The organism is Azospirillum sp. VT-I1, from assembly GCF_055698305.1.
In genome coordinates, this window is sequence record NZ_CP168803.1 from 170590 (window position 1) to 228260 (window position 57671).

Below are 57671 nucleotides of genomic sequence, written 5' to 3' on the forward strand. Positions count from 1 at the left end.
ATGCGGTCTGGCCGATCATGCGGGCGCAGGGCTATGGCCGCGTCCTGATGACGACCTCCACCTCCGGCGTCTACGGCAATTTCGGCCAGTCGAACTACGGCGCGGCGAAGGCCGGTCTGGTCGGGCTGATGAACGTCCTGCATCTGGAGGGCATCCGCAACGGCATCCACGTCAACGCGGTCGCCCCGACGGCGGCGACCCGCATGACCTCCGACATCCTCGACGAGACGGCGCTGGCCCGGCTGAACCCGGATTTCGTCACCCCGGCGGCGCTGTTCCTGGTGTCGGAGCGGGCGCCCAGCCGCACGGTGATCCTCGCCGGCGCCGGCACCTACGCCCGGCTCGCCATCGTCGAATCGGACGGCGTCTTCCTGCCCGAGGGCGAGCGGACGCCGGAGGCCGTGGCCGCCCGCTTCGCCGAGATCGCCTCGCTCGACCGCCAGCACGAGATCGACGCCGGCCTGAGCCATGTCGACCGCATCCTGAAGCGCGCGGCGGACGCCGCCGGCTGAGCCGGCCGGCCGAGACCCGGCTGAAACAAGGAGAAGACCGGTGAGAGAAGCCGTCATCGTATCGACCGCCCGCACGGCCATCGGCAAGGCCTACCGCGGCGCCTTCAACGACACCCAGGCGCAGGCGCTGGGCGGGCACGCCATCGCCCATGCCGTCGCCCGCGCCGGGATCGATCCCGCCGAAATCGACGACGTGGTGATGGGGGCGGCGCTGCAGCAGGGCGCCACCCACATGAACATGGCCCGGCAATGCGCGCTGCGCGCCGGCTTGCCCACCTCGGTGGCGGCGCAGTCGGTGGACCGGCAATGCGCCTCCGGCCTGATGGCCATCGCCATCGCCGCCAAGCAGATCGTCGCCGACGGCATGACGGTTGCGGTCGGCGGCGGGCTGGAATCGCTGTCGCTGGTGCAGACCGACCGCATGAATGTCGAGCGCTGGCGCGATCCCTGGCTGGTCGAGCACCGCCCCGACGTCTACATGGCGATGATCGAGACGGCGGAGATCGTGGCGGCGCGCTACGGCGTGGCGCGCGAGATGCAGGACGCCTACGCCGCCCGCTCCCAGGCCCGCACCGCCGAGGCGCAGGACGCCGGACGCTTCGACGCGGAGATCGTGCCGCTCACCACCACCATGACCCGCTTCGACAAGGCGACCGGCGAGACCACCCGCCATACGGTCACGCTGGACCGTGACGAGAGCAACCGGCCGGACACCACGTTGGCCGGACTGTCGGCGCTGAAGCCGGTGTTCCGCGACGGCCAGCAGATCCGGGAAGGGCGCTTCGTCACCGCCGGCAATGCCTCGCAACTGTCGGACGGGGCGTCGGCCTGCGTCCTGATGGAGGCGTCGGAGGCGGAACGGCGGGGCCTGCAGGCGCTCGGGCTCTACCGGGGCATCGCGGTCGCCGGCTGCGACCCGGACGAGATGGGGATCGGCCCGGTCTTCGCGGTGCCGAAGCTGCTGAAGCAACATGGCCTGACCGTCGACGACATCGGGCTGTGGGAACTGAACGAGGCCTTCGCCGCGCAGGTGATCCACTGCCGCGACCGGCTCGGCATTTCCGACGAGCGGCTGAACGTCAATGGCGGGGCCATCGCCGTCGGTCATCCCTATGGCATGTCGGGCGCCCGTCTGGTCGGCCACGCCCTGATCGAGGGCAAGCGCCGGGGTGTGCGCCATGTCGTCGTCACCATGTGTGTCGGTGGCGGCATGGGCGCCGCCGGCCTGTTCGAAGTCGCCTGAAGTCCCCGAAAACGAACCAGAGACAGGGAGGAACCCAAATGGACCGCAAGCACGACACCCGCGCCTCCTACCCCCATTTCCAGATCGTCCCGACCCGGTGGATGGACAACGACGCCTACGGCCATGTCAACAACGTGGTCTATTACAGCTATTTCGACACGGTGGTGAACCAGTACCTGATCGAGAACGGCGCGCTCGACATCGAGAACAGCCCGGTGATCGGGCTGGTGGTGGACACCGGCTGCAGCTATTACGCGCCGGTCAGCTTCCCCGACCGGGTCGAGGCCGGGCTGCGCGTGGCGCGGCTGGGCACCAGCAGCGTCCGCTACGAGGTCGGGCTGTTCCGCAACGACGACCCCACCCCGGCGGCCTGCGGCCATTTCGTGCATGTCTATGTCGACCGCGAGACGCGCCGCCCGGCGGCGCTGCCCGAGACGCTCCGCACGGTGCTCGGGCGGCTGGTCGCGCCGGCCGAAACCGCCTGAAACCCCGACCCGGTGAGGACCGAGACATGACGGACTTCGTGTTCGAAACCACGCCCAAGCTGGTGTGCGAGGCGGGGGCGGCGGCCCGGCTGGGCGCAATGGCGAAGGAGCTGGGCATCCGCCGCGCGCTGATCGTCACCGACGCCGGTCTGGTGGCGGCTGGCCTGCTGGAGCCGGTCGAGGCCGGCTTCAAGGCCGCCGGCACCGCCTGCACCCTGTTCTCCGACGTGCTGGCCGACCCGCCGGAAGAGTCGGTCGCGCTGGCGGTGCGGGCGGCGCGCGACGCCGGGGCCGACGGGGTGATCGGCTTCGGCGGCGGCAGCTCGCTCGACACCGCCAAGCTGGTCGCCCTGCTGGCCGGCACGCCGCAGGAGCTGCCGGACATCTACGGCATCGGCCTCGCCAAGGGGCCGCGCCTGCCGCTGATCCAGGTGCCGACCACCGCCGGCACGGGGTCGGAGGTGACGCCCATCGCCATCGTCACCACGCCCGCCAGCGAGAAGAAAGGAGTGGTTTCCAGCCTGCTCTATCCCGATCTTGCGGTGCTCGACGCCCATCTGACGCTGGGGCTGCCGCCGCGGGTCACCGCGATGACCGGCATCGACGCGATGGTCCACGCCATCGAGGCCTACACCACCCGCCACAAGAAGAACCCGCTGTCGGACAGCCTCGCGCTGCGGGCGCTGGCCCTGCTGGGCGGCAACATCCGCGCCGTCATCGCGGACGGGCGCGACGTCGCCGCCCGCGCGGCGATGCTCCAGGGCTCGCTGCTCGCCGGCATCGCCTTCGCCAACGCGCCGGTCGGGGCGGTCCATGCCCTGGCCTATCCGCTGGGCGGCCATTTCCACGTCCCGCACGGGCTGAGCAACGCGCTGATGCTGGGACCGGTGCTGGAGTTCAACCGGCCGGCCGCCGAGGGGCTTTATGCCGAACTCGCCCCGGCGATCCTGCCCGGCCGCTCCTTCGCCACGCCGGCCGGGGCGGCGGCCGCCTTCATCGGCGCCATGCGCGATCTCGTCGCCGCCATGCCGATGGAGCAGCGGCTGGAACAGGTCGGCGTGCGGCGGGACGATCTGCCGATGCTGGCCGCCGACGCCATGAAGGTGCAGAGGCTTCTGGTCAACAATCCGCGCGATGTCCGCTACGAGGACGCCTTGGATCTCTACGATCAGGCATGGTGAAGGGGGCGGGCTGATCGGGGGCGCGTCCCCCGGTCAGGTGAACCAGTAGCGGGTGAGGTGGAAGAACAGCGGCGCCGAGAACACGATGGAGTCGAGGCGGTCGAGGACGCCGCCATGGCCCTCGATCATGGTGCCCCAATCCTTGACTCCGAGGTCGCGCTTGATCGCCGACAGGACGAAGCCGCCGAAGAAGCCGGCGATCACGATGAGCAGCGACAGGCCCGCCGCCTGGAGCGGCGAGAAGGGCGTGATGACGTGCAGCCCGGTGCCGATGGCGACGGCGGTCAGCCCGCCGCCGACCAGCCCCTCCACCGTCTTGGACGGGCTGATTCCGGGCGACAGCCGGGTCTTCCCCCACAGCTTGCCGAAGACGTACTGGAAGACGTCGCTCAGCTGCGCCACCGTCATCAGGTACAGCAGCAGCAGGGCGCTGGGCAGGCTGTAGCCGGGAATGTCGAGCCACAGCAGCGCCGGCGCGTGGCTGGTGCAATAGACCGCCACCATCAGCCCCCATTGTGCCTTGGCGGTGCGGGTCAGGAAGTCGGTGGCGTCGGCGCCCAGGACCGACAGCGACGGCAGCGCCATGAACACGTAGACCGGGATGAAGATCGAGAACAGCCCGTACCAGCCGAGCCCGATCAGCCAGTATTGCAGCGGCACGACCACGAAGAAGGACAGGAACAGCCCGGCATGGTCGCCGCGCCGGGTCGGCGTCAGCGTGATGAACTCGCGCAGGGCCAGATAGGACAGGATGGCGAACAGCACCAGCGTCACCACGCTGCCCAGCAGCATCGCCGCGGCGAACAGCGCCACCATCACCCACCAGGAGCGGATGCGGGCGTTCAGGTTGCGCACGGTGTCGCGCCCGGCCGGCGTCCGCACGCGGTGGGCGAGGACGGCGCCGATCAGGGTGGCGGCGACCAGCAGGCCCAGGGCGGCGCCCGACAGCCAGAGGAACAGCGGGTCGGTGGTCGTGAGGAAGCTTGTCACGGCGGTCATCATGCTGCTCATCGGGCGGTCCCTTGGCCGGTCGGCGTGGAATTCTTCTGGGATGCGGAATGCGACTTGGGCCGGGACAGCGCCACCAGCGCCTCGCGCGCCCGCTCCAGGAACGCCGCCTTGTCCTCGCCCTCGATCGGCTCCAGCGGTGCGCCGAAGCGCATGGTGCAGATCAGCGGCACCAGCAGCGGCATGCCCTTCGGCATCACGCGGTGCAGGTTCTCGATGAAGACGGGCACCAGCTCGGCGGCCGGCACCCGTCGGGAGAGGTGGTAGAGGCCGCTCTTGAACGGAGCCACGGTGCCGTCGCCGCGCGTGCCCTCGGGGAAGAGGATCAGCGACCGGCCGCTTTCCAGCACCGCCGCCATGGCGTCCATCACCTCCGCCGTCGCCTTGCCGGTGCGGTCGACCAGCAGCGCGTTGAGGCAGCCCACCGCCACCGCGCGCCGCAGGGCCGATCCGCCCCAGTAATCGAGCGCCGCCACCGGATGGGTGCGCGCCCGCAGCTCCGCCGGCAGGGCCGCCATGACGGCCAGAGTGTCGAGGTGGCTGGTGTGGTTGGCGAAATAGATGCGGGGAACGTCCACAGGCGCGCTGCCTTCCCAGCTCGCGCGGGCGCCGACCAGCAGGCGGGTCAGCCCCAGCAGACCGTGGCGGAACGCCGGTTGGAGAAGAGGGATCATGACCGGGCCTCCGGCTGACGGGCTTCCTGATGTTGTGTTTCCGGATGTTGGACATTCAGCCGGCGGGCGATGCCGAGCGTGCGCGTCGCGACGGTGAGCAGGCTGCCGACCGTGATGATCCAGGCCGCCGCCAGCAGGCTGTATCCCGTCCCCCACAGCGCATGCTCCACCGCCTGGGCCAGCAGGGCGACGGTGAGGGCGGCCATGCGGCGCTGCTTGGCCATCACGCCGCCGAAATCCTGCGCCAGCCCCAGGGCGCCGCCGAAGGTCCGGACATAGGCGGTCATCATGGCCGCCAGCGCCGCCGCCCAGCCGAGCCAGGGCAGGCCGGCGGCATAGCCCAGCGGCACCAGGAAGGCGGTGTCGGCGACGCGGTCGGGGATCTCATTGTAGAGCGCGCCGACCGGCGATCCCTTGCCGCCCTCCACCGCGACCATGCCGTCGAGCAGGTTGCACAGCAGGCGCAGCTGGACGCAAAGCGCGGCGCCGATCCAGCCCAGGGCGCCGCCCTGCAGCAGCAGCGCGCCGCCGATCCCCGCCCACACCGCCGACAGCATCGAGATCTGGTTCGGCGTCACCGGCGTCTTGGTCAGCCACGCCGCCAGCCGTTGCGCCCAGCGGGCCGAGCGGGTGGCGATGGGGCGCCGGTCGGCGGCCGGCTTGGTGGCCGGCTTGGCGGCGGTTGCGGTGTTCTCCATCATGCGGTCTCCTTGGGAAAGGCCCCGGTGACGATGCCGGTGAGGATCGCGTCGGCGATTGCGCCGGCCAGCGTGGAGAGCGGCGCCGTCTGCCGGCCGTAGACCTGGGACTGCACGTTCAGCACGATGGCGCCGATGACGATGTGGGACAGGGCGTCGCGGTCGGCCGGAACGATGCTGCCCTCGGCGATCCCGTCGGCGACGATGCCGCAGATCACGTCCACCGCCGTCTCCTGGCCCCTGGGCACCAGCGGCAGCGCTTCATGCTGCGACAGCAGAAGGAAGCGGGTGCGGTCGGGGGCCGCCTCCGCCAGATGGAAGGCATGGTGGATGACCCGCCGCAGCCGCTCCGGCGCCGGCCCACGGCCGGCCGCCTCGCGCAGGCTCTGCGACATGGCCGTGTATTCCGCCGAGAACAGGTCGGCCGCCAGCTCCTCCTTGCTCGGCCAGTGGCGGTAGAGCGCCCCCTCCGACACCCCGGCGGCGCGGGCGATGTCGCGGACCGTCGTCGCCTTCACCCCCTTCTGGGCGAACAGCGCGATGGCGGCATCGCGGACCTTGTGGCGGACATCGGTGGACATGGCGCCTCGATGTGAATGAATGTTCACTCACACGGTGGCGACGCCATCTCATCCGTGCAACGGCGAAAAAGGATAGGTCGCTGCACGCGCCCGCGGCCCGGAGGCTTACCACTTATGATCCGGAGCGGTTCGCCCCCGGCCGCCCGTCCGGCCTTGTCGGTGGTCTGCAAACGGTGCAACGCTGTGGGGCAACGATGCAACGTTGGATAAAGGTATGCCGTCGGTTCTCCAGTCTCTGACCACCCTGCCGTCCTATCTGCTTTTCGCCTTGGTGATGCTGGGGTTCCTGCTGCTGTTCATCCTGGCCTACACCGCCGTCACCCCCTATCGCGACCTTGCCCTGGTCCGTCAGGGGAACACGACCGCGGCCCTGACCCTGGGCGGCGCCATGATCGGCTTCGCCCTGCCGTTGACGAGCGTCGCGTCCCACACCACCAGCATCGTCGATCTCGCGGTGTGGGGGGTGATCGCGCTGGTGTCGCAGCTCCTGGCCTACGTCATCGGGTCGCGCGTGCTGCTGCCGGAGTTCCGTGCCGGCGTCGAAGCCGACCGCACCGCGTACGGCGTCCTGCTCGCCAGCCTCTCCATAGCGGTCGGGCTGTTGAACTACGGCTCGCTGACCTATTGATCGAAGGACGGTTTTCCGATGAAGCGCTCGCACACCGTGGCGGCCCTGCTGCTGGGCGGCATCAGCCCGATCCTGGTCGCCTGCGGCGATGACGGCCCCGAAGAGGCGACCGTCTATCCCTCCGTCGAAGCCTGCACCGCCGAGATGCCGGCGGGCGACTGTGCCGCGGCCTTCGCCGCCGCCCGCGAGGAGCATCGGTCGGGCGCCCCCCGCTTCGCCAGCCGCGAGGCCTGCGAGGCGGAGATGGGCGAGGGTGCCTGCACCCCGGCCAATGAAGGGGCGAACGGAGGCGGGGGCGTCGGGATGGGCAACGTCTTCGTCCCGGCGCTGGTCGGCTTCATGATTGGCCGCAGCCTGATGGGCGGCTACGCCCAGCCGGTCTATTTCGACCGCCAGGGCTACGCCCGCAGCGGCAACACCCGGATCAGCCAGACGCCGCTCCCGCCGCAGCGCCGGGAGGAGGTCCGCCCCGGTTCCGGCGGTGCGGCCTCCAGTTCCGGGTCCTACTACCGGCCGGGCGCGGGCAACGCCGGCAAGTCCTTCACGGTCACCACCACCGGGCGCAGCGCCGGCTTCGGTTCGACCGGTTCGTCGCGCGGCTTTTCGGGGAGCTGAGACCATGGAGCGCGTGCCGACGTCGCCCCGCCCGCAGTGGCAGGCCAGGCTCGAGGAGATCGGCTTTCCGTTCCATACCGACGCCGACGGCACGGCCTATTGGGACGAAAGCGCTTATTGGCGCTTCTCCCTCGCCGAGGTCGAGACGCTGGAGGCTGCCGCCGAGGAGGTCTACCGGCTGTGCGAGCAGGCGGTCGGCCATGTCGTGGAGCGCGGTTTGTACGAGGCGGTCGGACTTCCCCGCTGGGCCGCCCCGGCCATCGAGGCGAGCTGGGCGGAGCGTGACGGCCTGGACATGGCGCTCTACGCCCGCTTCGACTTCGCCTGGGACGGCAAGGGCGGGCCGCCGAAGGCGCTGGAGCTGAACGCCGAGACGCCGACCTCGCTCTACGAGACCGCCGTCGCCCAATGGTGCTGGCTTCAGGACACCCATCCGGACGCCGACCAGTTCAACAGCCTGGAGGAGGCTCTGGTCGAACGCTGGCAGGCGCGGATGCGGGCCTTTCCCGCCCTGGCGTCGCAGGGGGAGGCGGTTCATTTCGCCTGCCTGATGCCGCACCCGGAAGACGAGGCGACCGTCGCCTATCTCCAGACCCTGGCCTTGCGCACCGGCATGACCACCAAGGCGATGCCGATCCAGGCGATCCGCTACGACGACGGCTCCGGATGTTTCCTGGACGATGCCGGCCTGCCGATCCGGCAGCTGATGAAGCTGTATCCCTGGGATTGGATGATCCGGGAGGAGACCGGCCGCGAGCTGGTGGCCGCCGCGGCTCAAGGGCGGATCCGGATGATCGAGCCGGCCTGGAAGATGGTGATGGCGTCGAAGGGGCTGTTCGCCCTGCTGTGGGAGCTGAACCCCAGCCATCCCAACCTGCTGCCGACGGCCCTCGACCGCAGCGGCTTCCCGGCCGGCAGCACGGTGGTGGCGAAGCCGCTGCTCGGCCGCGAGGGCAGCAACGTCAGCATCGCCACCCTCGACGCCGCCGGCTTCCCGGTCGGCCGGCCGATCGCCCAGACCGAGGGACCCTATGTCGACGAGGGCTGGGTGTACCAGGCCTTCACGCCGCTGGCGGAGGCTGCCGGCAACCACGCCGTCTTCGGCGTCTGGATGGCCGGCGACAAGGCCTGCGGCCTGGGGATCGCGAGGACCGCGCGCTCATCACCGGCAACACCAGCCGCTTCGTCCCGCATGTGATCGCATCGGCCTGAGGACGCGGCCGGCCGGTGAATTGACAAACTTTGCCATGGCTCCTAACATCCGCCGACGGTCGGAATCAGGAGCCTGCCATGGCGACGATGAATGTCAGTCTTCCGTCGGAGATGGTCGACTTCGTCGAGCATGAAGTGGCGACGGGCGGCTACGCGTCGTCGAGCGAGGTGGTGCGCGAGGCATTGCGCCTCCTGCAGCGGGACCGCGCGCAGGAACAGGAAAAGATCGCCATCCTGCGCCGTGAAGTCGCCGCCGGCCTGTCGGCGGCGGCGCAGGGCGACTTCTCCTCGCGGTCGGCCCTGGACATCGCCGAGCAGGTCGCTCGCGAATGAGTCACCTGCTCACCGGTCCGGCCGAGCGTGACATCCTGGAAATCCTGCGCACCACACGGACACGGTTCGGCACCGCCCAGCTGCGCACCTATGCACTGCTGATCGACAAGGCGATCCACATGGTCGCCGAGGATCCCGACCGGCCGGGCAAGCTGCCGCGTCCGGAACTGGGGCCCGACATTCGCCTGTTCCATCTGGAACTGGCAGCCGGCAGGCGCGGTGCCGCCACACACTGCCTCTACTACACGACCGGCCTGCTGCCGGGCGGAACGGTGGGCACGATCATTCTGCGTGTGCTGCATGAGGACATGGAACCGCGCCGCAAGGTGGCCCGATCCTTGACGGGCCTCGCCTCCTGACGGCTTGGCAATATGCTTTCCGTGTGAGTCACCCGTCAGCCGATGCCGTTGCGGCCGGGCGACAGGACGCCGGCCGGGTCGGCCACCGCACGCAGTTCCGCCAGCAACGCCGCCGCGGGCGCTTGGCGCAGCGTCTCGGGCACCGGCAGGCCGTTCGCCAGACGGTAGGGCGCGATCCCCGCTCCAGCGCCGTTGCGATCAGATCCCGGTAAGCGGCAAGAGCCGCCTCGTCCGCCCCCGGCGCCGCCCGGTCGAAGCCCAGCGTGAAATAGCTCAGCAGGCAGCGGAAGCCGTTGGACTCGATCCCGACATTCAGGTCGATCCCCGCCTGTTCCAGCCGGCCGCGCGCCCAGGTCAGGTAATCGGCCAGCGCCCGGAACTCGAAGGGAAAGGCAAGGCAGAGCCAGATCAGCCCGCAGCCGTCGCGGTCGGGATCGGCGGTGCCGAGATCGGGATGGCGCTCCTTGCGCCAATAGACCGTGCGCAGGTTGCGCCCGTCCGGCACGCCCAGCCAATCCTCGAATCCCTCGACCCAAGCGCCGTCACGCCTCGCGATGTCCAGCTCCACACTCCGGGACACCGCGGCGAAACGCCGGGACAGGCGGGCGGCGCGGGCCTCCAGGATCTCCGGCGCCTCCGCGCGGATCAGGGCGGAGGCATGCCATTCGTCCAGTGCCGCCGATGCCAGCCGGTCAGCCGGGATCGCCGCGCGCACGTCGTCCAGCGCCAGCCACTTGATGCCGTTCCACAGGGTCAGTGACCGGTCGGGCAGGGATTGTTCGCATTGGCAGTCGCGCCATGCCCCGATGAAGGCCGGCAGGGCATCGAGGCCGCCGATGTCCACCGACAGGATGGCGAGGTCGCTGGGCATGGCTTCCAGCCGGATGACGGCGCCGGTCACCACGCCCAGGTTCGACTGGCTGAACAGCCCGTCGATCAGCGGTCCGGCCGGCGCGGGGTCGAGCCCGACCGTCCGCTCCGCTCCCAGCGGCCCGCAGCCGGTCCGCAGCCGCCGGCCGTCCGGCAGGGCGACGTCCAGCTCGCACAGCGACGTCCAGCGCTCCCCCATGCTGCCGTCGCCGCGGTCGAGGGCGTTGGCGAGCGCGCTGGCCTCCGCCGGCCCGCCGATGACCGGCAGGAAGAAGCGGTCGGTGCGCTCCGCCAGGAAGTCCGCCAAGGCCCGGAAGGTGACCCCGGCCTCCACCCGCACCAGCCCGCGCTCCCCGTCGAAGCCGGAGATGCGGTCCAGCCGGCGGAGATCGAGGACGACGGCCCCGTCCCGCGTCGGCGCCCGCGATCCCATGCCCCAGTTGGCGCCGCGGCTGACCGGATGGACCGGCAGGCGGTGGCGGGTGGCGACGGACAGGCAGGCGGCGGTCTGGTCGGCATCGCCCGGACTGACGATGGCCGATACCCGGACGTCGGGTGCGAAGGTGCGGCGGCCCCAGTCGAAGCGTTCGACCTCCCCGGTCCGGACATGCTCGGGTCCGACGATGCGGCGCCACTCCTCCAGCGCGTCGGCGGGCAGTCCGGTGCCGGACGGGGAGGCGGCGGGCGAAGCGGTCGGCAAGGGCAATGTGGCGGTCCTGTCGGTCGGCTCATGGAGGCCGGTGTATCGTCGCAGATCGGGCACCGGCGGCGGCATCCCGCATTCATGGTATGTGACTTCCCAGGGCCGCCCGGTATGATGACGTTTGATCCGAAGCATCGGTCCGACAGTTTTCAGGGGGCGTCACAGTGGATCAGGCACGGTCGGCCGCCAGAGCCGACGACGTCATCTCGGTGATCCTGGTGGAGGACGACGCCCCGACCCGGGACTTCCTGGCTGCATCGCTGGCGGCGGGCGAGGGGATCGTTCTGCAGGCTTCCGTCGGAACGCTGGCGGAGGCGCGCGCCGCGTTGGAGCACTGCCGTCCGAGCGTGCTGGTGACCGACCTGAAGCTGCCCGACGGCCATGGCAGCGACCTGATCCGCGAGGTGCGGCAACGCATGCCCGAGACGGAGATCATGGTGATCTCCGTCCTGGGGGACGAGCTGTCGGTGATGCAGGCGGTGCGGGCCGGCGCCTCCGGCTACATCCTGAAGGACGCGCGGCCCATCGACCTGATCGCGGCGGTGCATGACCTGACCAACGGCCGGTCTCCCATCTCCGCGTCCATCGCCCGCCACATCATCCGCCAGACCCAGGCCGATCCGCCCGCCAAGACGGAGGAAGCGCCGCCGCCCCTGACGCCGCGTGAGATGGACATCCTGTGGGGCATCGCCAAAGGCTTCACCTACAACGACATCGCGGCGCGTCTGGGCATCAGCCGGCAGACGGTTCCCAGCCACATCAAGAACATCTACCGCAAGCTTGAGGTTAACTCCCGAAGCGAAGCGGTCTACACTGCGGTGGAGCGGAGAATCATCAAGCTGTCGGACTGACTCCAGTGAGCCAACACATCGCCGGATTGCCGGCGTCCGGTCCGCGCTTGCCGATGCGCCTGCGGGCATGGCTGAAGGGCCGCGCTCCGCTGCTGCTTCTCTATTACGCGTTGGCGGTGGTTCTCGGCCTCGGTCTGGTGACGGCGACGCCACCCCAACCGGACGGCGCCCTGCCCATCGCGGAGGCGCGCTTCGCCCCGATGGCCGACGACCGCTCCATGGACGACCCGCCGCCCGACGCGATGCCGCCCGGTGCCGCCGCCGTCCCGCTTCCCTACCGGTGCAAGGCGGTTCCCGATCCGGTCGGCTGCTCCGGCCTGTTCCGGCTGACCTTCCGCTACGCCGCGAACGACGACGGGCCCTGGTCCGTCTATGTGCCGATCCTGTCCGGGCGCGTAACGCTGTGGGTGAACGGGGCCTTGCTGGCCGACAGCCAGACCATCCAGTCTGACGTGGTCGTCAACCAGGCGATGCCGCTGATCCAGCGGATCCCCGCGCCGCTTCTCAAGCAGGGAGAGAACCGGATCGACATCCGCATGGAGGCCTGGAGCCAGTCCGGCGGATTTCTCGACACGGTGCTGGTCGGCCCGGACCGTCTGCTGCGCTCCGCCTACGGCGAGCGGGAGTGGATGATGGTCACGCTGCCGCGCCTGCTGGTCGCGTGGCAGGGGGCCTTGTGCCTGTCCCTGCTGATCGTGTGGATCGGCCACCGGAACGAGCCGATCCATCTGGTGATGAGCCTGATCCTCGCGCTGGGCGTGCTCCAGGGCCTGCCGATGTTCAGCACCGAACCGAGCGGGATGGACCGGCTGTTCCGCCTCGTCAATTTCGCCGGCCAGTGGCAGGGAGCGCTGCTGCCCTTCGTGATGTGCCGTCTGGTCGGGCGTGAACTGGCCATTCCGATCCGGTGGCTGCTGGTGGTTCCGGCGGTGATCGCCGTCGCGTTCCTGGTCGCCGCCATCGACCCGCCGCGGCTGCAGCCATGGTTCGCCCTGCTCTGGCGGGTGGCCGTCATCCCCTGGGCCATTGCGATGCTGGGCTGGTCGACCTGGATCGTGATGTCGGCGGCGATCCGGCGGAACCATGTCGCCGCCCAGATCGTACTCGGCGGCCTGATCGTCATCATCATGATGGCCGTCCACGACATCCTGGCGGTGACCGGCGTTCTCGACCTGCGCGTGCCGTCGATGACCCGCTACATGGCGCCGCTGCTGATGACGGTGGTCAGCGCGACGCTGATGTGGCGCTTCGCCCAGGCGCTGGGCGAGGTCAGCCGCTTCAACGACGTCCTGCGGCGCGAGGTGGCGACGGCGGAGGCCGAATTGCGGGCCAGCTTCGCCCGCGAAAAGGCGCAGACCCGCGCCGCCGCGCTCGAAAGCGAGCGGCTGCGCCTGACCCGCGATCTGCATGACGGGCTGGCCGGGCAGCTGGTGTCCATCGTCGCCCAATGCGAGCTGCCGCAGCACGACTACCGCCGGATCGGTGCGGCGGCGCGGCAGGCCCTGGACGACCTGCGGCTGGTCGTGGCCTCGCTCGACGATGTCGGCAACGACCTGGGCATGATGCTGGCCCAGTTCTACGAGCGCATCGGTCCGCAGCTCCAGGCCCAGGGGATCGAACTCGACTGGCGGATGGCGCCCTTGCCCGACATCGAGGGGCTCAGGTCGGAACATGCCCTGACCCTGTTCCGCATCCTGCAGGAGGCCGTCACCAACGCGGTGCGCCATTCCGGCTGCCGCCGGGTCGCCATCCTCATGGCGCCGGCACCGGCCGGCGGCCCCGGGAACGGCGCCGGGGACGGTGCCGACAGGGCAGGGCGGTTCGCGGTCCGCATCGTCGTCCGGGACGAGGGCAAAGGAATTCCGGGCGGGCTTCCGGGCGGGATTCCGGATGGGACCGCCGCCGCCCGCCCCGGCAAGGGGCTGAACAACATGCGCACGCGCGCGGTGTCGCTGGGTGCCGAACTGACCCTGCTCAGCGGACCCGGCGGAACGCAGGTCATCGTCGATCTGCCGTTCCGCCTCCCGGACATCCGAGACATCCGATAGAGAAGCCAAAGCACCGGCACCACCATTCCTTGCGAAGGATCGGGATTCGCAAGATCTCCCATAAACATGGGATTACCTCGAACGGTTAGCCCCAATACAAATGATTTGGCGCGAACTTTGCGCATTTCCCGGCCATGGCGAAGACAGGGCCGGATGACTTCCGATCATCCAATAACCAGGGATTGCAAGCATGAGCAAGATGCAGGCGGCGATGGTCGAAATCCCCGATGACGAGCTTCTGGTGGTTGTCGGAGGGACCGGCACGACCAATGCCCAGTCGGGTCATGCGCAAGAGGATGAGAACGGGGTCAGCGTCAGCGTCGGGGTCGAGGTTGCCAGCGCTTCGGGCAGCGTCGGCGTTTCCACCTCCACCAGCCACAATGTCGGCGGCGCCACCGTGACGGCAGAGGTCGGGGCCGGTGCCAGCGGGTCGGCCGGCGTCACCATCGGGTCCGGCGGCGTGACCGCCACGGCGGAGGGCTTTGCCGGCAGCCAGGGCAGCGTGTCGATCTCCAGCGGGCCGGTGACCGGTACGGTCAGCTACGAGGCCGGCGTCGGCGGCAGCGCCAGCGTCTCGGTTTCCGTCACCGGGGTGGAGGCGTCCGCCTCCGGTTCGGTCGGCGTGTCGATGACCACCTCGGTTTCGGCCGGCGGAAATGTCGGCAACGGCGTCACGGTCGAGGGCACGGCCAGCCAGACCATCGCGGTGGGCGCCGGCGGCGAGGTCACGGCCTCCATCGGCGCTGGCGGCGTCAATGCCGGGGCCAGCGGCTATGCCGGCATCTACCAGGAAGTCTCGGCATCCGCCACCGTCGGCAACAACAATGTCAGCGGCACCGGCCAGGTCGGCTACATCAGCGGCGGATCGGTCGGCGGCGGCACCGACATCACGGCCGGCTATTCCGACGGCCATGTCACCCTCGGCTCCGGCGTCAGCGTCGCGGTCGGCATCGGCGGCGTCACGCTGAGCAGCGAGGTCACCGTCAACACCGCCCCGATTCAGCATGCCGGCACCCAGGTGGTGACCGCGGCCACGCCGGCCGTCACCGACGCCGCCCACACCGTCGCCAACACGGCGCAGTCGGTCGCCACCACGGCCGCTCCTGCGGTGACCAACGCGGCGCAAACAGTGTCCAACACCGTCAGCAGCACCGCGCAGTCGGCGGTGCATGATGTGTCGAGCACCGCCCAGAACACCGTCAACAGCGTGTCGAACACGGCTAAGAGCGTCACCAAGTCCTTCACGAAGAAGATGAAGAAGTGGTGATTCCGGTCGGATCGGCGGCGGACGGCAGAGCGGCATGAGCGACAGCGCGACGACGGAAAGGCCGGGGACGGCGCCGTCGCCGGCCGGCGGCGATCCGGCCGCGTCCGGGGAAAATGGCGGCAAGGGCGGCGGCAAGGGCGGCGGCAAGGCGAGCTTCCGTGCCGAAGCCGCGGCCGCCGCCACCTCCGTGTCCCAGGTGGACGATGCGCTGGAGGTGGTGCGCCCGCCGGTGCTCGCCTTCTGCGTCACGCTGGCGCTGCTGGTCGTCGGCGTCCTCGTCTGGGCATCCTTCACCGACGTGCCGCTCAAGGTCACCGGGCAGGGCATCCTGGTCAGCCCGGCCGGCGTCATCGATGTGGTGTCGGAATCCAGCGGCCGGATCAACGACATCCGCTTCAAGCCGGGCGACGTGATCCGCCCGGGCGACGTCGTGGCTCTGGTCGACCAGAGCGAGCAGAAGCTGCGGCTCGCCGAGGCGGAGGGCGAGCTGCAGGACGCGATCGCCGCGCGCGACGACATGCGGCGTTTCCAGGAGCGCGACCTGCATGCCGACGAGGTCTGGCGGCAGGCGCGCGAACAGGCGGTCAACGGCAACATCGCCTCGCTGCAGGAACGCCAGCGCATGATGACCGAGCGCGAGGAGCTGGTGCGCCAGCTCGCCGACCGCGGGCTGACCACCCGCGACCGCGCCATCTCCGCCAAGATCGAGCTGTTCACCATCCGCTCCGACCTGGAGGCGCAACGCAACGAGCTGCAGACCATGGCGCTCGACGCCGCCCGCCGCCAGACGCAGCGTGAAAAGGACATGCTGGCCGCCGAACAGCGGGTGGCGACCGCGTCGCGCGCGGTGGAATCCGCCCGCGACCGCCTGCAGCGCTATGCCGCCGTGCTGTCGCCCTATGGCGGGCGCGTGGTGGAGGCGAAGGCGAACATCGGGCAGGTGGTGTCGAGCGGCGCGCCCATCGTCAGCGTCGAGCGCGACGGCGCCTTGCCGGGGCAGGGCAGCGATCTGGTGGCGCTGGTCTATGTCGGGGCGCAGGACGGCAAGAAGCTGCGCCACGGCATGGAGGCCGACGTGTCGCCGGCGTCGGTCCGCAAGGAGGAGCACGGCCATCTGGTCGGCCGCGTCGACCGGGTGGCCGACACCCCCGCCAGCAGCGTCGGCATGCTCCGCACTCTGCAGAACGACGCGCTGGTCGCCGAATTCCAGAAGACGCTGCGCACCCCCTTCGAGATCATGATCCGGCTGGAACGCGACGCGGCCGGCGCGCCGCGCTGGTCGACCGGCAATCCGCCCAAATTCTCGATGGACGGCGGCACGCTGGTGTCGGTGGAAATCACGGTGCAGAAGGTGCGGCTGATCGCGCTGGCCCTGCCGATCCTTCAGCAATGGCTTCGGCTGGATCTGAGCAACGTCGCGACGGAGCCGGCCTCCCAGCCCCCTCCCAGCCCGCTTCCTCCGGGGCCTGAGATGCGCACCCCGTCGATCCTGCAGATCGAGGCGGCGGAATGCGGCGCCGCGGCCCTCGGCATCGTCGCCGCCCATTACGGCCGCTGGCTGACGCTGGAGGATCTGCGCGAGCGCTGCGGCATCTCCCGCGACGGCAGCCGGGCCGCCAATCTGGTGCAGGCGGCGCGCGAGCTGGGCCTGCAGGCCCGCGGCGTGCGCACCGAGCCGGAGGGGCTGCACGGACAGTCCGGGCCGATGATCCTGCATTGGGGAATGGACCATTTCCTGGTGCTGGAGGGACGGCGCGGGCGCTGGTGGTATCTGAACGATCCGGCGCGCGGCCGCCGCCGCGTCGACGATGCCGAATTCCGCCGCCAGTTCACCGGCATCGCCCTGCTGATGTCGCCGGGGCCGGAGTTCCGCAAGGGCGGTTCCGCCCCCAGCGCGCTGCGCGGCCTCGCCCGCCGGCTGCGCAAATCCTGGGGGGCGGTGTGGTTCGCCGCGGCGCTCAGCATGCTGCTGGCGGTCCCCGGCATGCTGTTCCCCGCCTTCCGCCAGATCTTCATGGACAGCGTCCTGGTCGGCGGGCTGGCCGACTGGATGACGCCGCTGATCGGCGCGATGCTGGTGGTCGCGGCGGTCACCCTCACCTTCACCTGGCTGCAGAAGAGCGTGCTGCACCGGCTGGAAACCCGTCTGGCCCTGCTCGGCGGCATCGGCTTCATGGAGCGGGTGCTGCGGCTGCCGATGGGGTTCTTCGGCCAGCGCGGACCGGCGGCGGTCGCCGACCGGGTCATGCAGAGCGACCGGCTGGCCGAGTTGCTGGCGGGCGAGATCGGCGGCTGCCTGTTCGCAATCCTGACCGCGCTGACCTATCTGGCGGCGATGGCCTTCTACCAGCCGGCGCTGGCACTCGTCGCCGTCGTCGCCGCCGCCGGGCTGGCGCTGGCGCTGGCCCTGCTGTCGCGCCAGTTGGAGGAGGGACAGCAGCGTCTGCTGAACGAGTCGGCGCAGGAAGGCGCCGACGCCAAGCAGGGGCTGCGCATGATCGAGACCTACCGCGCCGCCGGGGCGGAGCGGCTGCTGTTCGAACGGCTGGTCGCCCGCCATGCCCGCGTGCTGAACATCCGCCAGTCGCTGATGCTGCGCCGCGCGGTGCTGCGGCTGCTGCCGTCCTTCGTCGGCGGAGCGGCGTCGGCCGCCGTGGTCACCGTCGGCGGCGGCATCGTCGCGGAAGGCGGCATGACCATCGGCGCCATGATGGGCTTCCTGGTGCTGCTGTCGGCCTTCCTGGCGCCGGTGTCGCGCCTCGTCCAGCTGGGCGTCCGCATCCAGGAGGCGCGCTCCTACCTGCGCCTGCTCGACGACACCATGCAGCATCCCATCGCCGAGGAGTTCCGGCAGGCGGAGCCGCAGCAGGCGCCCGCCGTGCTGCGCCGGCTGACCGGGCGGATCGAGCTGCGCGACGTGACCTTCGGCCATTCGCGCCGGGCGCCGCCGCTGATCCGCGGCCTGTCGCTGACCATCGAGCCGGGCGAGCGGGTCGGGGTGGTCGGCGGCTCCGGCTCCGGCAAGTCGACGCTGGCCCTGCTGACCGCCGGCCTCTACGAGCCCTGGTCGGGCGAGGTGCTGCTCGACGGCAAGCCGCTGCGCGAGATCCCGCGCCGGGTGCTGCGCCAGAGCGTGCAGGTCGTCGACCAGAACGTGACGCTGTTCGAAGGCAGCGTGCGCGAGAACATCGCCCTGTGGGACCCGACGGTGTCGGACGAGCGGCTGTTCGCCGCCGCCCGCGACGCGGTGATCCACGACATCATCATCGACCGCCGCGACGGCTACGCCTCCATGGTCAGCGAGGGCGGCGCCAACCTGTCCGGCGGCCAGCGCGCCCGCATCGAGATGGCGCGCGCCCTGGTGCAGAACCCGCGCATCCTGGTGATGGACGAGGCGACCGCCGCCCTGGACGACCACACCCAGGCGCAGCTGCTCTCCAACCTGCGCCGCCGGGGATCCACCATGCTGGTGATCGCGCACCGGCTGACGGCGATCCGCGACTGCGACCGGGTCCTGGTGATGCAGAGCGGCGAGATCGTCGAGTCCGGCCCGCCGGCCGAGCTGGCGCGCCGCGCGGGCGCCTTTTCCACGCTGATGCTGAGCATGGCCTGACCGGATGAGCCGCCGATGACGACCGCCGCAGACGCGACCGAAGCCCTTGTAGCCGATACCTCGGGGGCTGGTGGCCTTCCCGTCATCGCCTTCCAGCAGCCGGCCGTCGCACTGGAGCCCGCCGGGTCCGCGTGGTTCCTGGAGGAGGGCGAGGCCGACGTCTTCGCCGTCGCCGCCATGGGGGCCAATGCCGGTTCCCGCCTGTTCCTCGGGCGGTTGCCGGCCGGCAGCCTTCTCGTCGGCATCGACGCCTTCATGCAGGGGCTGATCGCGGTGCCGGCCGCCGGGTCGCGGCTGGAGCCCGTCGCCGATCCGCTGGAGGAGATCGAGCCGGACGCCCTGCTGGCCGGGATGGAATCCTGGTCGTCCATGCTGATTTCCGGCATCGCCGCCATCCTGTGGCATCCCGAGCGCATTGACCGGCAGGGGCGGTGCGGCACGGCGGTCGATCTGGCCGAATCCCAGCTGGTGATGGTGCAGGAAGCCGGGTTGTGGTGCGCGGTGCCTGCGCCCGGCGCCCTGCTGCTGGAACAGGAGATGGTCCAGGGCATCATGCCGCTGCCGCCGCGGGCGTGGCTGAAGGCGGCGGGGCCGATGCGCATCGTCTTCGGCCGCCGTCCCCTGCAGCGCGACCTGCCCGCCGCCCTGACCGGCATCCATGCGCTGACCGCCGCCTGCGGCGAGATGCTGATGGGCGCCCGCGGTCTGGCCGAGGCGGACGAGGCCGGGCGCCTGTCGCTGCGCGGCGCGCGCGAGGCGGAGGAGGGCGAACGCTTCGTCCATCTGGCCGGCCGCCTGCTCGACCATACCCGCAAGCCGCCGGCGCGGGCGGACGGCGGCCATCACGACCCGCTGTTCACGGCAATGAGCGCGGTCGCCGCCCGCACCAACCCGCGCCTGCGGCTGCGCCGGCCGACCCTGCTGCGCGAACGCGACCTCGACGTCCAGCCGACGATGGAGGAGATCGCCCGTGCCTCCGGCCTGCACATCCGGCCGGTGACGCTGACGGAGGGCTGGTGGCGCCGCCCGCTCGGTCCGCTGGTCGGGACGAGGCTGGACGGCATGCCGGTAGCGCTGCTGCCGAACCGGCGCGGCTACGAGCTGCTGGCCGGCGAGGGCGCCAGGCCGGTCCCGGTCACCGCAACGGTCGCCGCCGGCCTGTCGCCCTCGGCCTGGACCATGGTGGAACCGCTGCCGGACCGGCCGCAGACGGTCGGATCGCTGATGCGCTTCGTCCGGACGCCGCCGGCCTTCTGGCTGCTGACGCTGGCGGTGGCGGCGCTGGGCGCGCTGCTCGGCCTCGCCATGCCGTTCGGGATGAAGTTCGCCTTCTCGTCGCTGGTGCCGGCGCGCGACCATGCCGGGCTGCTGGAGCTGGGCATCCTGCTGGGCGCGGTGGCCGCGGTCACGCTGGTGATCCAGCTCGTCGGCGAGGTGACGCGCCAGAGCATGCAGACCATGCGCGAGGCCGGGCTGCATGCCGGCCTGTGGGACCGGGTGCTGCGGCTGCCCATGCCGGTGCTGCGCCAGCATTCGGCCGGCGACATGGCGGCGCGGGTGGGCATGGCGATGGCCTTGCCGCTGGCCGCCCAGGGCTTCACGGTCGCCGGCATCGGGAGTGGTGCCGTGCTGATCGCCAGCGTCCTTGCCATGGCGTCCTTCCATAGTGGCGGCGCGGTGGTGGCGATGCTGGCGCTGGCGGTCCAGCTTGGGCTGGCGGCCCTGTCGGCGGTGCTGCGGGCAAGGGTCTACAAAGTGGGCGAGGCGCTGAACGGGCAGGCCGATTCCCTGGCGATGCAGTTCCTGACCGGCATCGCCAAGCTGCGTCTGGCCGCCGCCGAGCATTGGGCGCTGGCCCATTGGGCGGAGCGCTTCATCGGCATGCGCGAGAAGCGCATGGAGGTGCAGAAGATCGAGGGCCGGATGGCGGCGGTGAATGCGGCCCTGCCGGTGCTGGCGATGGCGGCGCTGTTCCTGGTCTTCCATGCCGCCGGCACCGACAGCGCCAGCATCGTCGCGATGATGACCGCCTACATGATCGCCAACGGGGCGGCGGCGGCGCTGGGCGACGGGTTCGGCGCCTTCTATCAGGTCTATGCCGCCCGCGCCTTCGCCGATCCGGTGTTGAATTGCGCGCCGGAACCGGCGCTGGGGCGCATCGATCCCGGCCGGCTGTCCGGCCGGATCGCGGTCAGCGGGCTGTATTTCAACTATGCCCAGACGGAGACCCCGGTCTTCGCCAACCTGAACCTGACCATTGCCGCCGGCGAATATGTGGCCATCCTCGGCCGGTCCGGCTGCGGCAAATCCACGCTGGTGCGGCTGCTGCTGGGGCTGGAGCGGCCGCGGGTGGGAAGCATCACCTATGACGGCAACGATTTGTCCTCGCTCGATCTCGGGCTGCTGCGGCGGCGGGTCGGCACCGTGCTGCAGGGGGCGCAGCTGCCGCCGGGCGCGCTGATCGACGTGGTGCGCGGCCTGAGCGACGCGACCGAGGCGGAAATCTGGGACGCGCTGGCGGCGTCGGCCATCGCCGACGAGATCCGGGCGATGCCGCTGGGCGTGCGCACGCCCATCGCCGATGCGTCGCGCACGCTGTCGGGCGGGCAGGTGCAGCGGCTGCTGCTGGCCCGTGCGCTGGTGACCAAGCCCGACGTCCTGATCCTGGACGAGGCGACCAGCGCGCTCGACAACGCCACCCAGGCGGCGACCATCCGCACCCTGTCCTCGCTGGATTGCACCCGGATCGTCATCGCCCACCGGCTGGAGACCATCCGCGGTGCCGACCGCATCCTGATCCTGGACGGCGGCCGCGTCGCCCATGCCGGCCGTTTCGCCGACCTGCAAGCCCGTGGACTGCTGGGCTAGCGCCTTTACATCCGGTCCAGCCGGCCCCGGTGCGGCCCGGTCACGCCGCCGTGACGAAATCCAGGTTTGAACAAAGCGCTGCGTCCGGACCTTCCGGGCGCCTGGACGCATCGATGGCGGCTGCATCCACCGACCTTTCTCCCTCACGTGGATTTGCACCGCCCGTCCGGTCACATCGAATTTTACAAAAATTAGCTTAGTAGCATTAAGGGAATATCATCTTAGGTGGATGTTTGTGTCGCAAACACAATTTAAGTTGATTTCGAGAAATCGTCTCTGTTATCTGGGTAGTGGAATTTTATAACAACTCCCGCATTGTGACCGTCTATCGGAAGCATGCACGCGCCGGTCTGCCGTGTGGCGGAACAGCAGCCTATCGGCTGTCTTCCGCGGACGGCGCGTCCACAGACGCAAGCATGGTCCCGCGATGCAGTCCAGGAACTGAGGCATGCCACGTCTGGTGGAAGACAGCGTGATTCCGGATACCGGACTGTCATGCCTGACCTTCATGCTGCGCCTCTTGGGCCATCCCGCCGATCCGGAGCAGCTGCGTCATGACCAGGCTGCCCGCGGCCGGGCGATGGAGACGCTGGACATCCTGCGCGCGGCGAAGCGCTTCGGCCTGAAGGCGCGCTCCGTCACCACCCGCTGGGACCGGCTGGCCGCCACGCCGCTGCCGGCGATCGCCCGGCGGCGCGACGGGCGTTACTTCATCATCGCCAAGATCGACGGCGACCGCGTGCTGATCCAGGACCCGCTGGAAACGAAGCCGCTGGCGCTGCCGCGGGCGGTGGTCGAACCGGCATGGTCGGGCGAACTGGTTCTGATGGCCCGGCGGGCCGGGCTGGATCTGGCGCAGGTGCGCTTCGGCATCGGCTGGTTCGTGCCGGCCCTGCTGAAATACCGGCGCCTGTTCTCGGAAATCCTGCTCGCCTCCTTCATGCTGCAGGTGTTCGGGCTGATCAGCCCGCTGTTCTTCCAGGTCGTCGTCGACAAGGTGCTGGCCCACCGCAGCCTGACCACTCTGGACATCCTGGTCATCGGCCTCGTCGTGGTGTCGCTGTTCGAGACGGTGCTGGGCGGGTTGCGCAGCTATCTGTTCTCGCACACCGCCAGCCGCGTCGACGTGACGCTGGGCGCGCGGCTGTTCGACCATCTGCTGGCGCTGCCGCTGCCCTATTTCCAGGCGCGCCGGGTCGGCGACAATGTGGCGCGGGTGCGCGAGCTGGACCGAATCCGCGACTTCCTCACCGGATCGGCGCTGACGCTGGTCATCGATCTGGTCTTCACCGTCGTCTTCCTGGCGGTGATGTGGTGGTACAGCCCGGCGCTGACCGGCATCGTTCTGGCGTCGCTGCCGGTCTATGTCGCGATCAGCCTTGCCGTCACCCCGATCCTGCGCCGGCGGCTGGAGGCGAAATTCGCCCTGGGGGCGGAGAACCAGGCATTCCTGGTCGAGAGCATTTCCGGCGTCGAGACGCTGAAGGCGATGGCGGTGGAACCGGAGATGCGCCGCCATTGGGAGGAGAGGCTGGCCGCCTATGTCGGCGCCGCCTTCCGGGCGACCACCTTGGGCGTGGTCGCTGGCCAGGCCGTGCAGCTCGTCAGCAAGCTGACCCTGGCGGCCCTGCTCTATGTCGGCGCGCAGGAGGTGATCGCCGGCGCCCTGACCATCGGCGCCCTGGTCGCCGTGAACATGCTGGCGGGGCGGGTGTCGTCGCCGGTACTGCGGCTGGCCCAGCTGTGGAACGATTTCCAGCAGGCGCGCGTCTCGGTCGAACGGCTGGCCGACATCCTCAACACCACGCCGGAACCGGCGGCGAAGCCCGGCCGGCTGCCGCTGCCCGCCATCCGCGGCCGCATCCGCTTCGACCGGGTGGGCTTCCGCTATCGCCCCGACTCCTCGCCCACCCTGCAGGGCATCGACCTGACGGTGGAGGCGGGGGAGACGGTCGGCATCGTCGGCTCGTCCGGATCGGGGAAAAGCACGCTGACCAAGCTGGTGCAGCGGCTCTATGTGCCCGAAACCGGCCGGGTGCTTGTCGACGACGTCGACCTGTCGCTGGTGGACGTGGCGTGGCTGCGGCGCCAGATCGGTGTGGTCCTGCAGGAGAATGTGCTGTTCAACCGCTCCATCCGCGACAACATCGCGCTGGCCGATCCCGGCATGCCGATGGAGCGGATCGTCGAGGCGGCGCGGCTGGCCGGGGCGGACCGCTTCATCCTGGGCCTGCCGGAAGGCTACGACACGGTGATCGGCGAGCGCGGCGCCAGCCTGTCGGGCGGCCAGCGCCAGCGCATCGCCATTGCCCGCGCGCTGGCCACCGACCCGCGCATCCTGATCTTCGACGAGGCGACCAGCGCGCTCGACGTCGAGAGCGAAGCGGCGATCCAGGCCAACATGCGCCGCATCTGCGACAACCGCACCGTTCTGATCGTCGCCCACCGGCTGTCCACCGTGCGCGGCTGCGACCGCATCGTCACGGTGGAGGAGGGGCGGATCGCCGAGCAGGGCACCCATGACGAGCTGATCCGGCTCGGCGGGCGCTATGCGGCGCTGTGGCGGATGCAGGCGGGCGGACATACGGAGGCCGATCATGGCGTCGCCTGAGGCCGCGACCGAACCCGTGATCGCGGCGCCGGAAGTGGCGGCCGCTCCCGTCGCGCCGCCGCCTAACCCGCCGCCGCGCATCCGCCCCCGCCGCGGGCACGAGCTGGAATTCCTGCCGGCGGCGCTGGAGGCGATCGACACGCCGCCCTCGCCTTTCGCCAGGGCGGTGTCGCTGCTGATCGTCGCCTTCGCCGTCGCCGCCGTCGCCTGGGCCTGGATCGGCCACATCGACATCACCGCCGTCACCCGCGGGCGCATCATCCCCAGCGACCGCAACAAGCTGGTGCAGACGCTGGAGCCGGGCATCGTCCGCGCCATCCGCGTCACCGAAGGGCAGCAGGTGGAGCAGGGGGCGGTCCTGCTGGAACTCGACCCCACCGACAGCGCCGCCGACGCCGGGCGCGCCGAATGGGAACTGGCGGTGGCGGAGACCGAGGCGGCCCGCCTGCGCGCCGCACTGGCCGGCCGGCGCAGCTTCGATCCGCCGCCCGCCGCCGACGCCGCCCTGGTGGCGCTGCAGCGCTCGATCCTCGTCAACCAGCTGACCGCCCGCGACGCGACGTTCGACGCCATCGGCAGCCAGGAGCGCCAGCGCCGGGCGGAGATCGCGGCTCTGGCCGCGGAGAAGGCGCGGCTGGGCGCCACCCTGCCGCTGATCCGCGAACAGGTGCAGGCCAAGCGGAACCTGTCCCAGCGGGGCTACAGCCCGCGCTTCGACCTGCTGGAGCTGGAGAAGGAGCTTGCCGAGGTCGAATACGGCGCCGTCGCCGCGAAGAACCGCGAGGCCGAGGCCGAGGCCGCCCTGAAGGGGCTGGCCGACGAACGGCGGCGGGTGATCGCGGAGTTCGACGGCAGGGCGATGACCGACCTCGCCGACGCCGAAAAGCGCGCCGCCGCCCTGCGCCAGGAACTGACCAAGGCGGCGCGGCGGCGGGAGCGCCAGCTTCTGACCGCGCCGGTCGGCGGGGTGATCCAGCAGCTTTCCGTCCATACGGTCGGCGGGGTGGTCACGGCGGCGGAGCCGCTGATGGTGATCGTCCCGGCCAACCGCACCCTGGTCGTCGAGGTGCAGGTGGAGAATAAGGACATCGGCTTCCTCCATCCCGGCATGCCGGCGGAAATCAAGGTCGACGCCTTTCCCTTCACCCGCTACGGGCTGCTGCCCGGCACGGTCGCGGCGGTTTCGCACGACGTGATCCTGCCGCCGGACGGGGCGGCGGCACGCACCGGGGCGGCCGAACCGGTGACGGCGGCCGACCGCGACGGCCCGAAATTCTCGGCGCGCATCGCGCTGGAGCGCACCGCCATCCGCGGCGAGACCGGCGAGGACATCGCGCTGGCTCCCGGCATGGCGGTGACGGCGGAGGTGAAGACCGGCCGCCGCCGAATCCTCGATTACCTGCTTTCCCCGGTGCTCGCCCACGTCCACGACGCGATGCGCGAGCGCTGAGTCCCGAACCTTTCCCGACCCCGAATCCGAACCCGCAAGGCCCCGAAGCAACCGGGCCGACATTTCCGGAGGACAAGCCCATGACCAGCACCGTGACCACCGACGGCGACGATCTGCTGACCGGCGACTGGCGCGCCGACACGCTGAGCGGCGGGGCCGGAAACGACACGCTGCTGGGCGGCGACGGCAACGATTGGCTGGACGGAGGCGACGGCGACGACCGGCTGGACGGCGGGACGGGAAACAACGCCCTGCGCGGCGGAGCCGGCAACGACACGCTGCTGGGCGGCAGCAACAACGACACGCTGGACGGCGGGGCCGGCAACGACGCGATCTCCGCCGGGACGGGCAACGACCTGATCTCCGGCGGCGACGGGGCCGACAGCATCGACGGCGGGGAGAACGACGACACCATCGACGGCGGCAGCGGCAACGACACCATCCTCGGCGGCGGCGGCCGGGACGTGGTGACCGCCGGCGACGGCGACGATCTGGTGACGGACGGCGCCTGGGTGTGGAGCGACGACCGCTTCGACGGCGGGGCCGGCAACGACACGCTCGACGGCGGCCTGGGCAGCGACACGCTGATCGGCGGCGCCGGCAACGACCGGCTGACGGTGGGCGACGATTACAGCGGCGATTCCTTGGACGGCGGCGACGGCGACGACACGCTGGTCGGCGGGATGGGGGCCGACCGTCTGTCCGACGGCGCCGGGACCGATCTGGTCCGCGCCGGCGGCGGCGACGATGTGCTGGACCATGTGCTGTCGGATCAGGCGGGCAACGACACGCTCGACGGCGGGGCCGGCTACGACCGGCTGCGCGTGGCGCTGACCGCCGGCCAGGTGACCGCCGCCGTCGCGGCCGATCTCGTCCAACTGGCGGACTTCATCCGGCGCCACGGCGACGACGGACAGGTCTTCACCGGTCAGGCCATCCGCGTGGCCGCCAACAACTGGAACGCGCTGGAGGTGACGGTGGACGGCCGGCCGGTGGCGGTCGCCGATCTGGCCGGGATGGTCGTCGCGGCCCCCAACCGGGCGCCGGTCGCCGCCGACCAGGCGCTGGCCGGGACGGAGGACATGCCGGTCGCCGGGTCGGTCGGCGCGGTCGATCCCGACGGCGACGCGCTGTCCTACGGCGTCGGCGCCGGGCCGGCCCATGGCCGGCTGGTGCTGGAGGCCGACGGCCGCTTCACCTACCGGCCCGATGCCGACTATGCCGGCACCGACAGCTTCCGCATCGACGTGTCCGACGGCCGGGGCGGGGTGACCTCCCAGACCGTCACCGTCACGCTGGCCGGCGTCAACGACGCCCCGTCCGCCGTGACGCTGGAAGGTGCCGCCGTCGCCGAGCAGGCGGCGGCCGGGACCGTCGTCGGCACCGCCGGGGGCAGCGATCCCGACGGCGACGCGCTGACCTACAGCCTTGCCGACGATGCCGGCGGGCGCTTCGTGATCGACGCGGCGACCGGGGTTCTGTCCGTCGCCGCCGGGGCCGAACTCGACTATGCGCAGGCTCCCGCCCATGCGGTGACCGTCCGCGTCACCGATGCCGGAGGGCTCAGCACCGACCGGGTCTTCCACATCGGCGTGACCGCGGCCCGCAACGACGGCGCCGCCGACGTCGACGGGCTGTCGCCGGCCGAGGAGCAAGCGCTGGAGGCGGCGGAGGTGCCGACCGGCGGCAACGACGCCGTGACGGGCGACTGGCGGGCGGAGACGCTGGACGGCGGGGCCGGGAACGACACGCTGGGCAGCGGCGGTGGCGGCGGCACGCTGCTGGGCGGGGCGGGCGACGACCTGCTGAGCGGCGACTGGGGCGAGGATACCCTGCGCGGCGGGTCGGGCGCCGACACGCTGCGCGGCGGCTCGCAGAGCGACCGGCTGTTCGGCGGCAGCGGCGCCGACCTGCTGGACGGCGGCAGCGAGGACGACACGCTGGACGGCGGCACCGGCAACGACAGCCTGTTCGGCGGCAGCGGCGCCGACCTGCTCCTCGGCGGGATGGGCGACGACCTGATGGACGGCGGCACCGACGCCAACCGCCTCTATGGCGGCAGCGGCAACGACACGCTGCTGGGCGGCGACGTGGGCGACACGCTGGACGGCGGCAGCGGCAACGACCTCATCCTCGGCGGCATCGGGGCCGACAGCATCCGCGGCGGGGCCGGCGACGACCGGATCGACGGCGGCGAGAACGACGACAGCATCGAGGGCGGCAGCGGTGACGACACCATCGTCGGCGGCGGCGGCCGGGACGTGGTTACTGCCGGCGACGGCAACGATCTGGTGACGGACGGCGACGGCGTGTGGAGCGACGACCGCTTCGACGGCGGGGCAGGCGACGATACGCTGGACGGCGGCCTCGGCAGCGACACCCTGATCGGCGGCGCCGGCAATGACCGGCTGACGGTGGGCGCCGACTACAGCGGCGATAACCTGGACGGCGGCGACGGCGACGACACGCTGGTCGGCGGTCTGGGCGCCGACACCCTGCTGGGCGGTGCCGGCAACGACGTGCTGAAGGGCGGCGGCGGCAACGACGTGCTGATCGGCGGCGACGGCATCGATATCGCCGACTATTCGGCGGAGACCGGCGCGATCTCAATCGACCTGCAAAGCGGCGAGGTTCGCCATGGCGGCTGGATGGCCGACCATGTCTCCGGCATCGAGATGATCCTGGCCGGCGCCGGGGCCGACACGCTTGCCGGCGACGGCGGCGACAACAGCCTGGCCGGCGGGGCCGGCGACGACAACCTGTCGGGCGGGGCCGGCGACGATCTGCTGGACGGCGGCAACGGTGCCGACCTGATCGACGGCGGCGACGGCATCGACACCGCCACCTATGCGGCGTCCGGCGCGGGCGTGACGGTCGATCTGGCGTCCGGCACCGGGGCCGGCGGCGATGCCGAGGGCGACCGGCTGGCCGGCGTCGAAAACCTGATCGGATCGGCTCATGGCGACCAACTGACCGGAGACGGCGGCGCCAACGTCCTGGACGGCGGCGCGGGCGACGACCTGCTGGCCGGGGCCGGCGGCGCCGACACGCTGACCGGCGGCGAGGGGACCGACACCGCCGACTACTCGGCATCGGCCGGCGGCGTAGCCGTCGATCTGGCGGCGGGCACCGGCCTGGGCGGCGACGCCGAGGGCGACGTGCTGTCGGGGATCGAGAACCTGACCGGCTCCGACCATGACGACCGGCTGACCGGCGACGGGGGCGCCAACCTGCTGGACGGCGGGGCGGGCGACGACACGCTGGCGGGCGCCGGTGGTGCCGATACGCTGACCGGTGGCGATGGGACGGACACCGCCGACTACTCGGCATCGGCCGGCGGGGTGTCCGTCGATCTGGCGGCGGGAACGGCGGCCGGCGGCGATGCCGAAGGCGACCTGCTGACCGGCATCGAGAATCTGACCGGTTCCGATCACGACGACCTTCTGGTCGGCGATGCGGGCGGCAACCTGCTGGACGGCCGCGGCGGCGACGACACGCTGATCGGGCTGGGCGACGCCGATACGCTGATCGGCGGCGACGGCATCGACCTTGCCGACTATTCGGTGTCGGCCGGCGGCGTGTCCGTAGACCTGACCAGCGGCAGCGGGACCGGCGGCGACGCCGAGGGCGACGTGCTGACCGGCATCGAGAACCTGACCGGAAGTGCCTTCGGCGACCGGCTGACCGGCGACGCCGCGGCCAACCTCCTCGACGGCGGCGCGGGCGACGACATTCTGGCCGGGCTGGACGGCGCCGACACGCTGGTCGGCGGCGACGGCACCGACCTTGCCGAGTATTCGGCCTCCGCCGCGGGCGTGACGGTCGATCTGGCGGCCGGCACCGGCCTGGGCGGCGACGCCGAGGGTGACCTGCTGTCGGGGATCGAGAACGTCACCGGCTCCGCCCATGACGACCGGCTGACCGGCGAGGGCGGCGGGAACCTGCTGGACGGCGGGGCGGGCGACGACACGCTGGCCGGGCTGGGCGGGGCGGACACGCTGGTCGGCGGCGACGGCACGGACACCGCCGACTACGCTGCGTCGGGTGCGGGCGTCACCGTCGATCTGGCGGCGGGCACCGGCGGCGACGCCGAAGGCGACCTGCTGTCGGGGATCGAGAACGTCACCGGCTCGGCCCATGGCGACCTGCTGTCGGGCGATGCGGGCGGCAACCGGCTGGACGGCGGCGGCGGCGACGACTGGCTGTCCGGCGGAGCCGGGGCGGATGCGCTGATCGGCGGCGACGGCACTGACAGCGCCGATTATGCGGCCTCGGCCGGCGGCGTCGACGTGAACCTGACCAGCGGCACCGGTTCGGGCGGCGACGCCGAAGGCGATGTGCTGACCGGCATCGAGAACCTGTCCGGTTCCGACCATGACGACCGGCTGACCGGCGATGCGAACGCCAACCGGCTCGACGGCCGCGGCGGCAACGACACGCTCGTTGGGCTTGGCGGGGCGGACACGCTGATCGGCGGCGACGGCATCGACACGGCGGAGTATCTGGCCTCGGCCGCCGCGGTGACCGTCAGCCTGTCGAGCGGCACCGGTTCGGGCGGCGACGCCCAGGGCGACCGGCTGAGCGGCATTGAGAACCTGACCGGCTCCGCCTTCGGCGACCGGCTGACCGGCGACGGCGGCGCCAACGTCCTGGACGGGGCGGGCGGCAACGACACGCTGGTCGGCGGGGCCGGGGCAGACACGCTGATCGGCGGCGCCGGCAGCGACACCGCCGACTACTCGGCGTCCGGGGCGGCGGTGACGGTCGATCTGGCGGCAGGAACCGGGCTTGGCGGCACGGCGGACGGGGATGTGCTGATCGGGGTGGAGAACCTGATCGGCTCCGCCCGCGCCGACCTGCTGACCGGCGATGCGCAGGACAACACCCTGCGCGGCGGGGCAGGGGCGGACACGCTGACCGGCGGCGCCGGCAGCGATACCGCCGACTACACCGGTTCGGCGGCGGGGGTGACGGTCAGCCTTGCCGACGGGACGGCGGCCGGCGGCGATGCCGCGGGCGACGTGCTGACCGGGATCGAGAACCTGACCGGCTCGGCCGCCGACGACCGGCTGACCGGCGACGGCGGGGCCAACCGTCTGCGCGGCGGCGGCGGCAACGACATGCTGGTCGGCGGGACGGGGGCCGACACGCTCAGCGGCGGGGCGGGGATCGACACCGCCGACTATTCGGCCTCCGACGCGGCGGTGTCGGTCAATCTCGCCACCGGCATCGGCCACGGCGGCCATGCCGAGGGCGACCGTCTGGACGGGGTGGAGATCCTGATCGGCACCGGGCATGCCGACAGCCTGACCGGCGACGGCGCCGCCAACCACCTGGACGGCCGCGGCGGTGCCGACAGCCTGTCCGGCGGGGCCGGCGACGACACCTTGCGGGTGCTGGACGACGGCTTCGCCAGCCTGGACGGCGGCAGCGGTTTCGACACGCTGCGCTTCGAGGGGGAACGGCTGGTCGTGACCGGCGCCGATGCCGGCGGGGTTCACGGCCTGGAGATGATCGACCTCACCCATTCCGGCCGCCAGGTCCTGATCCTGAACGAGCAGGGCATCGTCGCCGACACCGGCGGCGCGCCGCTCTATGTCACCGGCGACCGCAACGACCTGGTGACCTTCAAGGAATCCGGCTGGAAGCGCGGCGGTGCCGAGACCGTCGGCTCCGTCCTGTACAACCTGTACAGCCGCGGTGCCACCACGGTCTATGTCCAGGACGGCGTGCGGATGTTCGGCGACCTCGTCGTCACCGGCACGGCGGGGGACGACGTTCTCACCGCGCCGTCGGGCGTCGGCCATGTGGTCGTGTTCGGCGAGGGCGGCAACGACACGGTGCGGTTCGGCGCCGGCTTCCGGCATGAGATCGCGCATCTGGTGCGGATCGACGACGACCTCCACGTCCTGTTCGACGCCCAGGGCGGCCCGGCCGGGGAGGACGGCTATGCCCGCGACCGCGTCACCATCATGGGCCATTTCGCCCCGAATGGCGCCGCCGGTGCGGGGGACGGCAGCGTCCGCCGGATCGAGTTCGCCGACGGCGTGGTCTGGCCGGTGTGGGGCGGCGACCTGCTGCTGGGCAGCACCGGCGACGACACCGTCGCCATCGAGCCGGGATTCGCCAGCCACAGCCTGCATGCCGATGCCGGCGTCAACGTCATCCGCTTCGGTGACGACGTGACCGCCGACGACCTGCGCCTGTCGCGCAAGGGCGACGACCTGGAGATCCGCATCGCCGGCACCGACCGCTCGCTGCTGCTCTTCAACCATTTCTCGGCCGAGGCGCTGGCCGGCGCCGGCAACGGCGGGGTCGAGGCGATCGAACTGGCCGACGGCACCCGCTGGCGCGTGCACGGCAACGACATCCGCATCGGCAGCAGCGGCGACGACCGCATGGTGTTCGGGCTCGATGGCGGGCAGACGACGCTCTACGGCAGCGCCGGTGCCGACACCATCGCCTTCGCGACGACCGTCGATCCCGATCGCATGCGGCTGAGCCGCGAGGGCGACGACCTGCGCCTGTCCTATGAAGGGACCGGCGCGTCCTGGCTGATCAAGCAGCATTTCGACGGCAATCCGGACGGCTACCGGACGATCCGCTTCGGCGACGGCACCGAATGGGCCATCGACAACACCCGCCTGATCGCCGGCACCGCCGCCGACGAGCGGGTGGAGCTGGGCGCCGGGCTGGGAGAGCGCGTGCTGGCGACCGGCGGCGGCAGCGACGGGCTGATGCTGGCGGCGGGCATCGCCCCGTCGCAGGTGGCTCTGCGCCGCGACGGCGACAAGCTGGTGATCCAGATCGCCGGCAGCACCGACCGGGTGGTGGTGCTCAACCACTTCAACGACACCGGCGCCGGCAACGGCGTGCTGCGCAGCCTGACCTTCGCCGACGGCACGGTGTGGCCGCTGGATCCCGGCACCGGGTTCCGCATCGGCGGCGACACCGGCGACGTGTTCTCCTTCAAGCCGGGCGACGGCGCCGTCACGCTGTTCGCCGGCAAGGGCGTCGACACGCTGAACGTCGCCGCCGCCATCGGCGCCGCCGCGCTGGGCTTCACCCGCCAGGGCGACGATCTGGTCATTTCGGTGAAGGGGACGGCGGACAAGGTCACGGTGCTGAACCATTTCGCCGGCGGCTGGGGCGCCTCGCTGCTGGAGAACGTCTATGCCGGCGGGCGCTTCTGGAACCTGTCCGATCCGGCCATGCTGATCGGCGGGGCCGGCGACGACAGCTACACCCTGACGGTGGGCGGCGGCGCCAAGTCGATCCTGCCCGGCGGCGGCAACGACCTGATCCTCATCGGCCCCGGCATCGACAAGGCGAGCGTCACCATGCAGCGGGTGGGCGACGATCTGGTGATCGGCCTGCGCACGCTGCCGGACAAGCTGACCGTGCTGAACCACTTCTCCGGCGGGGCGAGCGGCGGGGTCCACACGCTGCGCTTCATCGACGGCGACACCTGGAACATCTGGGGCGCCGGCCTGATGGTCGGCACCAGCGCCACCGACACCTTCACCGCCGAACCCGGCATCGGCCACGTCTCACTGTTCCCCGGCGGCGGCAGCGACCGCCTCCGGCTGGGCACCGGCTTCGACAGCCTGAACACGCTGGTGCGGCGGGTCGGCGACGATCTCGAGATCGTGATGCGCGACGGCAGCGATTCGGTCAAGGTCCTGAACCACTTCCTGGGCAACGAGGCGCGCGACATCGCCTTCTCCGACGGCAAAATCTGGACGGTCGGCGGACCCAACGCCCGCATCGGCACCGGCGGCGCCGACCGCTTCGTCCTGTCGCCCGGCATGGGCACCGTCGTGGTCCATGGCGGCGGCGGCCAGGGCGGCGACCGCATCGAGGTGGCCCCCGGCATCGACCCGTCCACCGTCCGGCTGACCCGTGTCGGCAACGACCTGCGCGTCACCGCCGGCACCGACAGCATGACCATCGTCAACCAGTTCGCCACCGGCGGGGTGGTGACGATCCCCGAGATCGTCTTCCCCAACGGCGTCGTCTGGCCGATCGCCGGCACCAACGTCTTCATCAGCGGCGCCGGGGCGGAAACGATCCCCGCCGGCCCGATGTTCATCTATCCCGGGGCGCCCGGCCAGCATCTGTCCATCGACGCCGACCCGGGCAAGACCCGCGTCGTGCGCGTCGGCAACGACCTGCACCTGACGATCGTCGGCCAGCCGAACGAGATGATCGTCGTCAACCATTTCGCCATGAACGGCATCGGCGACCTGGTCTTCAACAACGGCACCACCTGGAACATCCAGGGCGGCAAGGTGCTGATCGGCGGCACCGGCCATGACGAGTTCGTGATCCAGCGCGGCATGGGCGACGTCATCGTCTATCCCGACAGCATCGGCGACGACACCCTGCGCTTCGTCGACACGGTGGACGGGTCCAAGATCCGCGTGGCGCGCGTCGGCGACAATCTGCGCATCACCATCGACGGCACCGCCGATGCGCTGACCATCGTCAACCATTTCGCCGGCACGCCGATGGAATCGCTGAAGCGTCCCGACGGCTCCGTCCTGCCGCTGACCGGCGACGGGCTGCTGTTCGGCGGCCCGGGCGGAACCGTCTTCCTGGTCGGCGAGGACAGCGGGTCGAAGACCATCTATGCCGAGGGCGGCGACCGCGTGGTCTTCGGCGACATCGACAGCACGGAGGTGCGGCTGATCCGCACCGGCTCCGACCTGCAGATCTTCATCGACCGCACGCAGCAGGTGGTGACCGTCCTCAACTATTTCGGCGGCGTCGGCCAATTGGAGTTCGCCGACGGACGGACCTTCGACCTGTCCTCTCCCTACACGCTGATCGGCGGCGGGGGCGGCGACCGCTTCACCATCGGCAAGACCGGTCCGGCCAGCCAGATCATCCATGCCGGCGGCGGCGGCAGCCAGATCGACTTCGGCCCCGACGTCTCCCCCGGCGACGTCACCCTGCGGCAGGACGGCGTCGATCTGGTCGTGGTCTTCATCGGCAGTGGGCGCGTCGTGCGCGTGGTCAACCACTTCACCGCACCCACCGATGGGCTGTCGCGCGGGCTCGACGCCATCACCTTCAGCGGCGGCGTTACGCTGGACGTCTTCGGCGACAACGTGATGTTCGGCCGGCAGGGAAGCGACGATTTCACCATCCTTCCCGGCCAGGGCCGGCAATATGTCTTCGCCGGCGGCGGCACCGACCGGCTGACCTTCGGGCCCGGCGTCGACCCGGCGCTGGTGCGGATGGAGCGGGACGGCGTCAACCTGCACATCTTCACCGACGACGGCAGCATCGATCTGGTGGCGGTCAACCATTTCGGCCCCACCGGGGTGCCGGGCAGCGGCTCCGGCCTTGCCACCGTCGCCTATGCGGACGGGCAGAACTGGTCGGTCGCCGGCAACGGCATCCTGATCGGCAGCCGCGGCAACAACAGCTACAGCGTGGCGTCCAACAGCGGTCCGGTGACGATCCATCCGGCGGGCGAGGACAACCGGCTGGCCTTCACCGCGGGGATTCCGCCGGCCAACCTGCGTCTGGTGCGCGAGCATGACGACCTGCGCATCCTGTCGGCCGACGGCACGGTCAACGTGCTGGTGGTCAACCATTTCCGGAACCAGTTGGACCAGGTCACCTTCTCGGCCGGGGCGCCGTGGAACCTGGGGGCGGGCAACGTCTTCATCGGCGGCGACGGGCCGTCGGTCTTCCGGTTCGACAGCATCGCCACCGACCTGATGGTGTTCCCCGGCAGCGGCGACATCGTGGGCATGCCCAGCGGCCTCGACTGGAAGGACGTGGTGCTGACGCGCTCCGGCGGCGACCTGATCGTGCAGGTCCGCTCCACCGGGCGGCAGATCCGCATCGTCAACCACTTCTCGGCCAGCGACGGCACCAGCGGGCTGGCCGGGCTGAGCTTCGCCGACGGCACGACGATGCCGCTGGGCGAGCTGGCGGTGCTGGGCGGCGGCAGCGGCGACCTGCTGACCGGGGCGGCGGCCGACGACGTGATGCTGGGCCAGGACGGCGACGACCGGCTGAGCGGCGGCGGCGGCAACGACACGCTGATCGGCGGCATCGGCAACGACACGCTGGACGGCGGCACCGGCAACGACGTCTATGTCTACCGCATCGGCGACGGGCGCGATTACATCATCGACGGCGCCGGCTTCGACCGCATCGAGTTCGGCCCCGGCATCGGCCGCGGCGACATCTATTTCGCGCGCTTCGGCAACGACCTCTACATCCGCTTCCGCGGCCGGCCGAGCGACGAGATCGTGGTGACCGGCCGCTTCAGCATGGCGGGCGACGGGACCAGCTTCGTGGAGCGGCTGGCCTTCGCCGATGGCAGCAGCTTCGACCTGACCCGCACCGACATCGCGCTGGAGACCGATGCGACCAACCCCAGCGAATATCTGCAAGGCTACAATGTCGGCGACTGGATCAACAGCCGGGGCGGCGACGACACCATCTTCGGCTATGGCGGCAACGACACGCTGATCGGCGACACCGGCTGGGACGAGATGCACGGCGGCGACGGCGACGACCTGATCGACAGCCGTGGCGATTCCGGCACCGACGGCCGTTTCGACCGGTCCTTCGGCGATGCCGGCAATGACACCATCCTGGGCGGCGGCGGCAACGACCTCCTGTACGGCGGCGCCGGAGACGACAGCATCGACGGTGGCGGCGGCAGCGACAGCATAGAAGGCGGGGCCGGCAACGACAGCATCGACGGCGGCGCCGGAGCCGACGTGATCTATGGTCAGGACGGCAACGACACGCTGGCCGGTGGCGCCGGCAACGACACGCTCTACAGCGGGGCCGGCGACGACCTGATCCGCTATGGCGGCGGCAGCGACACCATCACGAACGAGGGCGGCAGCGACGTTCTGGAGATGGGGCCGGGCATCGCCCGCGCCGACGTCTACTTCGCGCGCTTCGGCAACGACCTCTACATCCGCTTCCGCAGTTCGGCGGAGCAGATCGTCCTGACCGGCCGCTTCAGCGGGGCGGGCGACGGGGCCAGCTTCGTGCAGATGCTTCGCTTCGCCGACGGCACGGACTATGCCGTCACGGCGCAGGATCTGGCGTTGGAAACGGTGGCGACCGACGCCAGCGAAAAGCTGGAAGGCTACAATGTCGGCGACATCATCCGTGGGCAGGGCGGCAACGACACCATCTACGGCTATGCCGGCAACGACAGCCTGGACGGCGGCAGCGGCAACGACTTCCTCTATGCCGGCGGCGGCGACGACAGCGTGGAGGGTGGCGACGGCGCGGACGCGCTGTACGGCGATGCCGGCAACGACACGCTGTCCGGCGGCGGCGGCAACGACAGCCTCTATGGCGATGCGGGAACCGATGTCCTGTCGGGCAGCGACGGCAACGACTTCCTGTCGGGGGCGGCCGACAACGACATCCTCCACGGCGACGGCGGCGCTGATACGCTGGACGGTGGCGCCGGCAACGATCTCCTGGAGGGCGGCGACGGCGACGACCGCCTGCTGGCCGGCGACGGCGACGACACGCTGGAGGGCGGCGGCGGCACCGACACCCTGTTCACCGGGGCCGGCAACGACATCATCCGCTTCGACGGCGGGCGGGAGACCATCACCAACGAAGGCGGTGCCGACACGCTGGAGATCGGCGGTGGGTTGACCAAGGCCGATCTCTATTACGCCCGCTTCGGCAACGACCTGTATCTGCGCTTCCGCAACCGCGGCGACGAGGTGGTGCTGACCGGCCGCTTCAACGGGGCGGGCGACGGGACGAGCTATGTGCAGCGCGTCCTGTTCGCCGACGGGCAGGAGGCCGACCTGACCGATCCGGCCCTGGTGCTGGAGACGGTGGCGACGGATCTCAACGACTCCCTTGAGGGATACAACGCCGACGACACCATCCGCGGCCTCGGCGGCACCGACACCATCCGCGGCTATGGCGGCGACGACCTGCTGGACGGCGGGTCGGGCAACGATGTGCTGTACGGCGGAGCCGGCAACGACCGGCTGTTCGGCGGCACCGGGGCCGACCGGCTGGAGGGTGGCGACGGCAACGACACGCTGGAGGGCGGCGACGACGCCGACCTGCATTATGGCGGCGCGGGCGACGACCTGGTCCTCGGCGGTGCCGGCAACGACTATATGGAAGGCGGCGACGGTGCCGACCGGCTGGCCGGCGATACCGGCAACGACACGCTGTACGGCGATGCCGGGAACGACAGCCTGCAGGGCAGCACCGGCGACGACGACCTGCAGGGCGGCGACGGCGCCGACACGCTGGAAGGCGGGTCGGGCACCAACGCCATCCTGACCGGCCTTGGCGACGACGTGATCCGCTACGACGGCGGGCGCGACACCATCACCAACGCGGGCGGCAACGACGTTCTGGAAATCCGCACCGCATTGAGGCGGGAGGACCTCTATTTCGCCCGCTTCGGCAACGATCTGTACCTGCGCTTCCGCGGCGCGGCCGACGAGATCGTGCTGAAGAACCGCTTCAACGGGGCCGGCGACGGGGCGAGTTATGTCCAGACCCTGCTGTTCGCCGACGGCCAGCGGGTGGACCTGACCGACCCGACGCTGAAGCTGGAAACGCTGGCGACCGCCGCGTCGGAGACGCTGGAGGGCTACAATGTCGGCGACCTGATCCAGGGCGTCGGCGGCAACGACAGCATCTACGGCTATGCCGGCGACGACACGCTGGATGGCGGCGACGGCAACGACCAGCTCTATGGCGGATCGGGCAACGACACGCTGATCGGCGGGACCGGTGACGACCGGCTGGAAGGCGACGATGGCGGCGACCGGCTTCAGGGCGGTGACGGCAACGACAGCCTGACCGGCGGGGCCGGCGACGACACGCTGATCGGCGGCGCCGGTAAAGACCAGTATTACGGCGGCGCCGGCAACGACCTGATCGACAACCGGGACGATGTCGGCACCGGTGCCGCGGTGAATGTCGCCTATGGCGAGGCGGGGAACGACACCATCCTGGGCGGCGATGCGGGCGAGACCTTCGCCGGCGGCGACGGAGACGACCGGTTGGAGGGCAATGCCGGCAACGATTGGCTGGAGGGCAACGCCGGGAACGACAGCCTGCAGGGCGGTGCCGGCAACGACAGCCTGCAGGGCGGCGACGGCGCCGACACGCTGGAAGGCGGGTCGGGCACCAACACCATCCTGACCGGCCTCGGCGACGACGTGATCCGCTACGACGGCGGGCGCGACACCATCACCAACGAGGGCGGCGCCGACATTCTGGAAATCCGCACCGCATTGAGGCGGGAAGACCTCTATTTCGCCCGCTTCGGCAACGACCTGTACCTGCGCTTCCGCGGCGCGGCCGACGAGATCGTTCTGAAGAACCGCTTCAACGGGGCCGGCGACGGGGCGAGCTATGTCCAGACCCTGCTGTTCGCCGACGGGCAGCGGGTGGATCTGACCGACCCGACGCTGAAGCTGGAAACGCTGGCGACCGCCGCGTCGGAGACGCTGGAGGGCTACAATGTCGGCGACCTGATCCAGGGCGTCGGCGGCAACGACAGCATCTACGGCTATGCAGGCGACGACACGCTGGACGGCGGCGACGGCAACGACCAGCTCTTTGGCGGGGCGGGCAAAGACACGCTGATCGGCGGCGACGGTGTCGACCGGCTGGAAGGCGGCGACGGCTTCGACATGATTGACGGCGGCGAGGGGGACGACACGCTCGTTGGCGATGCCGGCGACGACACGCTGATCGGCGGCGCCGGAAACAACACGCTGTATGGCGGAACCGGCAACAACGTCATCCGGTTCGATGGCGGCCAGGACACCGTCTACAACACCGGCGGCAACGACGTCATCGAACTGGATCCGTCCTTCGACAAGGCGACGCTCTATTTCTCCCGTTTCGGCAACGACCTTTACGTGCGCTTCACCGGACGGACGGACCAGATCATCGTCAAGGACCGCTTCAACGGTGCCGGCGATGGTGCCGCCTATGCGCAGACCCTGCTGTTCGCCGACGGATCGCGGGAGGATTTGACCCGCCAGGATCTGGCGATCCAGACCATCGGCGGCGCGGCAGGCGAGAAGCTGGAAGGCTACAATGTCGGCGACACCATCGACGGGCAGGCCGGCAACGACACGATCTACGGCTATGACGGCGACGACACGCTGACGGGTGGCAGTGGTCAGGACACGCTCTATGGCGGCGGAGGCGACGACCTTCTGGACAACCAAGCCGACACCGGGGCGGGCGGTGGCGACGCGGCCTATGGAGAGGCGGGCAACGACACCATCCTCAGCGGTGGCGGCAATGACATGATCTTCGGTGGTGCCGGCAATGATGATCTTAACGCGGGTAATGGTGAAGACCGCCTGTGGGGCGATGAAATATCGACCACCGGTAATGAGGTCATCACAATCCGCTTGCGAGTGGGCGCAAACCCTTATGCCTATGATTGGCCGCGCTTGCGAGTTTGGCTGGATGGTACGCTGCTTTTGGATACGCGGGTGACAGCGTATTACAGCTATTTCCAACAATATTACGGGAATGTTCAAGATTTTGTCTTGACGGTCACCGACCGTTCGACCGCTGCAAACCTGACGCTGGAAGTCGTGCACGAAGAGTATGAGCGCTTTACAACCTATTGGGTGCGTGGCGCGATCGTGACCGGCATCGAGGTCAATGGGTTGCCGATCGGCGGTGCCCCAAGATGGCTTTGGGACAACGGACAGAACTATTCCACTTGGGGGCTTGCCGGGGCACTGCCCGCGTCCTCCCCCGGCGAACCTGCCGGCGACGACGCGGTTTCCGGCGGGCTTGGCAACGACGTGCTGAACGGCGGCCTGGGGGACGACAGCCTGTCGGGTGGCGCCGACAACGACACCATTCTCGGCGGTGCCGGCAACGATACCATCCGTGGAGGTGCCGGGTCGGACGAGATGCATGGCGGTGCCGGCGACGACCTGATCGACAACCGAGATGATCCGAACGCCGGCGGGATCAATGACCAATCCTATGGCGGTACCGGCAACGACACGATCTATGGGGGTGCCGGCACCGACGTCGTCTATGGCGGTGCGGGCAACGACCTGATCGACGGCGCCGCCGGGGCCGACTATCTCTATGGTCAGGCCGGCAACGACACGCTGGACGGCGGTGCCGGCAATGACACAATCGACGGCGGCGCCGGCGACGACCTGATCCGCTTCACCTCCGGTGAAGGCGTGGACAGCATCGCCGGCGGCGGCGGCAGCGACGTGCTGGAACTGGGAGCCGGGCTGAAGCGGGAGCAGATGTATCTCTCGCGCATCGGTGCCGACCTGCACCTGAACTTCCGCGACACCGGCGACCGCATCGTCCTGGCCGGGCGCTTCAGCGGCGACGGCGACGGTTCGAACTTCGTGCAGACCGTGAGGTTCGCGGATGGAAGCACCGCCGACCTGTCGGCCCAGACCATCGCGATGGAAACCTATGGGCAGGCGACGGCAGAGATCCTCTATGGCTACAAGGCGAACGACAGCATCGACGGCGGCGGCGGCAACGACACCCTCTACGGCTATGGCGGCGACGACCTTCTGACCGGCGGGGACGGCAACGACGCGCTGTATGGCGGGACCGGCAACGACACGCTGTCGGGCGGTGCCGGCGCCGATTACTTCGAAGGCGGCGATGGCAACGACAGCCTGTCCGGCGGCGCCGACAACGACACGCTGTACGGCGGTGCCGGCAACGACACGCTGTCGGGCGGCGCGGGCGCCAACGCCATCGACGGCGGTGCCGGCAACGACACCATCCTCTACGAGGGCGGCGCCGACACCGTTGTCGGCGGCGGCAACGACGAGCTGGTCTTCGGCGCGGGCTATGCCGCCTCCGGCCTGCGGCTGGAACGCTTCGGCAAGGATCTGCACCTGGTCTTCGACGATCTGGCCAAGCGGATCGTCGTCGCCAACCGCTTCGACGGCAATGGCGAGGGGGCGAATTACGTGCAGACCCTGCGCTTCGCCGACGGCGGGACGGTGGATCTGTCACGCACCGATCTGGTGATCGCCACCCGCGACAGCGATGTCGGGCATGTGCTGGAAGGCTACAATGCCGGCGACGTGATCCGCGGCAACGGCGGCACCGACGCCATCTATGGTTATGGCGGCGACGACACGCTGTATGGCGGGGCCGGCGCCGACGCCCTGTACGGCGGCGACGGCAACGACCTGATCGACAGCCGGGACGAGACGGCCAGCGGCGACACCGCTTACGGCCAGGGCGGCAACGACACGCTCCATGGCGGTGCCGCCAACGACGCGCTCTATGGCGGCGACGGTGAGGACCTGATCCTGGGCGGCGCCGGCAACGACAGCGTCGAAGGCAATGCCGGCAGGGACAGCCTGAGCGGCGGGGCGGGCGTCGACACCCTGCGCGGCGGGGCCGACAACGACACCCTCCTTGGCGACGACGGCGGCGATTACCTGTTCGGCGATGCCGGCGACGACAGCCTGGACGGCGGGGCCGGGGCCGACACGCTGTGTGGCGGGATCGGCGCGGACATGCTGTCCGGCGGCGACGATGCCGATACGCTGTATGGCGAGGACGGCAACGACACGCTGTCCGGCGGTGCCGGCGCCAACTGGATCGTCACCGGGGCCGGCGACAACCTCGTGCTCTACCAGGGCGGTGCCGACACGGTGACCGGCGGCGGCGGCAACGATACGCTGTCCTTCGGCGACGGCTTCAGCGCCGACGACCTGCGGTTCGAGCGTTACGGCAACGACCTGCATGTCCGCTTCAATGGCAAGACCGACCGGATCGTCGTCGCCAACCGCTTCAGCGGTGCCGGCAACGGCGCCAGTTACCTGCAGACTCTGCTGTTCGCCGACGGACGCACCGTCGACCTGACCGATCCGGCCCTCGTCATCGACACCTGGGACGATGCGACCGCCCGCACCCTGGAAGGCTATGCCGCGTCGGACACCATCCGCGGCGGCGGGGGCAACGACGCCATCTACGGCTATGGAGGCGACGACAGCTTGTATGGCGGGGCGGGCAGCGATCTGGTCCGCGGCGGTGCCGGCAACGACCTGATCGACAGCAGCGACGACGAGACCAGCCACGACACGCTCTATGGCGAGGACGGGAACGACACCGTGCGCGGCGGCGGCGGCGACGACGCCCTCTATGGCGACGCCGGCAACGACCGTGTCGAAGGGCTCGCCGGACGCGATTACATGGAAGGCGGTGCCGGCGACGATAGCATGGACGGCGGTGCAGGCGACGACACCCTGTTCGGCGGCGACGGCGCCGACAGCCTCGACGGCGGTGCCGACAACGACTACCTGAAGGGCGATGCCGGTGCCGACGAGCTGTCGGGCGGGCTGGGCAACGACACGGTCTATGGCGGAGCGGACGACGACCGCCTGTCGGGCGGCGACGGCAACGACATCCTCTATGGCGATGCCGGCAACGACACCCTGACGGGCGGCGCCGGCGACGACGCCATCGACACCGGCGCCGGCGACGATCTGGTGGTCTATGACGGCGGCCGCGACACCATCCTGGGCGGCGGCGGCAACGACACGCTGCTGTTCGGCGAAGGCTTCGCGGCCGACCAGCTCTATATCGCGCGCTTCGACAACAATCTGGTGTTGCGCTTCCGCGACCGGCCGGAACAGGTGGTCATCTCCAACCGCTTCAACGGCGGGGGAGACGGCGCCAACTATCTGCAGACCGTCCGCTTCCACGACGGGACGGAGGTGCTGCTGTCCGACCCCGCGCTGCGGCTGGAAACGGTCGGCGGCGACGGAGCCGAGGCTCTGTTCGGCTATGTCAACGGCGACCGGATCGACGGGCGGGGCGGCAACGATGTGCTGGCCGGCTACGGCGGAAACGACACGCTGATCGGCGGCACCGGCCGCGACGAGCTGCATGGCGGCGACGGCGACGACCTGCTGGACAGCCGGGACGACCTGGCCGGCTCCGGCGACTATGACGTCGCCTATGGCGAGGCGGGCAACGACACCCTGCTGGGCGGCGGCGGCAACGACGGCCTGTCGGGCGGCGACGGCGACGACAGCCTGGACGGCGGTGCGGGCGACGACGTGCTCGCCGGCGGTGCAGGCGACGACCGGCTTGCCGGCGGCGACGGCGTCGATACGCTGACGGGCGGCATCGGACGGGATACGCTGGAGGGCGGCGACGCCGGCGACAGCCTGTCGGGCGAGGCCGGTGACGACAGCCTGGACGGCGGCGCCGGCAACGACGTGTTGTCCGGCGGCGCCGACGACGACCGGCTTGCCGGCGGCGACGGGGCCGACACGCTGGTGGGCGGCACCGGGCGGGATGTGCTGGAGGGCGGCGACGGCAACGACAGCCTGGTCGGCGACGCCGGGGCCGGAAGCGGCACCTACATGTTCGACACGATGAAGACGGTGTTCAACGGCGCCTTTTCCGTCACCTGGACGACGCAGGACTATGTTCCGCGCATGCTGGGCGACGTGAACGGCGATGGCAGGGCGGACATCGTCGGCTTCGCCAGCACGTCGGTTCAGATCGCCCTGGGGCAGGCGGACGGCAGCTTCGGTCCCGTCAAGGTCGCCTACAATGGAGAGTTCACGCCGACCCAGGGCGGCTGGAACAGCCAGAACGTCTATCCCCGTCAGTTGGCCGACGTGAACGGCGACGGCCGGATGGACATCGTCGGCTTCGCGAGCAGCGTGGTGCGGGTGGCCCTTGGCCAGGCGGACGGAACCTTCGCGTCCGCACAGACGGCGCTGAGCGGAAATCTGACCGCGGGCACGACCTGGATCAACATGAGCCAGTATCCCCGCCTGCTGGGCGACGTGAACGGCGACGGCCGGGCGGACATCGTCGGCTTCTCCAGCACCGGCGTGGTGACCTCCCTGGGGCAGGCGGACGGGACCTTCGGGGCCGTCACCCTCGCCTACAACGGCAGCTTCACGACCGGCTACGGCTGGACCAACGGCAATGACTACCCCCGGCTTCTGGGCGACGTCGATGGCGACGGCATGGCCGACATCGTCGGCTTCAGCGCCGATCGGGTCTTCGTCGCCCGCGGCCGGGCCGACGGCACCTTCGCTCCGATGACGGTCGCCTACAGCGGCGATTTCACCAAGAACGCGGGCGGCTGGACAACCCAGGAGCAGTATCCCCGTGAACTGGCCGACGTGAACGGCGACGGCCGGATGGACATCGTCGGTTTCGCCAGCAACGGTGCCTACGTGTCGTTCGGTCAGGCCGACGGCACCTTCAGCCGGATTCGCCAGGGCACCAGCGACTATGGCTATGGCGGCTGGAGCAACTACAGCACCTACCCGCGGCAGGTGGCCGATGTCGACGGCGACGGCCGCGCCGACATCGTCGGTTTCGGATCCAACAGCGTCGTGGTGTCCAGGTCCGTCCTCAACGACGACACGCTGAGCGGCGGGGCGGGGGACGACACGCTGGCCGGCGGGCTGGGCGACGACGTCTACCGGTTCGGACGCGGGGACGGGCGGGACCGCATCGTCGAGAACGACAGCGACATCGGCAACGACCGGCTGGTGTTCGAGTCCGGCATCGACGCCCGCCAGCTGTGGTTCACCAAGATGGGCAACGACCTGGAGGTGCAGGTGGTCGGCACGGCGGACAAGGTGACCATCGCCGGCTGGTACGGCGGGGCCGAGCATCACATGGACAGCATCGAGACGGCCGACGGGTCCGTGCTGCTGGACTCCATGGTGGACCGGCTGGTGCAGGCCATGGCGGGCTTCGCTCCGCCGGCGGCCGGCACCATGAGCATCGACCCCGATGCCTATCCGCAGATCGAGACCGCCATCACCGCCGCCTGGCGTTGACGGCGTTGCGGCGCGGGGGGAGGGGGTGACGCATCACGCCCCGATGGCGGTGGACTTGACGGTGCCCAAGGCAACGCTCAGGTCGGCCATCCCCTCCGCGCCCGCCCACGCCGCCCTGTCAAGGTCGACAGGTCCAGCAAGCGGCGCCATCACCCCCTGCCAGCCGTCCGTCTTCACCATGTCCCGTGTCATACCCATGAGGAATCACAAAAATGGCCGAGAGCCCCTTGAGAAACTGATAGCCCTCGAGCCGCAAGCCCGACCGGATCGGCGACCGATTTCGATCGCGAAAGCTCTCTCAGGTTGTTTCATGGGCGAGATGCGTCCACCGGTTGCTTTCGAGTGCGAAAGCCTCGGGCGGTCGTCCCTGGTGACCGCCTGCCCTGCCCCATGGTAAGGATTGCCGGCAGGACCAAGACGCCACGGATCAGCGATGCCGGCTGTGCAGAGACGACACTTCCTCGGCCTTGCGGGGGCCGCAGCACTCTCCGGCGCGCTGCCGCGGCCGGGCATGGCCGCGGCCGGCGCGCTGCGGATCGGGCTGAAGACGCTGCCGGCGGCGCTCAACCCGCTGACGGTCAGCGATCTGGTGGCGCGGCAGATCCTGGGGTCGATGTATGAGAGCCTGACCAGCGTCGATGCGAAGGGGCGCATCCTGCCGGGCCTCGCCACCGCCTGGGAGGCATCGGAGGATGCGCGGCGCTGGCGGCTGACCGTCCGCGAGGGCGTGACCTTCCACACCGGCCGCCCCTTCACCGCCGCCGCCGTCAAGCGCAGCTTCGAAGCGGCCCTGGCCGGCGAAGGCGCCAACTTCGCGCTGCTGGCCCTGTCCAAGGTGCGCGGCTTCCGCGAGCTGCGGGCGAAGACGGCGAGCGAGCTGTCCGGCGTCACCGTGATCGACGACCGGACGCTGGAGGTCGTCTGCGACGAGCCCAACGCGGTGTTCCCCTTTGCGCGCATCCACATCGTCGATGTCGAGGCGGTCGGGCAGGCCGGCCCCGACTGGTTCCGCACAATGTCGGCGGGCACCGGCCCCTACCGGCTGGCCCGCTCGGCCGAGGGCATCCGCATCGACGTGGAGGCGAATCCCGGCTGGCGCGGCGGTGCCGTCCCGTTCGAACGGGTGTCCTTCCTCGCCACCGGCATCGGCAATGACGGCATCACGCTGTTCAACGACAGCCAGGTCGATTTCACCTTCGTCGACACCGATGCGCTGCGCGGGGTGATGGACGATCCCGGCTTCAAGCGGTCGCTGTCCAACGTGCCGCGGATGCAGATGCGGGTGGTGGCGCTCGACCCGCGGCGGGTGAAGGCGTTTGCCGACCTGCGGGTGCGCCGGGCGATGTCGCTGCTGATCGACCGCAACGCGATGGCGGAGCGCTTCTTCCGCGGCGTCGCCGCCGTCCACAACGGGGTCGTCCCGCCGGCCCTGCTGGCCAACGAAAAGCTCGAACCGCTGGCCTACGACCCGACGCTGGCGAAGCAGCTGCTGGCGGAGGCGGGCTATCCGGACGGGCGCGGCATCGATCCCTTCTCCGTCGCCGTCGTGCCGGAAAACCGGCGCGAGTTCGTCTATTACGTGTCGCAATGGAACAATGCCGGCATCCCGGCCAAGCTGGTCACCGCCCCGCGGCAGGAATTCATCGCCCGCTCCCGCCGGCGCGACTACGACTCCTTCCTGTTCGGCTGGACCGCCACCTACCCCGACCCGATGAACTTCCTGGACGAGCTGTTCAACAGCCGCAGCCGTTTCAATCCCGTCGGCTGGTCCAATGCGGAGTTCGACGGGCTGGTCGAACGCGCGATGGCCATTGCCGACCCCGACCGCCGTGCCGAGGTCTACAAGGACGCCGAGCGCCTGGTGATGAAGGACCTGCCGGTGATTCCGCTGGTGGTGCCGGACTACGTGGCGCTGCGCGGCAACGTGCTGAGCGACAATTTCATCACGCCCTTCGGGGGCCTCAATTTCGGCTAAACGGGCGAAGGGCAGGGCGCCGCGTCCGCGATAGCCGGGAAGGACCACCGCCGGGAAGGATCATATGAGCGATATGGCCGGCATCAGCCTCATTGTCGTGGCGATGCTCTCCATCCTGTCCGGCGGCGCGGCGCTGGTCCTCTACATCCGGATGCGGCTTTCGACGGCCCGGCAGAGCCGGATCGAACCGCATGGCGACGGCGCGCGCATCCCGCTGGTCGCCGCCTTTTCCGGGTGGAAGGGGATTCCGTGGATCAGCTGGTCGTCGAGCACCCTGAAGCCGACCCTGATCCTGCATCCGGACCACATCGAATGCCGGGTCGTGCGGACGCGCAGGAAGCCGTACGGATCGGTCTCCAGGGTCGATTACCGGGAGACCATCGGAACGAACAACATCGTTCTGGAATTCTCAGATTCCCTGTCGAGCTTCGTCGGCAACACTGCCGCCAGGGGTCTGGCCCGGGATGCGATCCTGCAACTTGCCCGGCGGAACTGCCCTTTGTCACCCCGAGCCGAACGTCTGCTCGATGGCGGATCCGGCCGAAGCGGGGCCGGCGAAGACTGAAGCCAGCCGTTCAGGCTTTGTGACGCTTGCGGGAGAAGTCCCGGGGGCGCCGTTTCCGTTAAGTCCGGCGGCGTTGGAGCAACTCCCGTCCAACACCGCCGGTGGACCTCACCCCTTCATTCCAGGCCGCTTACCGGCTGTGGTCACCGGTCGCCATGAGAGCGGGCCTCACGCAGGCAATCGGCGCTCTTCGCCTCGCGCAGACAATCGGCGGACTTGGCCTCGCGAAGGCAGTCAGCGCTCTTTGCCTCGCGCAGGCAATCGGCGCTCTTCGCTTCGCGCAGGCAGTCGGCGGATTTGGCTTCGCGAAGGCAATCGGCACCCTTGGCTTCACGCAGACAGTCAGCGCTCTTCGCTTCGCGCAGGCAATCGGCACCCTTGGCTTCACGGAGGCAGTCGGCCCCCTTGGCTTCGCGCAGGCAATCCGCGGCGGCGAACAGGCTGGCGCTGTCGGCGCGGGCGGCGGCCATGCGGTCGGCGGGAACGGCGACGCCGTTGTGATGCAGGTACTCGCCATACACCGCCTCGCAGAAGCGGAAGTAGGCGCGGGTGTCGGCGACGATGAATTCGTGCCACAGGTCGTCGCAGGCGGCGGACTGCGGAACGATGTCGCGGTCCGGATGCTCGGCGCAGGCCAGCAGGAACGCCTTCAGCTGCTCCAGCGCGATCCCGGAGGTGGCGCGGGTCATGCCCGCGGCGACGGCCCGTTCGACCACATAGCCGAAGTCGAAAGCGGCGACGATGTCCCGGGCACGGGTGATGTCGATCATGGTGGCGCCGCGCATGGAATCCTCCAGGGTTGCTTGTGTCCAGCCCGTGAGACGGGTTGCAAGACAGGTCCCGGGCATGGAGCCAATGTTGTGACACAGCACAGCCGGATATGTGAGATAATTTTGGTCCTAAGCATTCGACTCGGGGCCGATGACCTCAGACGGTCGGTGTCCTATGCGGAGCGGACGCATCGGCGGAGGCGGATAGGGCGGGCCGCGAGGCGGTCATCGCCTCCACCAGCGTCGACAGGCGGTCGGGCATGACCGGCTTGGCGGCCACCACCACGCCCATTTCCGCCGCCCGGGCGGTCACCTCCCCGTCGAGCCGGCCGGAGATCAGCACCGCCGGAATGCGCAGGCCCAGCCGCGTCCAGACCTCCGCGATGAAGTCCAGGCCGTTCTCGGTGGCGGACAGGTGATAGTCGGCGATCACCGCGTCGGGACGGACGGTGCCGTCCTCCACCACCCGCAGCCCCTGCGCGACGGTGGCGGCGCCGACGACGCGATGCCCGGCGCTGGTCAGGAACATGGAGATGGCGGACAGCACGAAGCTGTCGTCGTCGATCACCAGGATCGCGATCCCCCCTCCTTCGCCGGCGCATCGGCCAGCGTCGCCATCGAGGCCGCAGGGGCAAGGGCAGGGGCAGGGGCGGGAGCAGGAATGGGGGCGGGCGGGGCGGCAACCGGTACCGGTGCCGCGGGCTCGGCCGGCGCGGCCTCCACCGGGGCGAGCGGCAGGGTGACGGAGAAGACCGACCCCCTGCCCAGCGTCGAGCGGACCTTCACCGGATGGTCCAGCACCGTCGCCAGCCGCCGGACGATGGACAGGCCCAGCCCGATGCCGTTGTCGCGGTTGCGTTCGGGGTTGCCGATCTGGTGAAACTCCTCCCAGATGGCGTCCAGCCGGTCCTCGGGGATGCCGATGCCGGTGTCCCGCACCTCGACGATCAGGCTGCCGCCGGACTCCAGGCAGGCGACCTGGACCTGTCCGCTGGCGGTGTAGCGGATGGCGTTGTCGATCAGGTTGCCCAGCAGCCGCAGCAGCAGGACGCGGTCGGTCACCACCGGCGCGCGGTATTGCGGCACGGAGAACCCCAGCCCCTTGCTGCGCGCCACCGGGCCGAACTGCGATTCCAGCGCGTCGAACAGGTCGGCGACCTCATGCACCGCCTTGTTGGCGGTGACGCCGCCGGCATCCAGCCGCGACACCTCCAGCAGCTCGTCCAGCAGCTGCTTCAGCGTCATCACCACCTGTTCGATCTTGCGCGCCGACTCCGCCACCTTGGGGGTGGGGGCGGTGGCGCGCAGCATCGCGGTCAGCATCAGCAGCGACTGGGCCGGCTGGCGCAGGTCGTGGCTGGCGGCGGCCATGAACTTGGCCTTCGACGCCACCGCCTGCTCGGCGCGTTCCTTGGCGACGCGCAAGTCGATGGCGTTCTGCCGGAAGGTGGCGAGCGCCTTGGCCATGCGGCCGATCTCGTCGTCGCGGTGGCGCACGGGCACGTCCACCGTCACGTCGCCGGCGGCCAGATCGGCCATGGCGCGGGTCATGCCGGCGATGGGCAGGGTCATGCCGCGGGTCGCCCACACCACCCCCAGGATCACCAGCAGAAGCGTGACGGCGCCGGTCCCGCCCAGCACCAGCACATGGTGGCGGATGGCCGCGTCGGTGGGGCCGGTGTCCAGCCGGACCAGCAGCGTGCCGATGCTGCGGACGGCGCCGGTCCGGTCCTGGCGGGTCAGCGGCACGGCGGCGGCGGTGGCTTCGCTGACGGTGGCGGCGCCCGGCTTGCGGAAGCTGGCGAAGAGTTCGCCGTGGGTCCCCAGGATCAGCGCCTCGGCGAAGCTGTCGATCGACCGCAGCGGCGTCAGCGCCGTCACCGCCTCTTCCGGGTCGAGGTCCCACAGGGCGTTGGCGACGTCGTCCAACACGATCCTGGTCGCCATCTCGGCCCGGATGGCCAGTTCGGCCCGGGTGTTGCGCACGTCGGCCTGGATCAGGACCACCATGGGCACGGCGATCAGCACCGACACCAGCAGCACCGCCGATGCCGTCGTTCGGGCGACCAGGCTCCGCGAAAAAACCTTGAACAGCATGCCGAAGCCCACGAAGACACGACGACCACGAACAATTCGCGGCCGCCATCCTAGCCGAAGCGGCGGGTAAACACGACAGCCGCGTGGTGCCGATCCTGTCGCCGACCCCATTTCCGCAGCGAAAAGGGGCTTCGACCGTCCTTGCCGGCCGGAGTATACGGAAAGCCCATATGTCTGTTTCGAATCGTTTCTTTTTCTAGTTTGATTGCCTGTGTAAAAGTTCGCCTCTGATCCCGGAGCCCCGGTATCGGGGCCGGACCGGGTTTGCCGCTGGGGGGCGGAGCATGGGAACGGGCATCATCATCGCCCTTGCGCACGGCGTCGGCCTGCTGGCGCTGGTGCTGCTCGCCTACCGCTATGTGCTGCGGCGCTTCGGGGCGCGGCGCCTGCCCTTCGCGCTGCTGTCCGGCCTGCTGTTCGGCGCCGCCGCCGCCGTGTCGATGCTGGACGCCTATCCGGTCGAAGGCGGGGTCCTGGTCGACCTGCGCAACGTGATGATCGGGCTGGCCGGGCTGTTCGGCGGCTGGCCGGCCGCCCTGCTGTCCGCCGCCATGGCCGGCGGGGTGCGGCTGTGGCTGGGCGGCATGGGCTCGCTGACCGGTCTGGCGGGCATCCTGCTGACGGCGCTGGTGGCGCCGCTGCTGGCCGGGCCGATGGAGCGCCGCGCCGCCGGCAACCGCGGGCCGGGCAAAGGGGAAGGGAAGGGCGCCTACGGCTTCGGCCTGCTGGCGCTGTTCGGCCTCGCCATCACCCCGCTGACCCTTCTCGCCTTCCTGCTGCTGCCCGACCTGGAGCTTGCCCTGCGGGTGCTGGAGGAGGCGGCGCTGCCGCTGACCGCCTTCACCAGCTTAGGCATCGGCCTGCTCGGCACCATGCTGGCGCGCGAGCACCGGCGCGTCGCCGACGAGAACGCCCTGGCGGAGAATGCCGCCCTCTTCCACGCCGTGTTCGACAGCTCCGCCGACGGCCTCGCGATCATCCGCGTCGGCGAGACCGGCGGCTTCACCCTGCACCGGGCCAACGCCGCCGCGCTGCGGGCGATGGGCGACCGCGCGGCGCAGGCGCTGGGCAAGCCGCTGGACAGCCTGCTGCCGCCCGATCTGGCGGCCAAGGCGATGGCCGACCTGCAATCCTGCATCGACGCCGGCGCCCCCACCCGCTTCGAGGAGCAGCACACCCACGACGGCGTCACCCGCTGGTGGGAGGTGTCGCAGGTGCCGATCCGCGACGAGACCGGCGCCATCGTCATGCTGTCGGTCGGCGCCCGCGACATCACCCGCCGGCACGAGGCCGAACGCGCGATCCGCGCCAGCGAGGCGCGCTACCGCCTGCTGGCGCGCGGCGTCACCGACATCATCGGCCGCATCGGCCTGGACGGGGTGCGGCGCTTCTGTTCGGAGGCGACGCGCGACAGCCTGGGCTGCGCCCCCGCCGAGCTGATCGGCCGCCCGCTGGTGGAGCGGGTCCACCCCGACGACCGCGACGCCCTGTCCGCCGGCCTGGCCCGCCTGACTCCCGACCGCCCGACCCTGAAGACCACCTACCGCCTGCGCCATGCCGACGGCCGCTGGGTTTGGATCGAGGCGGCGGTGCGGCTGGTCACCGACGACTGGGGCGCCCCGCAGGACTACGTCAGCGTCGAGCGCGACGTCACCGCCCGCAAGATCATGGAGGCGGAGCTTCAGGACGCCCGCCAGGCCGCGGAATCGGCCAGCCGCAGCAAGACCGAGTTCCTCGCCAGCCTGAGCCACGAGCTGCGCACCCCGATGAACGCCGTCATCGGCTTCGCCGACCTGATCGCGCGGGAGTCGGAGGGGCCGGTCGGCAACGCCCATTACCGTGACTTCGCCGTCAACATCCGCGACAGCGGCCAGCACCTGCTGGAGCTTATCAACGAGATCCTCGACCATGTGCGGGCGGAGGCCGGGCAGCTGGTGCTGGACGACGAGCCGGTCGATCTCGACGCCGCCGCCACCTTCGCCATCCGCCTGCTGACCCCGCGCGCCGCCCGCGCCGGCATCGTCCTCTCGGCGACGGTGGACCCCGCCGCCCGCTTCCTGCGCGGCGACGAGCGGCGCATCCGCCAGATCCTGCTGAACCTGCTGTCCAACGCCGTCAAATACACGCCCTCCGGCGGCGCCGTCTCGCTGGCCGCCGGCCCTGCTCCGGACGGCGGCCTGCTGCTGGAGGTGCGCGACAACGGCGTCGGCATTCCCGAACAGGATCTGGGCCGCGTCCTGCTGGCCTACACCCGCGTCGAGAGCCCGGCCAACCGCCAGACCGAAGGTGCCGGGCTGGGCCTGCCGCTGACCCGCCGGCTGGTGGAGCTGCATGGCGGCACCATGACCCTGTCGAGCCGGGTGGGGGAGGGCACCGTCGTCACCCTCCATTTCCCGCCCGACCGTCTGGCCGACGAGAGCGGCGGCACCGTCCGCCCGCCGTCGGACCGTCCCGGCCTGTCGATCCTGATGGTGGAGGACGACCACAACATCCTGGAGAACGGCTGCGCCCTGCTGCGCAGCTGGGGCCACCGGGTGATCGGCGCGTCCGGCGCCGGCGAGGCCCTGGTGGTGCTGCGCGGGGACCAGCCGCTGGACCTGCTGTTCAGCGACATCGTGATGCCGCCGGGCATGAACGGGGCGGAGCTGGCGCGCGAGGCGCGTCGCCTGCGCCCCGACCTTCCGGTTCTGCTGGCCTCGGGCTTCGCCGCCCATGCGGTGGTGGCCGACGACGTGGCGCTGGGCGGCTACGACCTGATCGCCAAGCCCTACGACCCGCTGGAGCTGCGCGACCGTCTGGCCCGCCTGCACCCGCTGGCCCCGTCTCCGCCCCTGGCCTCACCCCCGGCCCCACCCCTGTCCCCGCCGCAGCCGTCCCCGGAGCCGCCCGCCCCGCCGGTCCAGCCGGCCGCGGAAGCCCCGCCGCCGCCCATCGCCCAGCCCATCGCCAAGCCCGTGCCCGAGACCATGACCGGGGACGCAGCCGAGCCTCCAGTCCCGCCGCCCGCGTCAACTCCCGGCCCCGCGGCATCGGCGCCGGGCTCCCTGCGCATCCTGGTGGCGGAGGATGTGGAGATGAACCGCCTGCTGGCCGTCACCCTGCTGAAGCAGGCCGGCCACAGCGTCGCGGCGGTGGAGGACGGGGCGCAGGCGGTTGCGGCGGCAGCGGCGGCAGGGGCGGTGGATGGGCGCGAGCCGTTCGACGCGATCCTGATGGACGTGAACATGCCGGTGATGGACGGCCTGGAGGCGACGCGCGCCATCCGCGCCATGCCCGGCCCGGCCGGCCGCGTCGCCATCGTTGCGCTGACCGCCAACACCTTCCCCGACGACATCGCCCGCTGCTACGAGGCCGGCATGGACTGCCATGTGCCCAAGCCCATCGACCGCGTGCTGCTGCTGACCGAGATCGCCCGCTGCGTCGCCTCGCGCCGGGCGGTGGAGGCGATGGGGGAGGGGTGAAGCTGATCTGTCACCACCCTCCGTGCCGCCGTTGCCGCTATGCGTAAGGCGGTAAATGATCGGAATGGATAATGAGTTGTGTGTGCGCTATTTTAGATTGGGAAATTCTGGGCATCGCTCGCTCTTCTGGAAATTGGTTGAGTGTAATAGAAGCGGTCGCCTCAGAGTTTTGAGAGGAATTGCAATCATTAAGCTGTCAAAAATCCAAAAATTCACCCTAAGCAAGGGTTGGGTGGTCCGGTTCGAGAAAAAATGGCAAGTAAATCAATTTCTTTTTTCTGTCTCATCCTGCTTCCGTATTTGTGCGCTATTGCGAAACGCGTTATCATGAATTATCTTTTCTATTAAGTTAGGAGTTCTTTGAGGTAAATATAGCAAGGGTTATATACCTCCCTTTTATGAGGGCTTGTAGGTTCCGTTTTCCCAATCTTTTGAAGCTTGGGCACAGTAGGTGTTTTGTTAATCGGTGCAGGCTTGCCACCATAAAGTACGACGTAACGCTCTTCGGACAATGCAAGCTGGTGGCCGTAAAACTCTGCCAACAGCCCTAAAGCGTAGCGGACAAACTGCCGCGTACTCTTAAATTGTCCAGAATAGCCCACGGGATTTCCTGACTTTAGATCGATGTAGAGCGCTATAATTTTTCCTTCTTTACAAATAAGAACTACGCAGTCGCATGCCCGATGATGATCATGTTCCGCTCCAACTGCCAGTAGGGGCGACATCAATGCTGCTTTGCTGCGCCCTTTATCGGGATTGAAGCTAAACCAATTACCTGCTGGAGCAGTAAGGGTAACTTTTTTTAGCTTTGCATGAGGATCATTCTCTTCAATCAATATATGTGTATGTTGGTCCCCGCGGTAATTACAGCACGATAAGGACGACAGTAGCTTTTCCATTTCCTGGCTTAAGGGCATTAGAGTTCACCCCCATACATGATCTTCCCCTGAATGGCGTTCATTATTTCAATAGTATCGTCAAATGTTTCTACCTCAATGCCCCTATCAGAATAGATATTGGCTAGCTTTAGCGTCCTGATCTTTCCGCGCCTACCCGCACCCGTCGAGGATTTTGTTGTCATGCACGTCATATAGAGCCGTATTTTACTCGGGTCGAGAAGTTCATTGTCTTCATATTTATACTCATCTTGCACTAGGCGGGTATGGCTTGTTTTCTGATTCAGCATTATCAGCGTGTTTAGTTCTTTGACCAAATAGTCGCTGTGAGTGGTGATGAATACTTTGATCCCAGCATTTACCATCCGTGCTACCAAACGGGCAAAAGCGCGCTGGTTTTTGGGATGTAAATTCAATTCGGGCTCATCGATAATAAAAAGATCACCTGCGCGCGCCTTGCAACGCAGGTAGAATCCTACATCGAGCAGGGCGCGGATACCGCTCGAAGCCTCGTTCATAGTAAAGCGCTGCCGTCCTGTCCCCTTTGCTTGAAATACTAATTGCTGTTTTACTACTTTGTAGCTGCCGCCGATAATATTGTCAAACGCCTCAAGGATCTCTGGGCATTTTTCTGCAAGCTCTCCGGTCTTTTTGTCAATATCCTCAAGCTGCCGAACAAAATCAACATTGTCCTCGACTGGCCAAGGGTAGTCAGCATCAATTTTCTGCAAAATTTTGAACGGGTTGCGCCTGAGCTCTTTAGAATCGATTTGGTTGATAGCCTTGAGCATGCGCGTACGTGCCATGTCCAGTTCTTTCCGGAAAATGGCCGCGCCGGTACGTTCGGCGCTAGCAATGTGCATGCGCGGTAAATGTTGAGCAAATACAATATCGGCAATAGCATCAGCAATGAAATCGGTTAGGTTAAGAAATGGGCGCTGCAACATTTCTGCATCAGCTACAAGAACGTCGAGTAAGCTGCTCCCTGCGTCTTTTTTAAGTGTGGCTAGCACCTTGCCGCTAGCGCCGGACTGCACCGTGCGTTGGAACGATTGCTCAATAATTTCTGTTGGCTGGCAGGTGCGTGGCACGCAAACAGTTTCCGAAAACACATTGCTTTCGGTGGCAAATGCACGAGGAAGGCCTGCAACGTAGAGTTCTCCCATACGCTCTAAATAATCATCTACTTTTCCGTCAAACATTTGCATCAAGTCAATGCGGTATTGATCAGAGTCTTTAAGAAGGCTCTCGATTTCATCTTCGATAACTACCCGTAGTATCTGACGCCAACTACGCATAAATCCATATATCGCATAGGTAGCATAAGTTTTTCCGGTGTTGTTTTCTCCGCAGATCAGAGTGAGGTCTGCAAGTTCTAGATCGACCTGATCAAGTAGGCCTAGCTTATCGAAGTGAAAGTACATTAGTTTCATTCCCCCATTTTTGTCGGACTTATGGCTTTAGAATACACTTTTTTGCATGCTAGTGGCCGTGTGGGTGATGGCTTTTCCTATCAGCGTCGAGACAACGCACCATAACGCGCTCAGAGTTATTGAGAAAGTTGCGACATCATTTGTTGAGCCTGCTTCGAACTCGAAAAGCTCTATTCATTCAAGATTCCCATTGATCAACCCTTACGCCAACGACCAGCATCGCCATGCTCACGCCTTATAACGCTAGATGCCTCGTCAGCCAATCCGGTGCTTCTGAACCATCTTAAACAATATCCTTGGAGCGGTGGATTCGTCAGTTGTGTCCGGCCGTGCCGAACGTGCTAGGCCCTAGCCAAAGGTGCAGATGAAAAGTAATCCTAGAACAATGTTCCATCCCGCCTTGGGTTATCCACTTCATCCCCATTTTCACAAAACTCCCCCAATCCCGGACCAAATTCCTATACCCTCTCCGCCCAGGTCCAACCCCTTCGCGGAGCCCCACCATGCCCCTCGACAGCCGCACCTTCCAGAACGACCGTTTCCCCGCCTGGGCCGAAGAGCCGCCGGTGCCGTCCGAAGGCTCGCTGGTCCCCGGATCGCAGTTCCATGACGAGCAGTGGATCATGGCCGCCGGCATGCTGGCGCGCGGCAACAGCTTCCTTCAGGTCTCCCGCGCCATGGGGTGCAGCCGCACCACGCTGTGGCGGGCCTATTACGGCTCCAAGGATTTCCGTCACAGGGTGTGGTGGGAGCGGCAGGCGCTGAACCGCGAGGCCGAGCTGCGCCTGTCCTCGCTGCGCATCCTGGTGGCCGAGCAGATCGAGCGGCTGGTCAC

Annotated in this window: 31 protein-coding genes and 2 pseudogenes (2 of these 33 only partly in view); 22 read left to right on the plus strand and 11 right to left on the minus strand. The window is 69.3% G+C overall.

The window, feature by feature from the left end; all coding sequences use genetic code 11:
* The 4 genes in view from AB8P05_RS19585 to AB8P05_RS19600 are tightly spaced (at most 40 nt apart) and all read left to right on the plus strand, a layout consistent with a single transcriptional unit that may run on beyond the window.
* A protein-coding gene (locus AB8P05_RS19585; RefSeq protein ID WP_472760523.1) for an SDR family NAD(P)-dependent oxidoreductase crosses the window boundary here: on the plus strand, positions 1–512 show its 3' portion. It extends 409 nt beyond the left edge of the window; 512 of the gene's 921 nt are visible here — the last part of the coding sequence; its start codon lies off the left edge, out of view; the stop codon is at positions 510–512.
* A 40-nt stretch (positions 513–552) separates the two neighbouring features.
* Positions 553–1755, plus strand: a complete 1203-nt coding sequence (locus AB8P05_RS19590) for an acetyl-CoA C-acyltransferase (protein ID WP_472760524.1) — start codon at positions 553–555, stop codon at positions 1753–1755.
* A gap of 38 nt (positions 1756–1793) precedes the next feature.
* Positions 1794–2240 carry an acyl-CoA thioesterase gene (locus tag AB8P05_RS19595; protein ID WP_085091632.1) on the plus strand — a complete coding sequence of 149 codons (447 nt, stop codon included), beginning with the start codon at positions 1794–1796 and terminating at the stop codon, positions 2238–2240.
* Positions 2241–2266: 26 nt separating this feature from the next.
* Entirely contained in the window at positions 2267–3421 is a 1155-nt protein-coding gene (locus tag AB8P05_RS19600; RefSeq protein WP_472760525.1) for an iron-containing alcohol dehydrogenase, read from the plus strand.
* A gap of 33 nt (positions 3422–3454) precedes the next feature.
* Here AB8P05_RS19600 and AB8P05_RS19605 read toward each other — a convergent pair whose 3' ends face one another.
* Genes AB8P05_RS19605 through AB8P05_RS19620 form a run of 4 tightly spaced genes read right to left on the minus strand, consistent with a single transcriptional unit; the run spans position 3455 to position 6382 of the window.
* Positions 3455–4423, minus strand: coding sequence for a phosphatidate cytidylyltransferase (locus tag AB8P05_RS19605; protein ID WP_472760701.1), 969 nt, complete (start codon positions 4421–4423; stop codon positions 3455–3457).
* A 5-nt stretch (positions 4424–4428) separates the two neighbouring features.
* Entirely contained in the window at positions 4429–5103 is a 675-nt protein-coding gene (locus AB8P05_RS19610) for a lysophospholipid acyltransferase family protein (protein WP_472760526.1), read from the minus strand.
* On the minus strand, positions 5100–5804 hold the full coding sequence (locus tag AB8P05_RS19615; protein WP_472760527.1) for a CDP-alcohol phosphatidyltransferase family protein: 705 nt from the start codon (positions 5802–5804) through the stop codon (positions 5100–5102). Before AB8P05_RS19615 ends, AB8P05_RS19610 begins: the two co-directional genes overlap by 4 nt.
* A complete protein-coding gene (locus AB8P05_RS19620; protein ID WP_472760528.1) occupies positions 5801–6382 on the minus strand; it encodes a TetR/AcrR family transcriptional regulator in 582 nt (193 codons plus the stop codon). Before AB8P05_RS19620 ends, AB8P05_RS19615 begins: the two co-directional genes overlap by 4 nt.
* Positions 6383–6596: 214 nt before the next feature.
* Between AB8P05_RS19620 and AB8P05_RS19625 the strand changes: the two genes are divergently transcribed.
* From AB8P05_RS19625 to AB8P05_RS19645, 5 genes are all read left to right on the plus strand, one after another.
* Positions 6597–7010 carry a DUF350 domain-containing protein gene (locus AB8P05_RS19625; RefSeq protein WP_472760529.1) on the plus strand — a complete coding sequence of 138 codons (414 nt, stop codon included), beginning with the start codon at positions 6597–6599 and terminating at the stop codon, positions 7008–7010.
* A gap of 18 nt (positions 7011–7028) precedes the next feature.
* Positions 7029–7625 (plus strand): DUF1190 domain-containing protein, encoded by a 597-nt coding sequence (locus AB8P05_RS19630; RefSeq protein WP_472760530.1) that lies wholly within the window; start codon positions 7029–7031, stop codon positions 7623–7625.
* A gap of 4 nt (positions 7626–7629) precedes the next feature.
* Complete coding sequence (locus tag AB8P05_RS19635) at positions 7630–8823, plus strand: glutathionylspermidine synthase family protein (RefSeq protein ID WP_472760531.1); 1194 nt, start codon at positions 7630–7632, stop codon at positions 8821–8823.
* Positions 8824–8915: 92 nt separating this feature from the next.
* Complete coding sequence (locus tag AB8P05_RS19640) at positions 8916–9170, plus strand: type II toxin-antitoxin system ParD family antitoxin (RefSeq protein ID WP_108548130.1); 255 nt, start codon at positions 8916–8918, stop codon at positions 9168–9170.
* On the plus strand, positions 9167–9529 hold the full coding sequence (locus AB8P05_RS19645) for a type II toxin-antitoxin system RelE/ParE family toxin (RefSeq protein WP_472760532.1): 363 nt from the start codon (positions 9167–9169) through the stop codon (positions 9527–9529). The genes AB8P05_RS19640 and AB8P05_RS19645 overlap by 4 nt, the downstream gene beginning before the upstream one ends.
* 28 nt (positions 9530–9557) lie before the next feature.
* Here the strand turns inward: AB8P05_RS19645 and AB8P05_RS19650 are convergent, their stop codons facing one another.
* Positions 9558–11162, minus strand: a complete 1605-nt coding sequence (locus tag AB8P05_RS19650) for an FAD-binding oxidoreductase (RefSeq protein ID WP_472760533.1) — start codon at positions 11160–11162, stop codon at positions 9558–9560.
* Positions 11163–11266: 104 nt separating this feature from the next.
* Between AB8P05_RS19650 and AB8P05_RS19655 the strand changes: the two genes are divergently transcribed.
* The 9 genes and pseudogenes from AB8P05_RS19655 to AB8P05_RS19695 all read left to right on the plus strand — a co-directional run bounded on the left by AB8P05_RS19655 (position 11267) and on the right by AB8P05_RS19695 (position 45639).
* A complete protein-coding gene (locus tag AB8P05_RS19655; RefSeq protein WP_472760534.1) occupies positions 11267–11953 on the plus strand; it encodes a LuxR C-terminal-related transcriptional regulator in 687 nt (228 codons plus the stop codon).
* A 5-nt stretch (positions 11954–11958) separates the two neighbouring features.
* Positions 11959–14001, plus strand: a complete 2043-nt coding sequence (locus tag AB8P05_RS19660; RefSeq protein ID WP_472760535.1) for a sensor histidine kinase — start codon at positions 11959–11961, stop codon at positions 13999–14001.
* A gap of 190 nt (positions 14002–14191) precedes the next feature.
* Positions 14192–15268 (plus strand): hypothetical protein, encoded by a 1077-nt coding sequence (locus AB8P05_RS19665; RefSeq protein ID WP_472760536.1) that lies wholly within the window; start codon positions 14192–14194, stop codon positions 15266–15268.
* 34 nt (positions 15269–15302) lie between these two features.
* A pseudogene (locus AB8P05_RS19670) lies at positions 15303–18008 on the plus strand (NHLP bacteriocin system secretion protein); the annotation flags it as partial.
* A gap of 228 nt (positions 18009–18236) precedes the next feature.
* Positions 18237–18881: pseudogene (locus AB8P05_RS19675) on the plus strand (ATP-binding cassette domain-containing protein); the annotation flags it as partial.
* A 15-nt stretch (positions 18882–18896) separates the two neighbouring features.
* The gene (locus AB8P05_RS19680; protein WP_472760537.1) at positions 18897–21749 is read left to right on the plus strand and encodes an ATP-binding cassette domain-containing protein; all 2853 of its coding nucleotides are present in this window, start codon (positions 18897–18899) and stop codon (positions 21747–21749) included.
* Positions 21750–22197: 448 nt separating this feature from the next.
* Positions 22198–24360, plus strand: a complete 2163-nt coding sequence (locus AB8P05_RS19685) for a type I secretion system permease/ATPase (protein WP_455174002.1) — start codon at positions 22198–22200, stop codon at positions 24358–24360.
* Positions 24347–25810: an HlyD family type I secretion periplasmic adaptor subunit gene (locus tag AB8P05_RS19690; RefSeq protein WP_472760538.1), complete on the plus strand. Its 1464-nt coding sequence runs from the start codon at positions 24347–24349 to the stop codon at positions 25808–25810. Before AB8P05_RS19685 ends, AB8P05_RS19690 begins: the two co-directional genes overlap by 14 nt.
* An 80-nt stretch (positions 25811–25890) precedes the next feature.
* A complete protein-coding gene (locus AB8P05_RS19695; protein ID WP_472760539.1) occupies positions 25891–45639 on the plus strand; it encodes a calcium-binding protein in 19749 nt (6582 codons plus the stop codon).
* A 33-nt stretch (positions 45640–45672) separates the two neighbouring features.
* Here AB8P05_RS19695 and AB8P05_RS19700 read toward each other — a convergent pair whose 3' ends face one another.
* Positions 45673–45819, minus strand: a complete 147-nt coding sequence (locus AB8P05_RS19700) for a hypothetical protein (RefSeq protein WP_472760540.1) — start codon at positions 45817–45819, stop codon at positions 45673–45675.
* A 253-nt stretch (positions 45820–46072) separates the two neighbouring features.
* On the opposite strand from AB8P05_RS19700, the gene AB8P05_RS19705 reads away from it, so the two are divergent.
* Positions 46073–47614, plus strand: coding sequence for an ABC transporter substrate-binding protein (locus AB8P05_RS19705; protein ID WP_472760541.1), 1542 nt, complete (start codon positions 46073–46075; stop codon positions 47612–47614).
* Between the two features lie 64 nt (positions 47615–47678).
* A complete protein-coding gene (locus AB8P05_RS19710) occupies positions 47679–48179 on the plus strand; it encodes a hypothetical protein (protein ID WP_472760542.1) in 501 nt (166 codons plus the stop codon).
* 143 nt (positions 48180–48322) lie between these two features.
* Here the strand turns inward: AB8P05_RS19710 and AB8P05_RS19715 are convergent, their stop codons facing one another.
* From AB8P05_RS19715 to AB8P05_RS19725, 3 genes are all read right to left on the minus strand, one after another.
* The gene (locus AB8P05_RS19715) at positions 48323–48964 is read right to left on the minus strand and encodes a glycine-rich domain-containing protein (protein ID WP_472760543.1); all 642 of its coding nucleotides are present in this window, start codon (positions 48962–48964) and stop codon (positions 48323–48325) included.
* A 142-nt stretch (positions 48965–49106) separates the two neighbouring features.
* Entirely contained in the window at positions 49107–49517 is a 411-nt protein-coding gene (locus AB8P05_RS19720) for a response regulator (RefSeq protein ID WP_472760544.1), read from the minus strand.
* Positions 49514–51046: a sensor histidine kinase gene (locus AB8P05_RS19725; protein ID WP_472760545.1), complete on the minus strand. Its 1533-nt coding sequence runs from the start codon at positions 51044–51046 to the stop codon at positions 49514–49516. Before AB8P05_RS19725 ends, AB8P05_RS19720 begins: the two co-directional genes overlap by 4 nt.
* Positions 51047–51330: 284 nt before the next feature.
* On the opposite strand from AB8P05_RS19725, the gene AB8P05_RS19730 reads away from it, so the two are divergent.
* A complete protein-coding gene (locus AB8P05_RS19730) occupies positions 51331–54507 on the plus strand; it encodes a response regulator (RefSeq protein WP_472760546.1) in 3177 nt (1058 codons plus the stop codon).
* 344 nt (positions 54508–54851) lie between these two features.
* On the opposite strand, the gene AB8P05_RS19735 is transcribed toward AB8P05_RS19730, so the two are convergent.
* Both AB8P05_RS19735 and AB8P05_RS19740 read right to left on the minus strand, forming a co-directional pair.
* Complete coding sequence (locus AB8P05_RS19735; protein ID WP_472760547.1) at positions 54852–55406, minus strand: hypothetical protein; 555 nt, start codon at positions 55404–55406, stop codon at positions 54852–54854.
* A 17-nt stretch (positions 55407–55423) separates the two neighbouring features.
* Positions 55424–56827 (minus strand): AAA family ATPase, encoded by a 1404-nt coding sequence (locus AB8P05_RS19740; protein ID WP_472760548.1) that lies wholly within the window; start codon positions 56825–56827, stop codon positions 55424–55426.
* Between the two features lie 512 nt (positions 56828–57339).
* On the opposite strand from AB8P05_RS19740, the gene AB8P05_RS19745 reads away from it, so the two are divergent.
* Positions 57340–57671, plus strand: partial view of a hypothetical protein gene (locus AB8P05_RS19745; protein WP_472760549.1) — the beginning only. 484 nt of this gene lie beyond the right edge of the window; 332 of the gene's 816 nt are visible here — the first part of the coding sequence; the start codon lies at positions 57340–57342; its stop codon lies off the right edge, out of view.

Excerpts from the sequence above, each read along its gene's own strand:
- AB8P05_RS19595 (WP_085091632.1), top strand. The coding sequence starts at position 1,794 with ATGGACCGCAAGCACGACACCCGCGCCTCCTACCCCCATTTCCAGATC.
- AB8P05_RS19600 (WP_472760525.1), top strand. The coding sequence starts at position 2,267 with ATGACGGACTTCGTGTTCGAAACCACGCCCAAGCTGGTGTGCGAGGCG.
- AB8P05_RS19605 (WP_472760701.1), bottom strand. The coding sequence starts at position 4,423 with ATGATGACCGCCGTGACAAGCTTCCTCACGACCACCGACCCGCTGTTC.
- AB8P05_RS19610 (WP_472760526.1), bottom strand. The coding sequence starts at position 5,103 with ATGATCCCTCTTCTCCAACCGGCGTTCCGCCACGGTCTGCTGGGGCTG.
- AB8P05_RS19615 (WP_472760527.1), bottom strand. The coding sequence starts at position 5,804 with ATGATGGAGAACACCGCAACCGCCGCCAAGCCGGCCACCAAGCCGGCC.
- AB8P05_RS19620 (WP_472760528.1), bottom strand. The coding sequence starts at position 6,382 with ATGTCCACCGATGTCCGCCACAAGGTCCGCGATGCCGCCATCGCGCTG.
- AB8P05_RS19625 (WP_472760529.1), top strand. The coding sequence starts at position 6,597 with ATGCCGTCGGTTCTCCAGTCTCTGACCACCCTGCCGTCCTATCTGCTT.
- AB8P05_RS19630 (WP_472760530.1), top strand. The coding sequence starts at position 7,029 with ATGAAGCGCTCGCACACCGTGGCGGCCCTGCTGCTGGGCGGCATCAGC.
- AB8P05_RS19635 (WP_472760531.1), top strand. The coding sequence starts at position 7,630 with ATGGAGCGCGTGCCGACGTCGCCCCGCCCGCAGTGGCAGGCCAGGCTC.
- AB8P05_RS19640 (WP_108548130.1), top strand. The coding sequence starts at position 8,916 with ATGGCGACGATGAATGTCAGTCTTCCGTCGGAGATGGTCGACTTCGTC.
- AB8P05_RS19645 (WP_472760532.1), top strand. The coding sequence starts at position 9,167 with ATGAGTCACCTGCTCACCGGTCCGGCCGAGCGTGACATCCTGGAAATC.
- AB8P05_RS19665 (WP_472760536.1), top strand. The coding sequence starts at position 14,192 with ATGAGCAAGATGCAGGCGGCGATGGTCGAAATCCCCGATGACGAGCTT.
- AB8P05_RS19680 (WP_472760537.1), top strand. The coding sequence starts at position 18,897 with ATGACGACCGCCGCAGACGCGACCGAAGCCCTTGTAGCCGATACCTCG.
- AB8P05_RS19685 (WP_455174002.1), top strand. The coding sequence starts at position 22,198 with ATGCCACGTCTGGTGGAAGACAGCGTGATTCCGGATACCGGACTGTCA.
- AB8P05_RS19690 (WP_472760538.1), top strand. The coding sequence starts at position 24,347 with ATGGCGTCGCCTGAGGCCGCGACCGAACCCGTGATCGCGGCGCCGGAA.
- AB8P05_RS19695 (WP_472760539.1), top strand. The coding sequence starts at position 25,891 with ATGACCAGCACCGTGACCACCGACGGCGACGATCTGCTGACCGGCGAC.
- AB8P05_RS19700 (WP_472760540.1), bottom strand. The coding sequence starts at position 45,819 with ATGGTGAAGACGGACGGCTGGCAGGGGGTGATGGCGCCGCTTGCTGGA.
- AB8P05_RS19705 (WP_472760541.1), top strand. The coding sequence starts at position 46,073 with ATGCCGGCTGTGCAGAGACGACACTTCCTCGGCCTTGCGGGGGCCGCA.
- AB8P05_RS19710 (WP_472760542.1), top strand. The coding sequence starts at position 47,679 with ATGAGCGATATGGCCGGCATCAGCCTCATTGTCGTGGCGATGCTCTCC.
- AB8P05_RS19715 (WP_472760543.1), bottom strand. The coding sequence starts at position 48,964 with ATGCGCGGCGCCACCATGATCGACATCACCCGTGCCCGGGACATCGTC.
- AB8P05_RS19725 (WP_472760545.1), bottom strand. The coding sequence starts at position 51,046 with ATGCTGTTCAAGGTTTTTTCGCGGAGCCTGGTCGCCCGAACGACGGCA.
- AB8P05_RS19730 (WP_472760546.1), top strand. The coding sequence starts at position 51,331 with ATGGGAACGGGCATCATCATCGCCCTTGCGCACGGCGTCGGCCTGCTG.
- AB8P05_RS19735 (WP_472760547.1), bottom strand. The coding sequence starts at position 55,406 with ATGGAAAAGCTACTGTCGTCCTTATCGTGCTGTAATTACCGCGGGGAC.
- AB8P05_RS19740 (WP_472760548.1), bottom strand. The coding sequence starts at position 56,827 with ATGTACTTTCACTTCGATAAGCTAGGCCTACTTGATCAGGTCGATCTA.